This is a genomic window from Microbacterium sp. CPCC 204701 (genome assembly GCF_004010105.1).
GTDB lineage: Bacteria > Actinomycetota > Actinomycetes > Actinomycetales > Microbacteriaceae > Microbacterium.
Genome location: NZ_RRYE01000001.1, coordinates 1 through 56976, shown reverse-complemented (window position 1 = coordinate 56976; position 56976 = coordinate 1). Strand labels below are relative to the sequence as shown.

Annotated in this window: 57 protein-coding genes and 2 pseudogenes (1 of these 59 only partly in view); 36 read left to right on the top strand and 23 right to left on the bottom strand. The window is 65.1% G+C overall.

What is annotated here, in order from left to right; genetic code table 11:
* From EIO58_RS00285 to EIO58_RS00260, 6 genes are all read left to right on the top strand, one after another.
* Positions 1 to 324, top strand: the end of a protein-coding gene (locus tag EIO58_RS00285; RefSeq protein ID WP_127817697.1) for a hypothetical protein. 690 nt of this gene lie to the left of the window's left edge; the window shows 324 of its 1014 coding nt (coding positions 691-1014); its start codon lies off the left edge, out of view; its stop codon occupies positions 322 to 324.
* Between the two features lie 368 nt (positions 325 to 692).
* On the top strand, positions 693 to 1493 hold the full coding sequence (locus EIO58_RS00280; protein ID WP_240658500.1) for an alpha/beta hydrolase: 801 nt from the start codon (positions 693 to 695) through the stop codon (positions 1491 to 1493).
* A gap of 136 nt (positions 1494 to 1629) precedes the next feature.
* Entirely contained in the window at positions 1630 to 2826 is a 1197-nt protein-coding gene (locus EIO58_RS00275; protein ID WP_127817695.1) for a hypothetical protein, read from the top strand.
* A gap of 266 nt (positions 2827 to 3092) precedes the next feature.
* On the top strand, positions 3093 to 4295 hold the full coding sequence (locus EIO58_RS00270; RefSeq protein ID WP_127817694.1) for a hypothetical protein: 1203 nt from the start codon (positions 3093 to 3095) through the stop codon (positions 4293 to 4295).
* Between the two features lie 878 nt (positions 4296 to 5173).
* The gene (locus EIO58_RS00265) at positions 5174 to 5566 is read left to right on the top strand and encodes a hypothetical protein (protein WP_127817693.1); all 393 of its coding nucleotides are present in this window, start codon (positions 5174 to 5176) and stop codon (positions 5564 to 5566) included.
* The gene (locus tag EIO58_RS00260) at positions 5563 to 6096 is read left to right on the top strand and encodes a hypothetical protein (RefSeq protein WP_127817692.1); all 534 of its coding nucleotides are present in this window, start codon (positions 5563 to 5565) and stop codon (positions 6094 to 6096) included. The genes EIO58_RS00265 and EIO58_RS00260 overlap by 4 nt, the downstream gene beginning before the upstream one ends.
* 116 nt (positions 6097 to 6212) lie before the next feature.
* Here EIO58_RS00260 and EIO58_RS00255 read toward each other — a convergent pair whose 3' ends face one another.
* From EIO58_RS00255 to EIO58_RS00230, 6 genes are all read right to left on the bottom strand, one after another.
* Positions 6213 to 6395 carry a hypothetical protein gene (locus EIO58_RS00255; RefSeq protein ID WP_127817691.1) on the bottom strand — a complete coding sequence of 61 codons (183 nt, stop codon included), beginning with the start codon at positions 6393 to 6395 and terminating at the stop codon, positions 6213 to 6215.
* Positions 6396 to 7939: 1544 nt separating this feature from the next.
* Positions 7940 to 8419, bottom strand: coding sequence for a hypothetical protein (locus EIO58_RS00250; protein WP_127817690.1), 480 nt, complete (start codon positions 8417 to 8419; stop codon positions 7940 to 7942).
* Positions 8416 to 10197: a hypothetical protein gene (locus EIO58_RS00245; RefSeq protein ID WP_127817689.1), complete on the bottom strand. Its 1782-nt coding sequence runs from the start codon at positions 10195 to 10197 to the stop codon at positions 8416 to 8418. The genes EIO58_RS00250 and EIO58_RS00245 overlap by 4 nt, the downstream gene beginning before the upstream one ends.
* Entirely contained in the window at positions 10197 to 10475 is a 279-nt protein-coding gene (locus EIO58_RS00240; protein WP_127817688.1) for a hypothetical protein, read from the bottom strand. Before EIO58_RS00240 ends, EIO58_RS00245 begins: the two co-directional genes overlap by 1 nt.
* A 278-nt stretch (positions 10476 to 10753) precedes the next feature.
* Entirely contained in the window at positions 10754 to 11719 is a 966-nt protein-coding gene (locus tag EIO58_RS00235; protein WP_342447959.1) for an ATP-dependent DNA ligase, read from the bottom strand.
* A 14-nt stretch (positions 11720 to 11733) separates the two neighbouring features.
* Positions 11734 to 11985 (bottom strand): DUF2188 domain-containing protein, encoded by a 252-nt coding sequence (locus EIO58_RS00230; protein ID WP_127817687.1) that lies wholly within the window; start codon positions 11983 to 11985, stop codon positions 11734 to 11736.
* Positions 11986 to 12987: 1002 nt separating this feature from the next.
* On the opposite strand from EIO58_RS00230, the gene EIO58_RS00225 reads away from it, so the two are divergent.
* The 3 genes from EIO58_RS00225 to EIO58_RS00215 all read left to right on the top strand — a co-directional run bounded on the left by EIO58_RS00225 (position 12988) and on the right by EIO58_RS00215 (position 14812).
* Positions 12988 to 13731: a hypothetical protein gene (locus EIO58_RS00225; protein WP_127817686.1), complete on the top strand. Its 744-nt coding sequence runs from the start codon at positions 12988 to 12990 to the stop codon at positions 13729 to 13731.
* Between the two features lie 236 nt (positions 13732 to 13967).
* A complete protein-coding gene (locus EIO58_RS00220; protein ID WP_127817685.1) occupies positions 13968 to 14414 on the top strand; it encodes a hypothetical protein in 447 nt (148 codons plus the stop codon).
* Positions 14411 to 14812 (top strand): hypothetical protein, encoded by a 402-nt coding sequence (locus tag EIO58_RS00215; protein ID WP_127817684.1) that lies wholly within the window; start codon positions 14411 to 14413, stop codon positions 14810 to 14812. The genes EIO58_RS00220 and EIO58_RS00215 overlap by 4 nt, the downstream gene beginning before the upstream one ends.
* A gap of 315 nt (positions 14813 to 15127) precedes the next feature.
* Here EIO58_RS00215 and EIO58_RS00210 read toward each other — a convergent pair whose 3' ends face one another.
* The 4 genes from EIO58_RS00210 to EIO58_RS00195 form a co-directional block, all read right to left on the bottom strand.
* Positions 15128 to 16690: a hypothetical protein gene (locus EIO58_RS00210; RefSeq protein WP_127817683.1), complete on the bottom strand. Its 1563-nt coding sequence runs from the start codon at positions 16688 to 16690 to the stop codon at positions 15128 to 15130.
* Positions 16691 to 16780: 90 nt separating this feature from the next.
* Positions 16781 to 17185: a hypothetical protein gene (locus EIO58_RS00205; RefSeq protein ID WP_127817682.1), complete on the bottom strand. Its 405-nt coding sequence runs from the start codon at positions 17183 to 17185 to the stop codon at positions 16781 to 16783.
* Between the two features lie 103 nt (positions 17186 to 17288).
* Entirely contained in the window at positions 17289 to 17471 is a 183-nt protein-coding gene (locus EIO58_RS00200) for a nucleotide-binding domain-containing protein (RefSeq protein WP_127817681.1), read from the bottom strand.
* Between the two features lie 78 nt (positions 17472 to 17549).
* Entirely contained in the window at positions 17550 to 18497 is a 948-nt protein-coding gene (locus EIO58_RS00195) for a restriction endonuclease (RefSeq protein WP_164861432.1), read from the bottom strand.
* Positions 18498 to 18765: 268 nt separating this feature from the next.
* Between EIO58_RS00195 and EIO58_RS00190 the strand changes: the two genes are divergently transcribed.
* Positions 18766 to 19125, top strand: a complete 360-nt coding sequence (locus EIO58_RS00190) for a hypothetical protein (RefSeq protein WP_127817679.1) — start codon at positions 18766 to 18768, stop codon at positions 19123 to 19125.
* A gap of 161 nt (positions 19126 to 19286) precedes the next feature.
* Positions 19287 to 19811 carry a GrpB family protein gene (locus EIO58_RS00185; protein WP_127817678.1) on the top strand — a complete coding sequence of 175 codons (525 nt, stop codon included), beginning with the start codon at positions 19287 to 19289 and terminating at the stop codon, positions 19809 to 19811.
* A gap of 161 nt (positions 19812 to 19972) precedes the next feature.
* Here the strand turns inward: EIO58_RS00185 and EIO58_RS00180 are convergent, their stop codons facing one another.
* The 3 genes from EIO58_RS00180 to EIO58_RS00170 form a co-directional block, all read right to left on the bottom strand.
* Positions 19973 to 20584, bottom strand: coding sequence for a GrpB family protein (locus tag EIO58_RS00180; protein WP_127817677.1), 612 nt, complete (start codon positions 20582 to 20584; stop codon positions 19973 to 19975).
* A gap of 124 nt (positions 20585 to 20708) precedes the next feature.
* A complete protein-coding gene (locus EIO58_RS00175; RefSeq protein ID WP_127817676.1) occupies positions 20709 to 21299 on the bottom strand; it encodes a hypothetical protein in 591 nt (196 codons plus the stop codon).
* Positions 21300 to 21381: 82 nt separating this feature from the next.
* Entirely contained in the window at positions 21382 to 22374 is a 993-nt protein-coding gene (locus EIO58_RS00170; protein ID WP_127817675.1) for an SRPBCC family protein, read from the bottom strand.
* A 1083-nt stretch (positions 22375 to 23457) separates the two neighbouring features.
* On the opposite strand from EIO58_RS00170, the gene EIO58_RS00165 reads away from it, so the two are divergent.
* From EIO58_RS00165 to EIO58_RS00150, 4 genes are all read left to right on the top strand, one after another.
* Positions 23458 to 24036: an RNA polymerase sigma factor gene (locus tag EIO58_RS00165; RefSeq protein WP_446723850.1), complete on the top strand. Its 579-nt coding sequence runs from the start codon at positions 23458 to 23460 to the stop codon at positions 24034 to 24036.
* 11 nt (positions 24037 to 24047) lie between these two features.
* Positions 24048 to 24794 carry a hypothetical protein gene (locus tag EIO58_RS00160; RefSeq protein ID WP_127817673.1) on the top strand — a complete coding sequence of 249 codons (747 nt, stop codon included), beginning with the start codon at positions 24048 to 24050 and terminating at the stop codon, positions 24792 to 24794.
* A gap of 600 nt (positions 24795 to 25394) precedes the next feature.
* On the top strand, positions 25395 to 25772 hold the full coding sequence (locus EIO58_RS00155) for a hypothetical protein (RefSeq protein WP_127817672.1): 378 nt from the start codon (positions 25395 to 25397) through the stop codon (positions 25770 to 25772).
* A 566-nt stretch (positions 25773 to 26338) separates the two neighbouring features.
* Entirely contained in the window at positions 26339 to 27052 is a 714-nt protein-coding gene (locus tag EIO58_RS00150; RefSeq protein ID WP_127817671.1) for a DUF6338 family protein, read from the top strand.
* Between the two features lie 1044 nt (positions 27053 to 28096).
* On the opposite strand, the gene EIO58_RS00145 is transcribed toward EIO58_RS00150, so the two are convergent.
* The 3 genes from EIO58_RS00145 to EIO58_RS00135 form a co-directional block, all read right to left on the bottom strand.
* Positions 28097 to 29869, bottom strand: a complete 1773-nt coding sequence (locus EIO58_RS00145) for an SAVED domain-containing protein (protein WP_127817670.1) — start codon at positions 29867 to 29869, stop codon at positions 28097 to 28099.
* Entirely contained in the window at positions 29866 to 30882 is a 1017-nt protein-coding gene (locus EIO58_RS00140; RefSeq protein ID WP_240658499.1) for a HesA/MoeB/ThiF family protein, read from the bottom strand. The genes EIO58_RS00145 and EIO58_RS00140 overlap by 4 nt, the downstream gene beginning before the upstream one ends.
* Before the next feature lie 443 nt (positions 30883 to 31325).
* Positions 31326 to 32333 (bottom strand): nucleotidyltransferase domain-containing protein, encoded by a 1008-nt coding sequence (locus EIO58_RS00135; protein WP_127817668.1) that lies wholly within the window; start codon positions 32331 to 32333, stop codon positions 31326 to 31328.
* 931 nt (positions 32334 to 33264) lie between these two features.
* Between EIO58_RS00135 and EIO58_RS00130 the strand changes: the two genes are divergently transcribed.
* The 11 genes from EIO58_RS00130 to EIO58_RS00085 all read left to right on the top strand — a co-directional run bounded on the left by EIO58_RS00130 (position 33265) and on the right by EIO58_RS00085 (position 44811).
* Complete coding sequence (locus EIO58_RS00130; protein ID WP_127817667.1) at positions 33265 to 33786, top strand: FCD domain-containing protein; 522 nt, start codon at positions 33265 to 33267, stop codon at positions 33784 to 33786.
* A 267-nt stretch (positions 33787 to 34053) separates the two neighbouring features.
* Complete coding sequence (locus EIO58_RS19220; protein WP_164861431.1) at positions 34054 to 34182, top strand: transposase; 129 nt, start codon at positions 34054 to 34056, stop codon at positions 34180 to 34182.
* A gap of 387 nt (positions 34183 to 34569) precedes the next feature.
* Positions 34570 to 35121, top strand: coding sequence for a helix-turn-helix domain-containing protein (locus EIO58_RS00125; RefSeq protein ID WP_205789042.1), 552 nt, complete (start codon positions 34570 to 34572; stop codon positions 35119 to 35121).
* 319 nt (positions 35122 to 35440) lie between these two features.
* Positions 35441 to 36871, top strand: coding sequence for an ABC transporter substrate-binding protein (locus EIO58_RS00120; RefSeq protein ID WP_164861430.1), 1431 nt, complete (start codon positions 35441 to 35443; stop codon positions 36869 to 36871).
* 37 nt (positions 36872 to 36908) lie between these two features.
* Positions 36909 to 37940: an ABC transporter permease gene (locus EIO58_RS00115; protein WP_127817664.1), complete on the top strand. Its 1032-nt coding sequence runs from the start codon at positions 36909 to 36911 to the stop codon at positions 37938 to 37940.
* A complete protein-coding gene (locus EIO58_RS00110; protein WP_127817663.1) occupies positions 37940 to 39691 on the top strand; it encodes a dipeptide/oligopeptide/nickel ABC transporter permease/ATP-binding protein in 1752 nt (583 codons plus the stop codon). The genes EIO58_RS00115 and EIO58_RS00110 overlap by 1 nt, the downstream gene beginning before the upstream one ends.
* On the top strand, positions 39688 to 40521 hold the full coding sequence (locus EIO58_RS00105; protein ID WP_127817662.1) for an ABC transporter ATP-binding protein: 834 nt from the start codon (positions 39688 to 39690) through the stop codon (positions 40519 to 40521). The genes EIO58_RS00110 and EIO58_RS00105 overlap by 4 nt, the downstream gene beginning before the upstream one ends.
* 27 nt (positions 40522 to 40548) lie before the next feature.
* Positions 40549 to 41406 (top strand): alpha/beta fold hydrolase, encoded by an 858-nt coding sequence (locus EIO58_RS00100; protein WP_127817661.1) that lies wholly within the window; start codon positions 40549 to 40551, stop codon positions 41404 to 41406.
* Positions 41403 to 42641: a metal-dependent hydrolase family protein gene (locus EIO58_RS00095; RefSeq protein ID WP_127817660.1), complete on the top strand. Its 1239-nt coding sequence runs from the start codon at positions 41403 to 41405 to the stop codon at positions 42639 to 42641. The genes EIO58_RS00100 and EIO58_RS00095 overlap by 4 nt, the downstream gene beginning before the upstream one ends.
* On the top strand, positions 42638 to 43558 hold the full coding sequence (locus EIO58_RS00090; RefSeq protein WP_127817659.1) for a DUF1028 domain-containing protein: 921 nt from the start codon (positions 42638 to 42640) through the stop codon (positions 43556 to 43558). Before EIO58_RS00095 ends, EIO58_RS00090 begins: the two co-directional genes overlap by 4 nt.
* Complete coding sequence (locus tag EIO58_RS00085) at positions 43555 to 44811, top strand: M20 family metallo-hydrolase (protein WP_127817658.1); 1257 nt, start codon at positions 43555 to 43557, stop codon at positions 44809 to 44811. Before EIO58_RS00090 ends, EIO58_RS00085 begins: the two co-directional genes overlap by 4 nt.
* A 185-nt stretch (positions 44812 to 44996) precedes the next feature.
* Here EIO58_RS00085 and EIO58_RS00080 read toward each other — a convergent pair whose 3' ends face one another.
* Both EIO58_RS00080 and EIO58_RS00075 read right to left on the bottom strand, forming a co-directional pair.
* A complete protein-coding gene (locus EIO58_RS00080) occupies positions 44997 to 45206 on the bottom strand; it encodes a transposase (RefSeq protein WP_127817657.1) in 210 nt (69 codons plus the stop codon).
* A 39-nt stretch (positions 45207 to 45245) separates the two neighbouring features.
* Complete coding sequence (locus EIO58_RS00075; RefSeq protein ID WP_164861429.1) at positions 45246 to 45998, bottom strand: GntR family transcriptional regulator; 753 nt, start codon at positions 45996 to 45998, stop codon at positions 45246 to 45248.
* A 151-nt stretch (positions 45999 to 46149) separates the two neighbouring features.
* On the opposite strand from EIO58_RS00075, the gene EIO58_RS00070 reads away from it, so the two are divergent.
* The 6 genes and pseudogenes from EIO58_RS00070 to EIO58_RS00045 form a co-directional block, all read left to right on the top strand.
* Entirely contained in the window at positions 46150 to 46959 is an 810-nt protein-coding gene (locus tag EIO58_RS00070) for a 3-keto-5-aminohexanoate cleavage protein (RefSeq protein WP_240658502.1), read from the top strand.
* Between the two features lie 21 nt (positions 46960 to 46980).
* Positions 46981 to 47772 (top strand): enoyl-CoA hydratase/isomerase family protein, encoded by a 792-nt coding sequence (locus tag EIO58_RS00065; protein WP_127817654.1) that lies wholly within the window; start codon positions 46981 to 46983, stop codon positions 47770 to 47772.
* Between the two features lie 2 nt (positions 47773 to 47774).
* On the top strand, positions 47775 to 49061 hold the full coding sequence (locus tag EIO58_RS00060; protein ID WP_127817653.1) for a CaiB/BaiF CoA transferase family protein: 1287 nt from the start codon (positions 47775 to 47777) through the stop codon (positions 49059 to 49061).
* A 43-nt stretch (positions 49062 to 49104) separates the two neighbouring features.
* A complete protein-coding gene (locus EIO58_RS00055; protein ID WP_127817652.1) occupies positions 49105 to 50412 on the top strand; it encodes an MFS transporter in 1308 nt (435 codons plus the stop codon).
* Positions 50413 to 50457: 45 nt separating this feature from the next.
* Complete coding sequence (locus EIO58_RS00050) at positions 50458 to 50859, top strand: tautomerase family protein (protein WP_127817651.1); 402 nt, start codon at positions 50458 to 50460, stop codon at positions 50857 to 50859.
* Between the two features lie 266 nt (positions 50860 to 51125).
* Positions 51126 to 51467 (top strand): annotated as a pseudogene (locus EIO58_RS00045) (class I SAM-dependent methyltransferase); the annotation flags it as partial.
* Here the strand turns inward: EIO58_RS00045 and EIO58_RS19580 are convergent.
* Complete coding sequence (locus tag EIO58_RS19580; RefSeq protein ID WP_446723851.1) at positions 51397 to 51840, bottom strand: DDE-type integrase/transposase/recombinase; 444 nt, start codon at positions 51838 to 51840, stop codon at positions 51397 to 51399. The pseudogene EIO58_RS00045 and the gene EIO58_RS19580 sit on opposite strands and share 71 nt — an antisense overlap.
* 167 nt (positions 51841 to 52007) lie before the next feature.
* On the opposite strand from EIO58_RS19580, the gene EIO58_RS19210 reads away from it, so the two are divergent.
* Both EIO58_RS19210 and EIO58_RS00030 read left to right on the top strand, forming a co-directional pair.
* Entirely contained in the window at positions 52008 to 52523 is a 516-nt protein-coding gene (locus tag EIO58_RS19210) for an alpha/beta hydrolase family protein (protein WP_240658498.1), read from the top strand.
* Between the two features lie 39 nt (positions 52524 to 52562).
* Positions 52563 to 53132, top strand: a complete 570-nt coding sequence (locus tag EIO58_RS00030) for an alpha/beta hydrolase family protein (RefSeq protein ID WP_127817648.1) — start codon at positions 52563 to 52565, stop codon at positions 53130 to 53132.
* Here the strand turns inward: EIO58_RS00030 and EIO58_RS00025 are convergent.
* Positions 53058 to 53501 carry a hypothetical protein gene (locus EIO58_RS00025; protein WP_240658497.1) on the bottom strand — a complete coding sequence of 148 codons (444 nt, stop codon included), beginning with the start codon at positions 53499 to 53501 and terminating at the stop codon, positions 53058 to 53060. The genes EIO58_RS00030 and EIO58_RS00025 overlap by 75 nt on opposite strands.
* Positions 53502 to 53699: pseudogene (locus EIO58_RS19575) on the bottom strand (TetR/AcrR family transcriptional regulator); the annotation flags it as partial.
* An 88-nt stretch (positions 53700 to 53787) separates the two neighbouring features.
* Here EIO58_RS19575 and EIO58_RS00020 point away from each other — a divergent pair.
* On the top strand, positions 53788 to 54522 hold the full coding sequence (locus EIO58_RS00020; RefSeq protein WP_127817646.1) for a GOLPH3/VPS74 family protein: 735 nt from the start codon (positions 53788 to 53790) through the stop codon (positions 54520 to 54522).
* Positions 54523 to 54533: 11 nt separating this feature from the next.
* A complete protein-coding gene (locus EIO58_RS00015) occupies positions 54534 to 55106 on the top strand; it encodes a small multidrug efflux protein (RefSeq protein ID WP_127817645.1) in 573 nt (190 codons plus the stop codon).
* On the opposite strand, the gene EIO58_RS19570 is transcribed toward EIO58_RS00015, so the two are convergent.
* Both EIO58_RS19570 and EIO58_RS00005 read right to left on the bottom strand, forming a co-directional pair.
* Complete coding sequence (locus tag EIO58_RS19570; protein WP_127817644.1) at positions 55090 to 55626, bottom strand: helix-turn-helix domain-containing protein; 537 nt, start codon at positions 55624 to 55626, stop codon at positions 55090 to 55092. The genes EIO58_RS00015 and EIO58_RS19570 overlap by 17 nt on opposite strands.
* A gap of 71 nt (positions 55627 to 55697) precedes the next feature.
* A complete protein-coding gene (locus tag EIO58_RS00005; protein ID WP_205789040.1) occupies positions 55698 to 56777 on the bottom strand; it encodes a DNA polymerase IV in 1080 nt (359 codons plus the stop codon).
* Positions 56778 to 56976 lie beyond the last annotated feature (199 nt).

Sequence of the window (56976 nt, the reverse complement as noted above, 5' to 3'; positions counted from 1 at the left end):
CGGTGGGCGCGGGCACGATCCCGCGCTCGAGCGACTCGCGGTTTCGTCGATCGCGTGACCCCGATCTGGGAGCGGGCGAACAGGGTACGCCCCGGCTTGAGTCAATTCGGCGAGGGGCTCGGTGCCGAGGACGCCGAGACGCAGCTGCACAGGCAGGTCGTCGAGATTCGGGATGCTGTCATCGACCCGCGCGTCACCTTCGAGTTAAGCGACGGTGAGCGTGTGGTGGTCGACGAAGCGGAGGCGCATCTGATCGGGAGTGGCGCTGGCACGGGTGGCGGCGAGGTCTCGCCTCGCCCGGCGCGGCCGAGGCCCGCGCAGTGAGGGTGTTGGGGTTTGCCGCGGCCGCGGTAGGTGTTGCCGCTGCTGCGGTTGCCGGACTCGGGTTCGTCATTGCGCGTCGCTTGACTGCACCAGTGACTGGTCGGGCTTACGACCTCGTCGTTCGGGACATCGTCCGGCACGCAGATGAGGAGGCGGTCGTCCTTGATCGGACCGCGCGGACAACAGCGCCGGGGCTATACAACCTCTGGCTCGAGGGCGGGGGATGGGTTCGTCTGGGTACGATCGTCGCCGAGGATGCCGCCACCGTCACCCGGATCGTGACCGCGGTCATCCCCGACGGTAGCCTCCACCGTGGCGATCGCGCGTCGTGGAGCGGCGTCTACTTTCGCGATCCCGCGGACGCTGGCGTGGCCGCCGAGGAGGTGGTCGTCGACACCCCGGTGGGCCCGGCGTCGGCCTGGCTGATCCCGGGCGCGGGCGGCGACGGCGACCACTGGGCCATCCACATTCACGGACTCGGAAGCTCTCGCGCCGGCACGCTGCGCGGCGTCCAGGTCGCATCCGAAGCGGGCCTCACGTCGCTGGTCGTCACGTATCGGAACGACGGTGAGGGTCCGACTGTGGGATCCGGCCGATCGACGCTCGGCGCCACCGAGACGGACGACGTCCGCGCCGCGCTCCGGTTCGCGCTGCTCCGCGGTGCCCGGCGCATCACCCTGTTCGGCTGGTCGATGGGCGCGGCGATCGCGCTCCAACTTGCGGCTGATGCCGAGTTCGACGGCGTCGTCGACCGGCTTGTCCTCGACTCGCCCGTGCTCGACTGGCAGGCGACGATCAATGCGAACTGTGCTCGAGCAGGGTTGCCTTCGTGGTCAGGGGTCTTCGCCCGTCCGTGGCTGCAGAACCGGTCGCTCGCGAGAGTGGCCGGGCTGTCGTCGAAGGTTCCGCTCGATGAGTTCGGCTGGCTCAAGCGCACCAGCGAACGATCCGTGCCAACCTTGATCCTCCACGGCGTCGAGGACGAGTCGGCACCGTTTGAGATCGCGAGGCGTCTCGGCGAGCTTCGCCCGCGCGGGGCGCGGCTCGCTGCATTTCATGCCACGCATACTCTGTCGTGGAACGTCGACCCGATCCGCTGGCGGAGCGTTGTCGAAAGTTGTCTGACCGGCTCGCATGACGTGTGGGTCAGTGCGCCTGATCATGCGTAGGGTTTGGGCGCTCGGCGCTCGGCGTGATGTGACTCGCTCTTCGATATGAGGACGCACTAACCCCGGCAACCAGTGCCTTCCCAGCTCACCGCAGGTCGGAACCAGGAGTGTCGCCTCCCACGGATACATTCCACTCATGACGCAGACTCCGATCGAGCGGTACCGACAGCACGAAGTGTGGGGGCTGATCGAACTGAAGCGCGGAGCCCTCGAGACGGTGAAGTACTCCCAGCGTCCGTTCGAGGAATACCGTCTCGAGGTCATCACCGTGCTGGAAGCCGCTGCGCGGTCGAAGTCCAACCCGCAGCCGACACTTTATGACGACACGCTCAACGTAATCCGGGACATACTGAACCAACTCTCCGCCGACGAGCATTCGTTCCGGTCTTGGTCCCAGCAGTCGTATATGAATGATCTCCGTGCGCGGGTGCGCGACTTGCCCGGCCCGCCGCCGCGACAGGTTAACGAGTCCTACCTCGCAGCCTTCGACACCGCGATCGCAGTTCGGCAACAGGAACTCAACGACCTTCGAGCCTCCGTGTCGGCTCTGAACGACGAGGTGATCGCGAAGACTAAAGAAGTCGCTGCCCTTACGAAGAAAGTGGACGCTCAGCACGAGAAGCTCACCGCCGACGCCGCGACGATCAGTCAGGTCGTCAGTACCGCTGACGAGCAGCTTCGCCGAGAATGGGAAGCCGATCTCGCGACCTGGAGGCAGGAGCGTGAGGCGCGTAATGGTGAACTGGACAAGGAGATGGCCACCCACGTCCAGTTGCTGTCAACGGCGGCGCTGACCGGCCGCCGGTTGGTCGAGCAGGCTGCTGGCCACCTCACCGCCGCAGACTGGGCCGGACGAGCGAAGCGCGAGCGCTGGAATGCTCACGGCCTTCGGTGGGCCTCGTTCGTGTTCTTCGCCCTCGCGGTGGTCGTTGGTGCTTGGGTGCTGTGGGTGGCGATCGAGAAGAATCTCACGCTCACTGTCGGGGACGGTATTCTTCGTGGCGCTCTGGTGCTCGCTCTCGCCGGGGTCGGCTCGTTCCTAACCATCGAGGCGCGCCGGCACTTTCGCGAGGCCGACAGTGCGGAAGACGTGAAGCTCGCACTCGCTGCCCTCGAGCCGTTCTACGCCGGCGCGAGCGATGACGAGCGCACGGAAGTGCGTCGTGTCCTGGGCGACACCGTCTTCATCAAGAACACGCTCTCGCGCTTCAGTAGCCGCGATGCCGCGAAGCATGCTGGACCGACCAACGAGCAGCTCAACCAGATTGTGGACGTCATCGCGAAGGGCGCCGACGCGACCTCCAAAGCCGCCAAAATGGCCGGCCCCAACTAACGAACCGTTCAGCTCCATCCGACATCGAGGCGAGCTACGCGCATCGCTACCTCTGCGCAGTTGCCGTGACGCTGCGCGCAGTGAACGGCGAGACCCCATCGATCGCATTAGTGAACAAGATCCATCAGGATTGCGACCAAAGAGTTGGGGGGAGGCCGCGACTATCCCCAGCCCATCCTCGGCCGGCTGTCCACCGTAATCGTTCGCGCGCGCCCTTCAGCACAAGTTGTGTGCACCGGAACCCCGGCCCCTGTAGGGTCCCGGGCATGGGGATGCTCAAGCGCATGGCACACCGGTCAGAAGGGCGTGTGATGGGACAGCTAATCGCGGAGATCGGGCTGTACGCGCCGCACATCGGGGTGGACGAGTTGCGACTCCCGTGCCACATCGTCCACGAGTGGCACTACGGGCCCGGAGTGACAATCCCGGGGCGCGGCAGCGCCGGCATCTATCGGTGTCAAGGGCATTTCTGGGGTGTGTCGCTCACGCAGGACCAACTGGAGCGGTTCAAGATCGGCGGTAGCGAGACGGACCGCTTCATCTCCGCGCTCAACTTGACGCCTGAGCGTCAGGACCTGGGGTTGATGTCGAACGGCGGCACGATGTCGCTCGTTGCCGCGTTGACACACGCCCCTCAAGCGCTCACAGTCGGGCCACTGACGACGGAGACCGCCGACGCAGAAGAGACGTCCGCGGAAGGCGCTCCACGCGGCGAAATCATCGAGGCGGCTGAACAGGCGGAGCGATCGCCGGACTCTGACTCGCCGGAGTGGCGAGGAGGGCTGACCCTCGCCGAATTGGGTCGTCCGCGCGCGGGGATGCAAGATCCCGAGGCCTGGGAACTATATCTCGAGGAAGAGGATTGGTATCGCAGGGGATTCGCGACAACGCCGGAAGGAGAGTTGTGTGCGGCGTTCGGGGTCACTGCGGGCGTCGGCGTGCGTCGACTGGGTAAGAACATCATCGACAGCGACCGAGTGCTCCTGAACGCGACACCCGAGTTCGGCATCCATCTCAATTGGCGAGGAGAAGACGACCACGCAGTATTCGTTCGCGCAGCGGTCGACCCTCCCGAGTGGGTCATCGACTTGAGACATACCACGACTATCGACACGGAGTCGGAATACGAGGTCTGGCCCGTGCACCGTTCAGTTGCGGTCTGCCCACTGGGCGTCAGCAGTTCGAAAGTGGCGTTTCGAATCGTCGAAGAACTCCTGCGACTCCGCGACAACGATGATGAAACAAGGAACGCGATCCTTGTCGCGCTGGCAACCTGGGGCGCCGTGATTGAAGATGCTGCGACTGCTGTGGAGGCTCTCCTTGAGTTACAGAGCACCCGGGCGCTCCCCGCGAACGTCTGGGAGATCGTATCGAGGGTTCAGTTCAGCCCCAGAACCACGCGCGAGCACCGCGACAGGCTCAAGCAGGCTCACTTGTATGTCTCGCAGAGCGACGCGCAGACGTCATAGCATCGTGGCCCTGACAGTGATGGTTCCATCGCTCATGTCGCCCGTTGTGGCGAACGGTGCACAGACGCAGAAACCACGAAAGGCTCAGCCGGGACGCGTACGCCTTGTCATCCGGCACAGTGTCGCCGGAAGCATGTAGAACTGTGAGACATAGGGCGGTCGGTCCAAGACCCGCCCCTAGCGAGCGGACGGGCGTGGGCAGGCGAGTTTCAGGCAACCGGATCTGCAAGGTGTGCGGTCTTCTTGTCGTGATCGGCGAAGCGACGGGGCGCGTACCGAGGCACGGTGCGTCAAAGAGCCAGTGCCCAACGATCGGAAAACCCGCCGGCGCGGTGACGGAGCCCGTAAGCAGGGCGGCCGCGCGGAAGAAGGCAGAGAGCAATCGGCGGTTGGCGGCTGAGGATCGCGCGCAGCGGATGGCTGACCTGGAGGAGCGCCGCGCCGCCACGGCCCGAGATCGGGCTGACTCTGCACTCGCGCGAGCCCGCGCGCACGACGAGTTTGGAAGTCTCTCGAGCGTTCGATCGAGTAGTGGCGGTCTGCCCGGCCTGGGTAAGCGGCGTTGATCCAGTCGGACTGCGAGCGACTTGACCGTGACCTGAACTGCCGATTGAAGTCACCCGGATTGCCGCACTCGGGGTCCCCGCAGCAGGGCTGCCGAAGCGCATCGACGCCGCGAGTAAACGGTGAGTTTCACCAGGACAACAGGCCCTGCCGGTGCATGGAAGGTGGGACCCACATCGACGGTCCTTGGCCGGATGACCGAGACGACAGCAGTGATGATGACAGCCTCTCATTGACGGGCCGAGGAGATCCACGAAGATGGTGGCCACGATGCGGACTACGACTTCCGTTGAGGCGACCGCTACCCTGACGGCGTGAGACAAATGGCAGACGAGCAGGTCTACGTCTTCGGGCTACCCTGGTGGCCATTCGACGGAGCCGTGACGGCTGCGCTAATCGCGCTCATCGGCACGTTGCTGGCGATGTGGTTCAACGGTTGGCGATTTCGGGCAGCGGAGAAGAACCAAGGCAGTCGCCACAGCGAAAGCCTGCGCGAAACCGAACGTGTCAGCGAGCGCGAACGGCTGTCAGAGCGCTTGATCCTGGCCATGAATCACGCCTACAGCGGGGAGGAGGCGCGCATACAGCAGGCGTTGATCATGCTCCAGGCGATTCGCTCTTCTCGCTGGCTCGATGTTTCGGATCGTAGAATGATCGTCGACGCAATTGACTACTGCATTGCAGCGCTGGGAGGTGGTGCCTCATGAAACGATCAGATCTCGTCAATAGTCTGATGCTCTTGAAGGCGGACTACCAGTCGGACCTCGGCGAGACCGTCGAGGCCGACGAGACCCGTGTAGCCGCTTCTGCCCTCGGCACCGAGTCTGACGCTCGGCCGGGCCGCGTGGAATCCCCGGTTGATGTTGTCGGGGGGGACGTTCGCGAGCCTGGGCTGCAGGACCGCGGAAAGAAGTGGCGACTGAAGAGCCGGCAGAGAGTGAAGCGTGAAGTCGATTTAGCCCGCGCAAGCGAGCAGGAGCAAGCGACTATTCGCGAAGCGCAGGAGCGGGTCGCCCATGAGTTCGCACTGGTGGAGGCCCAGTTCCAGCGTCAGCAATTGGAGGCTCGAATCTCGGAACTCCGTGACTTCGAGCGCGACTACCGAAGAGCGCTTCGGGAACATTTGATGGGATTGCTCGAGGCCGCCCCCGACGAGTGGATGCGCGAGCGAATCACTGCCGCTCTTGCCAGGCTGGACGATCCGAACGCACCCGTTTTCGCTTGGCTGCCCGCCTAGGGTGAAGCGAGAGTAGCGGGACTCAGGCGTATCGGCTTCGCGGGTGTTGTTGGGTTTACTTAGTCACGGGTGCCCGCGCGATACTCCGGCGTTTCACGACCTGTGGGTAGCGGATCTCAGCGAGGCGGCTTCCGGGCTTCTTTCTTCTCGATACTGTTCCACGGACCCTCGGTCACGTTGGAATCCACGTAGTTCGCGCCGCCGTCGTACTTGTCCCACCTGTCAGTGCGCTCGTTGTAAACCTTGTAGCGGTCAGTCACTTGACCCTTCCGGTAGCCGTCGCCGGTCTTCTTCGCCATATTGGCCCCAGGAACACACGTCGATAAGTGGCATGCCAGACGCTCACGATCTGCTCAAGCTTGCGCCGCTCGACTTCTGGCCATCTTTGCCCCTCGCGTAGTGAGATGCCTGACGCCACATCTGTAGCGCCTCGTACGCTTGCTGCTCGGTAGCTCGTCCGGGAGCGGCGGCGGCGACCCTCGGGGGCCCGGGAATAGCCACACTTCCCAGTCACTTCGGAGCGAACCCGGCCTCGCCCCGGACGAGGGCGACCCACCTCGCCTCGTTCGCGGCGCTTCTCACGCGCGCTTCGAAGTTCGCGTTCTGTCGCACGCCGATTGACCTGGCGCAGATCGTCCTGGTACTCGGTGCCGAACCGCACTACAACGCCCGGCTGCCCGCTGTAGTGGTCAAGTACTACTCGATCGCCGTCATGATCCCGGGCGTCGGAGAGGGTTTCGGCCAGGGTGATGGGACCGGGCGTGAACTCATGATCTCCAACTGGGGCAGTCCAGGCGTTGGAGTGGCGGAAGTCGCCGACGGGGTGCTCGTTGATCTCTGGGGCCACCAGTCCTGACGCGATCGACCTCCAGCGCCAACAGTTCGCAATCGACAACATCGTCGTCGGGAACTAAATCTGTTCTATGCCCACCCGGCCGCTCCTAGCGCGGTGGTCGAGCGCGTCGTGTCTGGCGAGAACAACGGGACCTAGACCCGCGACGCAATCGACCGGAAGGCCATCCCTACTCGGGTATGGAGCCGAACGGGCACAATGGCGTGCGTCCACATGCCGAAGTTGGAAATTCACACCCTGCGTTGCACGTGATTCGTGAAAGGCGGCAGAAGCTCGGATGTCATCCCGGGTACCAGGTGATGCTATGTGCGAGTGGGCCAGTCCGCTGACAGGATGGATACGATTGCGGAGCGGTGGGGCTCGGAAACGTTCGCCAGTGCCTCGTTGTCAACGCTGCCCCACCCGAGTGATGCGGCCGCCACTTGCACGACGACCTCGGGCGTGTATTCGTCCAGCGACTCCCCAAGGGCATGTGCGTTGTTCCACGCCACTGCAGCCAGCTTCCCGATCATGGCGAAGCTCACTAGGAAGGCGTCGCTCCAGGAATTCGGATCTCGTGCCTGACGCCAGTCGCTCGGTGGTTCACGAAAGACGAAGTGGAGACGAATCTGCTCCTGACTCACAGTAGGGAGCTGTCCTCGGGATCGGAGAAGATCGCTCGTCGAAGCGCCCGCCGCTTCAAGCAAGCGATACGACGTCTCGTCGTCAAGGCACGCAGTAAGGATTGGATCTAGCGGCTCTCGTGTCGGATCGGCCCTTCCTGCGTAAGGTCCGCGCAAGATTCTTTACGCATATCGCCCCGCGTCGCTCCCGCCCGTGGAAGACTCGCCCGTGTTTCCGCGGACCTGACGGGTTCGTTTGCGCTGGGACCGGGGGAATCTATCCCTCGCGATGCAGCGGTGTACGCTCGCTGGGCGACCCTCCCGGACGAGACACACGCGCGGGAGGGTCGCTCGTGTCCGCTGTGAGCGCCGGCGCCGCGAGGCCGACCTACGATGCCGGCGAAGCGCCGCAGCGCGAGATGACGAGGATGTCGATGAAGGGCTCCTCGGACGGCGTACTGCCAGCGACGTCGATGAGAACGTCTGGGCTGTTGGTCGGGCGTAACCGCACCGCCGGGAAGCTGACATCGACGGCAGTGTCATCGACCAAGAAGTCATCGCCGAGCTTGTCGGGCAGTTCGTCGATGAACTTCTGGCTGTCGAAGTCACTTCCGGGTTGTGCAACCCAGTGCCCGGTGAAGTAGAGACCATCGCCCGAGAGCAACACGTCGCTTCCCAGTTCGCACGCGTCGGGATCCCGTGATCGATCATCGATCTCGGTCCCACCTGGCAATGTGTCAGCGATTCGCTTCATTGCGTCGACAGCCTCGTCGTGCACTTCGTCGTAGGTGGGGGCGGGCGTGCCCATGCACGCCGATAGCGTTACTACAAGGGCGATTGCGACGACGGCGGTCAGTGCCCGCTTCATCGCGTGTCTTCTTTGATGGCCACGTCCCGCAAGACGAGGCGCACGTCAGCCTGAACTACTTCGTTCACCTTAGGGTCGTCGCTGAGGATGTCGTTGTGCTGCACGAGAGCCTCGGAGCCCATCTCGACGAGGACCGGACCGGGGCCGAAGAGCGCGTGTGGCCACACGTCCGGCACGCCATAGCCGGACGGCCGCTCGTCGACGCCGTTCGCCTCGCTCGGGGTCACGGCGTAGCCCAGGCCGTTCAGCTCCATGCCGTCAAGATACCGGTTCACGTCGCCTGGCCCCTGCGCGGCGTAGTAGGCCGTGCCATCCTGACGTTCCCAGCCCGCTCGCATGCCGATGCCCGCGAGCATGTATCGCGCGTCGAAGTGGGCTCCCGTCGTCTCGGCGACGCCGCCGACCGCCGAGCCGAAGCTGTGCTCGACCGACACGACCGGCTTGTCCCCAGTGATGACGCCGAGTTCACGGCTAAACCCGGCATAGCGACGGCCGAGGACGTCGGCATACCAGTTGTGCTGCGGGCCCTCGGACCAGAGGTCCTCGATGTTGGGAAACGGACCCAGCATGACGACGAGACCCGCCACGTTCGTTCCGCCTAGGGGGGTTTCGACTTGCATACGCGTGAACGCGGTTATGCCTTTAGAGTCGTAAAACGACTCCATGGTCGTGTTCGTCCCCGGCAGGAACGACATGACAACGTTCGCCGTGTCTGGATTGCCGAACATCTCGATGATTCGACTACCCGCGGGGTCGTAGAGATACAGCTGCGCATCACCTGATGCGACTCGCTCGAGGAACCCCACCTCGGCCTCCAGAGCCTGGACCTTCTCGAGGTAGTTTGCCACTGCCGACTCGGCTGCATACGGCTGGTTCGTGTCGTAGTCGCCAACCCCGCGCTCCCTGAGAGCACGAAGAGATGAACGCAACGTCTTCAAACGCTCGGCCGCGACCAGCTTGTTGGCTGCGACACGAGCGAGAGCAGGAACACCGCCGAGCGCGCCGACCAGGCCGGGCAAGTTCGCGATGAGCGATTGCTGCTGACCGCCAGGAAGCTCTCCCCACCATGCCGCGACTTGCTCTGGTGTCGATTCGCGAAGGACCTGTTCCAACAGCTCCGGGTGCGCCGCAGCCAGTGCCTTCATGTCGGCAGCCGACAGGGTCGAAAGCGCGAGCAGCATCTCTGCGGCGGTCAGGCAGTCGCGGTCCTGGACGAAGTCGTAAAGCGCGCCCCGCACGGCTCGGGTCGTCAGTGCCGCGATGAACGCGTCATCCAGCGCCTCCCGTTCGCGAACGAGCGCGCCCCAATCCTCTCGGACCGCGTCCAGGTAGCCGCCCACGACATGGAGCTCGTCGCTGAGCTCGTCCGCGCGGTGGGCTTGCTCTTCATTCGTGACGTAGTGGCCATCGGCAGCAGCGCTTGCCCGCCGCCACGCGGCCTCGAGTTCGTCGTATTCATCCTGCAGCCGCGCCCGACGGCGCTCGAGGGCTTCCTGCTTGTCTTTGATGCGTGCGACACCGTCGGCGTACACAACGAGTGCCGCGCCAGTGGCCGCGAGAGACTCAGCGAGCGAGGTGAGGTCCGGGACGACAACGTCCACCGACGCCTGGAAGGCGACCTGCGCCTGACCGGTCCACGACGCGCCGGACGCTGCCGACGCAGCGGACACGACGCTCGTGGACATCGCAGTGACGGCGGCAGCCTTGAACTGCCGCTCCCAGCCCGCCGCGCGAAGCGTCCACGGGTCGCCGGCGCCGGGGTCCTTCAGGTCAGCCACTAGACGGCACCAACGATGCCGCGGTCGAGCGCATCCACGGCATGCGCGGCACCACCGGGCTTGCGCCCGGCAACACCAAGGGTCGTCGCCGCGGTCTCGGCGCGTGTCGCCTGTTCGAGGCTGACCTGCGCGAGAACAGCCGCCACCTCGGCCGAGCCGACCGCCGCTTCGCTTACAGGCCCCGGCTCGCCAGTCGCTGAAAGTGAGGTCGCCGCGTCGAGCACGGCACGTCCGGATTCCTGCAGAACATGCAGGTCAACAGACACATCGCGCACCACACAGGGATTCTCGCATGAGAACCCGAAGAGGCCGGAACGGGTTGGCGCCGGCGTCGTCGACGGCCCTCAGACCCGAGCGAGCGCGCCTCGGGATTACGCGGGCGCGTCGACGTTAGGGAGATAGACGAGCCTGCACCCGCGGCACCACAACCCGTGACCGGCGTCGTGGAGAACCGTCCCGCAGTTCGGGCAAGTGGGCTGCACGACATCCTCGACGGGGTCCATCCGTCGAGGCTACGCCGCCGAAGTCCGCACGGCAGGACTTTCCAGGCGAGTGCTCAGCGGGAGACCTGCGGGAGCCAGCTGACGGGCACGTCGAGATCCGGCCTCAGCCTGAGGTAGCGAACGCCATGCCGGAATGCGCCTCGCGTGAGGGCGACATCTGCGGAGACCTCAGCCATGGTCGGATGTACCAGCGTGAGCTGGACCGGGTCTCGGCCGGCGTTGAATCGGTCAACCGCGCCGGGCGAGACGACCTCGGGCCACGGGTGGGTGCCGCCCGGAGCGCGGAGCAACGATCCGAGTGCACGAGCCACGGCCGGTTTGAGCGGAGTGGACCGCCCCACGATTCTGAGTTCATCGTCATCCGGAAAGCCGACGACGACCGCCTCCGGCTGCCGCATCGGCCCGATGACGGCGCCGACGACGACGTCGAGGGTTCGGCGGTGCTTGACCTTGATCCAGATCCGCTCGCCGCGCACGTACGGCTGACTGGCTCCTTTGACGATGAGACCCTCGATACCCGCGGCGCTCATGTCCTCGAACCAGTCCGACGCGACCGCCTCGTCGTCGGTCATGGGAGACAGCTCGAGTGGCGGCTGCCAATTTCTGGCGAGCTCTTCGAGCAGCTGCCGGCGGCGGTCGAAGGGCTCCTGGCGGATGTCCCGGCCGTCGATAGTCAGAAGGTCGAACAGGACGAGGGACGCGGGCAGCTCCCGGACCAGGGCGGCGCGACGTTTCGCTCCGGCGCTCAGCCGCTGCTGCAATGCGTCGAAGTCCAATCGCCCGTTCACCCAGGCCACGATCTCACCGTCGAGCGCGGTGCCCGGAGGCAGCATCAGGATGCTGGCCGCGAGCTCTGGGAACGCGGCCGTCATGTCCGTGCCACGGCGCGACCAAATGTGGGCGGCGTCCGTGCGGGCGATTGCTGCTCGGTAGCCGTCCCACTTGGGTTCGTACCTTGACCCTCCAGGCAGCGCGTCCGCACCTGGGATTGTGTCGCGCGATCGTGCCAGCGCGAGCACTGGCGGGAGAGGGATCAGCGGCGATCCTTCGCCTTCGTCTCGTTCTTGATGCCCGAGTCGGAGTCGCGGAACTGTCCATCTCTGCCCTGGATGCGCACGTCGCCGCGGCCGCCTCCGGAGTTCTCGACGATCTCCCGCGCCCGGGCAATTGCCTCCGCTTGGGTGGAGAAGTGAGCAGATGCGCGCTGGTGGTCTTCTTTGACGACGTCCCAGCCGCCGCGTTCTCTGTTGGGGACTACGTACCGGTCCTCGTCATTGTTCGCCATGCGGCACAAGGTAGTTGCGCGGCAGTCCTGCGAGGAAGGGGGTGGTCGATGTTGGACTGTTGGTGCAGGATGAGCAGTTGTCGCGACGACCAGTGAGGCCTACGTCATCCAGCGCGTGAACGGCTTCGTACGTCATCATCGTGCGTGCCAGGATGCCGAGCGTGCCGCCCCGGCGCGCCTACTCTTGTGTTCCTACCGCAGCCGCCAAGGAGCGTTCGGCTTCGACGAGCACGGCAAACCCGACAGGCTCACTGTCGAGTCTCCATGACTGATTGGCCACCGGAAGCTCACCTGTCCGCTCACCGGTCGACTAGCGTGCGCGCTTCACCGTTCGGACACTGTGATCGGCAGTTCAAGTTCGTAGTATCCGGCACTGATTCGCAACACCGCATCGCCAGGCACCGCTGCCGCAGGGATCTCAACGTCGCCGCTGAATGCACCGTCCTCGATAGGGATGGTTCGAACTGGGACCGCTTCGTCCGACTGGGCCCATTCGATCGATGCGCTGGGCCAGGGGCTTTCTGTGGAGTGATTGGTGTCATTGCACGGCTGCCAGTACCGCCCATCGATGGTTATGGACTGAGCCGGTGCGCCGGTCGCCGGTGACGCGGTCGCCTCTGGAGCGACACACGCTCCCGAGGACTGTGAGGCACATCCCATCACGCAGAACATTGCCAGTCCGACCGCCGCAATGCTCACCACCCGCCGAGGCTCAATCGACAACACGCTCACTTCCTACCCCATCCGCATGCGACACTCTTGACTTCGAGATCAAGCCGTTACGCCGCCCCAGCACTTGTCTCGTGACGACTCGTATGAGGATCCCTATGCGGCGGCGCCCGAATCAGGGAGCCCGGCGGGCGGCCGATATGGACACTCGACCGGCCACTGCGCGCAAACGGCACCTCTTGGCGAGCGGTCCAACAGCGCTGCGTCCGACGATCGCGCACCCATCGGAAGCTGTCCCACGGCAATGTCGGAGGCTCCTGCGAGTGTAATCAGATGGGAGAACTTGCCTACATGGTGCGCGCCGATTGGGCGCAGCGGGGTACCGCAATGGTGCCGAATAGCGTCGTCATCCGGGACTGGGTTGGCGCGCCGCCCTACTTCCTCACGGTCACCGATACCGCCAAGTTCAGCCGACATGGGCGGGGTGGGGATGTGGAGGCCGCGGATTTGCTAGCCCCGGACGGCGTAAACCGTCGCGTCTTCAAGATCGCCGATCTCGCGCAGATCCTCGACCAAGACAAGACGCTGGAGCAAGCCATCATCGTGCTCCACCCCTTCAAGACGCAGGACCTCGAGATCCTGCGCGAAGTCATCCTCAGGGGCAAGCTCGGTCGCCTCTTCGTCATGATCTGGTCACGAACTGAGGTGATCAAGACTTGGTTGGACGCCCACGGAGCGCTTGATCTGCACACAGGACTCAACGCGACGCCGCCCGACGCGCTCATGATGGAAGCGGCGCGGATGATGATCAATGAGGAGTACAACGGACTCGAGTCAGGGCGAGGCAAGGATGCCGTCGTTCAGCTCGTCCGGGCTTTCCAGCGCCACGGGTACGCGCTGGATCTCGACACGTGGCTTCGGGCGTACTTTGCGGCGGGCGGAACGTTCCGCCACGCGGAGTCGATCACGAAGCTGATCACGGAGATGCAGAAGGGCGTCAAACTCCGCGTGAAGGATGCCTACGTAGACAACGTCTTCGAGTTGATCCGGAATCGCGCGGCGGCTCCCGCACACTAGTCCGCAGGCGGACCCCGGCGATGTGAACCCGCTGCCGAGTTGAAGCCGATACGTTCTCTATGTGGTCCAAGTGAATCCCGGAACGTCCGCCCACAGCGCCCTTGCGGCGCTGGACCAGACCGTGCGTACTGCGGAGTCGTCGGTCGAGCCGGCCCTAGTTGACCCACTCGCGAGCGGTGTGCGTAGGACGGATCTCGGCGTGCGGGGTCGTGGGTGAGCATGGGAGGCTCGTCATTGTGGCCATCGATGAAGCGCATCCTTCCGACTCGCGAGCGCAGCGAGAAGCAGAGGTGGCGATCATCGCCGCTCTCAGTGCGCGGCTAGGTCAGCCGCTCGCGAAGACGTCGGTTCCGACTGGCAACGGTGGCCGCGTCGAACTCGATGGCGCCACCGGCGATCTCAGCATTCTCGTCGAGGCCTATGCGCACCAAGGAACGCTTCGTGGCAGTCAGCCAAAGAAGCTCGCGACCGATGCGCTGAAGCTGACGTGGATCGGTCGTCAGGTCAAGGCGAAGAGAAAGATCCTCGCAGTGGCCGACCAAGAGGTCGAGTCCTACCTTCAGAGGCCGAAGGCATGGCTGACGCAGGCACTGATCGACCTGGGGGTCGAGGTTGTCCGCGTGAATCTCGATGACGCGACGGTCGATACTCTCCGTACGGCGCAAACTGTGCAGTTCCGATGACAGACCGAACACCTGACTTCCCGGGTCGAGGGTCAACTGATCCCGAGATCGTTGCCCGCGCTGAGGCGCTTCGCCGCTCTCCCTCAACGCGCAGCGACCTGTCGGACGAACTCGCGCGCGGGCTCGGCTTGGCGCGCGACGGTGACCCCGCCGCGGCGCACGTCCTCACCGCCGCGATCGACGCGGTATCGAACTTCAGGCATATCGTTCATGTTGACGGCGAATTCACCCTGAGTCTCTATGCGAGAGGGTTGCTCAACAGTGCATATCGGGCGCTCGAGTCGGAGTCCCTGGCGCCCGGCGTGGCTATGCGTATCCGCGATGCCCAACACCTCATCGAACGTGGTCGCGAAGAGGGCATCGCGGCGCTGGAAGCTGCGTTGTCGCTCGACCGATAGCGGCGGCGTCGACCCCTTGCCGACGGCGAGGCGATCCGCATGCGTGCGCTGTACGTAAGTGGATCCCCTTGCGTACGTCGACCCGGGGTGCCCCCAGCGCGCACCTAATCGAGCGGCCGAGCTCCCGGTAGCCGGGGACCGGAGCCCAAGCCGTGCCGCGCATGGGATCAGGCTCGGTCCGAACCCGCTACCGGTGCGCGGCGTCGTCGTGACGTAGAGCGACGTGGCCATCGGGCGAGCTCTCACGTCGGAGGCGAGGAGGTGAGGGGCCGGGTCTAGGCAGGTGCGATGACGCCCGAGTAGTCCATCGGGTCGCTATCGGCTCGCCTGTGCCATCCAGCGCGTGACGCTATCCGGAAGGTCGTCCCACCAGTTGAATCCGGGGTTGTGCTGAGACTGTCGCCTGCCCATATCAGCGACCACCTCTATGGCCTGCGCAACGTCCGCGTCGGTGGAGTCGGGGAAGAGTGCATGACGGACCGCCGCGTCCGTTGCCACAAGCTCGAATGCGGGGTACGAATGCCGCTGGTCGTATGCCGCACTGCTGGGGAAGAAGTGATGGCCTGCATTTCCCTCGACGAACGCGACCAAACACCACAGGATGTCGAACTGGCACAGTGCATCCAGGACCGGGTTGTCGTCGAGAACCGATGGCACCGCGATGGCGGGATAGGGAAAATCCGGGACAAGGTCGGGTGCAGTGGTCGCCAGGTTGAGCGCTCGGGAGATGAGCGCCGCCGTCTGACCCGACTGCGTCTCCTCGGCGTCGAGAACGTTGGCCCGGGCGGCGCTCGTCAAAGCGTGACGGATCCAAGAGGAGTATCCATACGAGTCGGACATGTCGTACGGGTGAAGGGTTAGGAGGCGCAGCTGCGGCCAACGACGCCGGCGCACCGCTTCGGCACCCAGCAGGTAGAGGCGGACGGCGACTTCTCGCCATGCGGTCGCGCTCGTGCGCTCGCGCGGTGACGTGTTGCTTGTCGCATCCTGGATCGCAGGGACCGAGTCGTAGTAGTCCGCGATGACCTCGATGACCCGCGCGAACTGAGCTTCATCACCGTAGAGCATCGTCGAGAGCGCGAGCACGAACGCTCGGTCCAGCGCATCGTCTGTCGAGCCATCATCGGACACCAGCGCAGACGCGACCTCTCGCAGGGCATCGTCCAGTCGCGAGGCGCTCCTGGACTCGGTGATGGCGTTCGCAGCGATGGTGAAGGTGCTGAGGTTCATCCCGAGGTCTATGGGCGTCGGAGCGGCAGTGCCGCCACTTTCGGACTGCTCGAGCAGCGCGACGACACGGCTGACGAGGGCGTCCACGTCCTTCCGCGCCTCTGCCTTCACCTGTTCCGTGTAGCGGGATAGGAGAACGCTCCAGTGCCTCGGGGCGAGTGCGACAGTGGCCGTTCCCTCCCTGACGAGGATCTGACCCACCCGAAACACGACCTCCTGCCCGCCGCTGTCCCTCGTGTATTCACCGGACCTCCGGATCACGAGGGGGAACAGGTCCGGTGGCGGCCCGGCGTAGATAATGGCCACTCGTCGTGATCCGTCATCCGCCGTCAAGACGTGAACTGCGCTGCGCAGATCCAGCCTTCCGTCAACGTATCCGGCGACCTTGGCGTGAAGGACAGCCTGGTCGAAGTGAGCCTCCACGATCTCCGGCTGATCTGTGGCCAGCGACCCGTCGTTGCGGACACCGACCACGATGTATCCGCCCGCAGGGAGAGACATCAGCGCTAGGAGGTCCTTGACATGCTCCACCTGGTGCTTGGGATTCGAGAAGTCGAGCGTCGCTTTGAAGTCCAGCGCTTCCTGCTCCGCACCGAGCGTCAACAGCTCGATGAGCTTCTCGCGGTCGACACGACCATCGGCGACCACGTCACCAGGCTGCGGCATACTCTTACGCTACCGTTCGACATTCTCGCGGCGACGAACGTGCCGCCGAAGGGTGGAGATTCACGCTCGGCGTCAGGCGCGCCGGACTTCCTCGGGCTTGAAGTACTCGACAAACAGCGCGCCCAGCTGGATCCAGTCCTCGGCCGACACGTCCGAGTCCGCATGCAAGTCGAGAGCCTCGTCGGCGCTCCAGCCCGGATATGCGACGTAGGGTGCGGCCCACTGACCGCTTTCCCACGCGGCGACAACTCCTTGCCGTCTCTCGGACTTGCCCATTCCGATCCAGAACAGATTGCCTAGATCGTGGCCACGGATGATGGGGAACTCGTCCGCTTGCGGCCATCGGCGCCAGGCGAAGTTGAAGGCGAACTCCAACGCCATCTTGCCGCCCGTCACCGCGTCGACGCCCTGGGCAAGCACCCCGAGCGCCATGCCGGTCACGACCTTCTTGACCTGCTGATCCTTCGTCGGCTTCACCTTTCGGCCCTTTCTGCATCGACGACTCATCCAATGCCCGACCATGTGGCCAGGCGGTAGCTCGCGCCATCGCACGTCCAGCCACGCGAGCGCATCCCTCGGGTCAGCGAGACATGATGATGACGTCCTGGGTGGCGGTGGCGACGGCGACGCCGTCCTTCACGATCCACGCTTGAACCCAGTGAGCGCCAGGGAAGTCACTGGTCTCACGGATGAGCTCGCCGCGCTTCGGGATCTCGCCGCGGAACGCTATTCCGAAACGTGGCACGGGATGTGACCGGGGCACGACCTGGCCTTAGTTGAATGCGGTGGCAAGAGCGAGGGAACGTCAGCAACGTCCTCTACGTCGACGAGCGTGTCAGGCCTACGCGGGCCAGGCCAGGCTCGGCGGGTACCCTCTCTCGTGGAAGTCATCTATCTCCTCGCGAAGCAACGCCCTCGCTTCGTTGAGGACCAGGCGCCGAAGCTCGGCAGGCTGCGAGGTCGCCGCGATCAGGTCGCGCTGCAGCGCAGCCAATCTGCCGGCAAGCTCTCCGAAGGTCCGCCGCAGGTCAGGCATCTCGACATACGTGTACTCCGGCGGCTGCCATCCCGGATTCTCCGCTATGTACTGCGCAATCGATACCTTCCACTCGACTTTCTTCACCGTCCAGTCCCGGTGGCGGGCGCGGTCTTTGATGGCATGCTGCACGTTCAGGAGCCCCTTCGACACAGCCTGGGTCTCGCGGATCGCTGCGACCACGGAATCCCGGGATTCCTCGAGCGGAAGCCGGTCGAGCAAGTCTGGCAGTTCGAGGTCGGCACGGTCCGGGGTGACATACGCGTTGTCCCAGTACTTGGTCCTGCCCCGCGCGGACATCGACCTCCACGCCCAAGTGATGAAGCGGGTCCGGTGGACTTCGGCGAGGAGGGCATCCTCATCGCGCTCTTCCAGCGTCCGCTCCCGGGCCGGCGGGAGCGGGGGCGGTGCGACGATGACGTTGCCCGCATGGTTGACCGACTGCACGTGGTTGTGTTCGTCGACCTCGAACAGCGCGACGCCGAGCTCGTCAGCGGCGGTGTGCGCCGCTCGGGTGTAGCCCGACCATGAGTAGAACAGCGCGTTTCGTACCAGGTGAGCAGCACCGCGGAACCGTTGGATGTCAGGGCTACCCACCGGGGAGGACAGGTACTTCACCTGTGCGACAGCGTCCGAGGCTGTGACATCAACTCCTCTGTCTGCACCAGCTCCCGTGCGACGCGCGTCGGTGAATCCGAGCCCGCGCATGTGAGCGGTCGCTAACTCCTCAGCCATCAGCCATGAGAACACCACGACGCAGACAGTAGTGGGCTTTGGTGACATCCCGTGGCAGCGATGTCACAGCGGTGCACACGTCACCGCGCATGAAGGTGACCATGACGACGAGTCAGGAAGATCGCGTACCGTTCGGCAGCGCGTTCACGGGAGGACGTCACGCCGCGGTCCGCTCGCGCCCACGGAAAGAAGCTATGACGCCTTGAAGGAGTCGCTCACTCGCCCGCAGCACGGTCCTCGTGCGGGCCGCCCGGCGACTAGAGCGTCGACCGGTACGGAGCATGTCGTGCCGTTCGATGATCCGATTGAGGCGGTCAATGCTCTGGGCGTCAACGGCGTGCAGGGCAGCGGCCACGGGGATGTGCTCGTGGCTGTTGTCTCAGGGCTGGGCTCGCCGGCGGACGTCAGCTCGTACGCCGTGGCTGGCGTCGCATGCGAAACTCCTCCAGGACAACTCTTCGCCACTGTCGCGGAGGCAACCATCGCCATCGCTTCGGTCCTAGGCTTGCTGATCGATCGGATCATCCGGCGAGGAACATTTTCGACGGTCACCATCTTCGCGTTCATTGCGCTGCTCGTCGTTCCCTGGCAACTCAACGCGATCAGCTTCGCCGGCGGCTCGCTTCTAGTAAGCCTCAGCCTCTGATGGGCTAGTGCCCCGTGGTCGCTCTCCCTGATCCCGACGACCCTCGCGCTAGGTGGAGCGGCTGGCTCTCCTTGTGCTCGCGCTAGGTCGCGTCAAGACGAAGGCGTAGCGCGAGCAGGGCGGAGTGCGAACGCACTCCTGCGGGCGGTACGGTCGTAGTGATGGTCGACCTTCAGCCACACACGCCTAGATGGGCAGAGGAGTTCCGACTCGAGGCCAGCCGGGTGCTTGCGGCGACAGCGGGGCACCTTGATGCGGTGGAGCACATCGGAAGCACGTCGGTCCCCGGGCTGGTTGCGAAGCCCATCATCGATCTCGCAGGGCGAGCTGCCTCCGCGGTTGATCCGTTCTCGCTGGATGCTTTGTTGGACAGGATCGGGTACGCGCCGCACACGATGGGGCCGAAGAATCATGCTGTCTACGTCCGTCATCAGGACGGACGGCGCTCGCACATCCTCCATGTGTTCACCGCCGAAGACTGGGAGACCTGCAATCAGCGGCTGTTCCGTGACAAGCTTCGTCATGATCCGGAGGCGCGACGCCGTTATGCCGCCCTCAAGATCTCGCTCGCGTCAGCACTTGACGGCCGCGCTTACACCCTCGCGAAACGAGCACTGATCCAAGAATTGCTGAACGAGGAACGCGCGGCACGCGGGCTCCTCCCGACTACAGCGTGGGACAAGTAGCATCTGCCCGGTGCTGCCAGATACCCCATAGCATGCGACGCGAGGCCATTGCATACGCCGGCACTTAGCGAGAAATCCGGTACTGCGCTTCCTCAGCATTAGTTGTGCTTTCGCTTGTCGAGGTTGAAGCCCGACTCCGCCTGGGATTTCTTGCCGGGTCGCTAGCCGCGCGGGTTCTTCGGCGATGGCCAGCCCATCTCGGTTTGAGCGAGATCCATGAACTCCGTCTTGGCGCGGGTGTAGTCGTCGTAGTCCTTCGCGTCCGCATATTCGGCCGCAAGGGCGCGTTTGAGCGCTTCGTACCGGCGGACGTTTTCGCTGCTGTCGCGGAGCCAGTTCCGAAAGGCCAGTACGAAATCGGCGAACGGCGAATCGGCGAGCCGCACGTGAAGGATCATCTCGAGATCGTTTGCGTTTTGCGGACGGTGGAATAGCAGCTTGATGTGCTTTGCCGGGTCGGCGACGGAATCGGACGGACGCGGAATGTCGGACCGAACTCCGGGAGAGTCGGGTCGTGATCCTCGGGCCAGTTCGAAGCCGAGCGGAGCCAGCGCATCGATGAGGCCGCTTTCGCTGGGAAGCTGCGGCGCCAGCAGTTGAAGATCGACGATCGGCTTGGCCGCAAGACCGGGAACGGCCGTCGAACCGATGTGGTCGAGTTCACAGGAGGCGCCGTCGGGAAGGTGGCGTACAGCCGTGGCAATGCGATGGATCCAATGGTCCGCGACCACAGGCCACGCGGGGACGTAGTCGACGACGACGGGGGCACCCATACAGTGAGCATAACTTTCGGCCCGAAGGCGGGTCCTTACGCGGGCGCCGAGCGTTAGCGGAACCGCGACGCGCAATTCCGATCGCAATGCACTGTGTACCTAGACCACGCTTTCGGCTGGGGTCTCACCCCATGCCGGGTGCTCCATACTTGGCTCCATCTGGCAGTTCCGGGCAAGAAGCGTCAGCGGTCTGGGCTGCGATCTCCGCACGCACAGCGACGCCCTCCGGAACAATCCTGAGGGTGTACACGATTCCTTCCTGAGCGCCCGGCTCTGGGATGTACCCGAGGGTCATCCCGTCACTGTTCATGCCGTCGGGCCGGTGCTCTCCCCATACGGACACGAGACCACCGGCGGGGTGTTCGTCGAGCCAATCGGCGGTATCGCTGAGTGTGGCGTCGGGGACCAGCCAGAACGCCTCAAGCTCGGATACCGGCCCGCACGGCCAGCCCGTGTAGGACAGGAACGAGGCGACAGTCGAAGTGGCGGCAGTCGTACCGGGCGGGAGGGAGATGTCGTCGAGCCATGCCTGCGCCCGCGCCTGTGCCTGCTCGTCGTCGCTTCCAGACGCGATGACACCAGAGGGAGATGGTGTCGGCTCGGGCGTTGTTGCGGCTGCCGGGGCGGGCGCACCCGCAGGTGTCTGACCGGTCGCGCATCCGGTTAGGGCGAGGGCGGCCAGAAGCGATGCGGCGAAGGCGAGGCGGTGGCGCATCCGACCACTCTAGGAGGCGCGTCTCGAAAATGGTGCGCGCTGGCCGGTGGCTGCGCGGGCACGAAGTCGCATGAGGATTGGTTCACTCCGTCCCGATCGGTAGTGACGATTGGATTTGGGTGAGTTCGTCGATCAGCGCCGCCTGAAGGCTTTGCTCGCGCTCCGCGTGGCGTTGAGGGGACGGGCTTGGCAACATGCCGGATTGACAGACCGTCAGGTGAGTGCCGGCCGACACCGTGACGAGCTCATACGTAAGTGTGTAGTCGTTTCGAGGGTGGTCACCGGGCTGCGGAACTGCTTGCACGGACCAGCGTCGTGGCGGGTCGGCGACGAGGGTTGTGAAGACGAAAGAACATTCTCGGCTGGCGTAATGACCGTCAAGGTGGATCTGCTGCGCGTACCCGTCTGGTCGAAATGTCGTCCGCACCTGGATGACATCCGCCCCTTCCATCCGAGCAGCGAACTTCTCCGGGTTTGTGACGGCCTCCCACACCGCCTCCTGGGGCCGTGGAATCAGCGTGCTCGCCTCCACACGGAGCGGGCGTTCGGGTACAACCTCGTTTGCACCGGAATCTCTTGCAGTGATCAGTGTGGCCCATGCCGAGTTCCGCAACCGGCGCCGTCGCGGTCGCGCCGAGGCCAGCATTCGCGCACCGCTGCATCGCTGATGCTCGAGAACCCCCATGAGCAGGTCGGCGGTGAAGACAGACCTCGACCCCCGCGCATCGGCATACTGGAGGGCAGCAAGGACGGCATCCGCGAAATCTGACGCCACCGTTGGAGGGGCGATTTCGAGAGCTCGCGGATGGAGAACGATGGGATGACTCTGTGGCGATACCGGGCGTGAGGCGTCCGGGTTCCGGTGGTGCGCCCGCGTCAATTCCGGTGCGAGCGCCTCGAAGGCGGTACCTGAGTCAAGCTCGGCGAGCGCTGACGCCAGGTCGCGGGAGTCGACGACGAACCGTGAGTGTTCAAGCGCAATGCTTGCGGCCCCGCTGATTGTGGCGAGGGCGAGTTGTGTGAACTGATCCCCCGGCCACGACGGTGCGGTCGCGTCCGTATCCACGTTGCCCACACCGTCCGACGCTACCGGGATGACCTTCGTCCTGAGGGCGAGTCGCGCCGACGCGCACAATCATTCTGTTGCCGGACGCGCGTCGTTCAAAAAGTCCCGGTCACTCGTGCCGATTGTGGGGAGCCCTTGAACCGAGACCACCTCGGTCGCTAGCCGGTCGACTGGCGTGCGTACTTTACGGTTCGGACACTGTGATCGGCAGTTCGAGTTCGTAGTATCCGGCGCTGATTCGCAACACCGCATCGCCAGGCACCGCTGCCGCAGGGATCTCAACCTCGCCGCTGAATGCACCGTCCTCGATAGGGATGGTTCCAACTGGGACCGCTTCGTCCGACTGGGCCCATTCGATCGATGCGCTGGGCCAGGGGCTTTCTGTGGAGTGGTTGGTGTCATTGCACGGCTGCCAGTACTGCCCATCGATGGTTATGGACTGAGCAGGTGCGCCGGTCGCCGGTGACGCGGTCGCCTCTGGAGCGACACACGCTCCCGAGGACTGTGAGGCACATCCCGTCACGCAGAACATTGCCAGTCCGACCGCCGCAATGCTCACCACTCGCCGAGGCTCAATCGACAACACGCTCACTTCTTATCGCATCGGCATGCGACACTCTCGACTTCGAGATCAAGCCGTTACGCCGCCCCAGGACCTTCTCGTGACGACTCGTATGAGGGTCCCATTGCGGGCGCTCGCGGCGTTCGGAGGCCGCGAACCGTCGCGAACCAGGTGCTGGCGCTTCCCAGCTAGTCAGGAATGCGATTGAGCGCTCACGTGTCTGAACTTGAATGGTCTGAGTCTTTGAACAATCGCCCGGGTGAACCTCATCGATCGTGGTTGGCGACCACAGCAGTCGTCGAGCATGACGCCTTAGCCGTCGTGTCGTTCTCCGGAGCGCGTGACGCTCTTAGGCGGCTCATCGCGGAGGAGCCGCTGTCGCGCAGCCGGCCATGCTGCCGATGACTGCGGTCGCCGCTGCTACCGACAGAAGGGGGTTGAAAGGAGGCACCATTTCCGACTCGGGTGCGCAGAAGGACCGTCTCGTGCGTCGTCTGTAACGGTTGCCGAAGTGGCGGACAATGCAGAGTGTGAGCGGTGGTAAGGACGCGGAGGAGGCGTGGTGGCAGCGCGGACTCGCCGGCGATGCGAGAGCATTCGGGTTTCTGTTCGATCTGCACCGCGACCGTGTGTTCCGCCACGCGTTCCGCATCCTGCAGAACCAGGCCGACGCCGAGGACGCCGCCGCGGTGTCCTTCCTCGAGCTGTGGCGCCGACGATGGCACGTACGAGTCGTTGACGGGTCAGTCCTACCGTGGCTGCTGGTTACCACGACGAATTCATGCCGGAACCTGGACCGCTCTCGACGCCGGTACCGGCGCCTACTTGAGTCGCTCCCGCACGGCGAATCTCACCCCTCGGCGGAGGACATTCTTCTCGATCTGACGCCCAACGCTGATGTCATGGTTGCGCTGCGCGAACTCACCCCTCGCGACGCGCACCTGTTCTCGTTGGTCGCGATGGAGGACTACTCGGTCAGCGACGCAGCCCGCGCCTTAGGAATCTCTCCCGGAGCCGCACGCACCCGCCTGCACCGAATCAGGGCCACCCTTCAACGCAAACTCGGGCACGACACGCTCGTCAGCTACCTCACCACGGAGGCGACATGAGCACTCCACGAATGAGCGACCAGTTCGCTACGGCCTTTCGCAGCAAATTCATCGATCACATCGCCGAGACAAACCAGCCAGGCCGCCATCGTCGCGCGCTTCTCGGGACAGCGACCGCGCTCGCACTCGTCCTCGGCGGCACTGTTGCAGCCGCAGCAGCAGGACTGTTCACGCTCCCCGGCGGCACGGAGGTGACTCCGGTCGCCACCACCCGATCCGGCACCTTCACCGGCACCGACACGCTCGAGCTCGGGCCCGCGCCGGAAACGGCGACCGGCGTGGCGATGTCCCTCACCTGCCTCACGCCCGGGTCGTTCGAGTTCGACGACGGCGCCAGCGTCACCTGCACTACGACGGACGACAGTAGCCACCCGGCCACGTATGTGCTCCCACTCAGCGCCGTCAACGGCGGCGTCACCATCACCACCAGCGAAGACGCAGCGTGGACTCTCACTGCCGGCTACGTCACTGAAGAAACTACCGATTGGGCCATCAACGACTCCGGCCAGAGCTACGGGGTCATCAACGCCAACGGCACCCCGGACCTCATCGCCGTGATTGCCACCAACGGCCAGCAAGGGTACGTGCACCGCAGCGACCTCGAAGACGCCGACGGCACGACCGCTTCCAAGGGCTTCACCAGCCCCGAAGACGGCCTCCGCTGGCAAGAACACAACGCCGGCGCGGTGCACATCATCCCCGTGTACGAATCAGACGGCACCACACGCATCGGCGACTTCGAAGTGCACGGCCCCTAACGGCGGACCGGGCACCTCGAGGCCGCAAGTCTGGGCGGTGTCGCTTCCGGACGCTCCGCCTTCGAAGAGGGTTCTCCGGGCGCCTACAGCTTGGCGAGCAGCGGTTGGAAGAACGCAGCCACTCCAGGAGCGATGACCGGTTCTCCCAACATCGTCACCACGGGTTCGTACCACTGCGCGAAGCAGAACGAGTTCAGCCGTCCTAGCGCTACTTGATCTTCCAGCGCTCTCGCTTGCACTGAGGCCGGCTACACGACGTGCTTGAAGTCGTTGTTACGGGAAGCGAGCGTTCTGACGTCGCCTCTATGAGACGCTGCACAGATGACGGATGCGTCGACGGAGTGCGGACCGACTCGCAAGAGAGATGGATCTTCGAGATCTTCGTGGACGCTCCCGGGAAGCCCCTTGTGACCGCGTCACACGCCGCTGGCGCGAAACTCGCATCCCGGCAGTTGACCGTGGATTGGCAAGAGACAACGGAACCGAACGGGGCGGGTTGCGACAACAAGTCGACCGCATCGCCGGTCACCCTCGACATCCCCTAGCGACGCCCGCGTCCGGTCCCGCAAGCGGACGCCGGCCACGACTAGAGTCCGACGCATGGACGACGCAATGCAGGACCCGCGCGACGCGGCATCCTCTGGCCGTATCGGGACTGCGTTGGGGTGGTGGATTGCGCAGCTCGTGCTGGCTGTTCTCGCTTACGTTCACATGTTCCTGTCGCGGCTGAGCATCGCGAGCTGTACACCAACTTCATGCGACTACGCGCAGTTCGCGCTTCTCATCCAGATTTTCAACGTCGGTGTGGCCGTCCTTCTTGTTGCTGCGGCCGGGGGCATCTTCGTGTTTCGGCATCGGTCACGAGTGGCGATCTGGTTCCCCGTGATCGGAATTCTCCTGACCGCAGTGCTCCTCATCGTGACCTACTCCCTTAGTCGGGCAGCGTTAGATCTGCCGCTCTTCGGGAACCGACTCTGAGCCTGGTATTTCGTTGGGCGTGATCGTCCTGGCGTCAGCGTTCTTTTCCGCCAACGCGTTGCTCGATCGAGGGTCCCCATTCGGGCGATGACCGTACGCGGCGCATCAGCGGGCATTTGATCCGAATACAGCAGACTTGGTTCAGCTTCGAGCAGCCGCTGAAGCGATCCCGAAGCGGGTGGTGCGCGCATGGCGGGCTGACGTGCAGTCCGTGTCGGCCCACGTACGACTAGTTCTCTGGCACGGCGAGTGTGCGAGAGTCTGGCCGCGAGACGGCACGATCGCTTAGGAATGAGATGGAGCACTCGCACCTCGCCTACGCTGCGATTCGGCTCGTGTCGGCCCGAGTATGTCCGATCGAAAGGTTCCTACTGCACTCCACGCCGGACGGCGTCCAGACGGTGACAACCGGTCGAGAGAACGACCAAGTCGTTGCGTTTGAGTTCTGCGCTATCGAATCGCACGAAGGGCCTGTGGAGTGCTCAATAGGTATGTCGGGGAGCAGATTTCCCAGGCAGGAGCAAGCAGGCACGCGGAGTAGCCCAGGTTGCCCCTAAGGTGGGCCCGTGAACATACCCGAATCGCTGCCACAGATCGCGGCGTTCGTGCTGATGCTTGTTCCGGGGCTGACGTGGGCAGTTGTGAAGACCTGGCTTGTGGGTATCCGCGACCCAGACTATGGGACGGGTGCCCGCATCCTGGACGCGCTGTTCATCAGTGCGGTGTTCCTCGTGATCTACAGCGTGGCCGGCCTATTAATCTTCGTCGGCGATTACTCGCTCGAGGTAGCCCGAGGCGTCGTCGACCTCGCTTACAAAGAGTGGCCGTCCTGGGCGATCTCGCTAGCCGTGCTCGCCTTGCTCGTGGTGGTGCCAGGGGTCGCCTCGTACTTTGTGAACCGACGCACCGTCAAATACGAACTCAAGAAGCGTAAGAAAGACGGCTCGGTCGAAACGAAGACTAAGAAGCGACTAGTCAACAGGCCAGAGTCCTTTCCCACAGGATGGGACATGGCTGCCTACGAGGGCATCACAGTTAGGTGGGTTCGAGTGCGCCTCGAGAAGGGCGTGTACTTTGGTGGCCTCTTTGGCAACCGTTCGTACGTGAGCACGTACCCGCATGGCAGGGACATCTTCATCGAGGAACAATGGGAACTCGACGACAAGGGGCGGTTTTTGCGAGAAGTAGAGCGCTCACTTGGTGTCTGGTTGGCTATACCGGATACGGCCGTCGTCGAATGGATCGACGGGGAACCCAACAATCAAGGCGGATCAGAATGAGTGATGACGAGAAACGGCGCCCAAGTTCAATAACTGGCGGGGCGGGTCCCCGGCACGTTGAGGAAGGCGCCAGACCAGCTGAGCGACCGCAGCGACCGATCAAACCGCCTACCGGAACGTCTGGTGGATCGGACGCAACTTCCCAATAGCGGCGAACGTGAACTGACTCAACGGCTCCCTCCGCGCTGAGAGACGCCTTGCCATCCCCCGACCAGGACTCCCCGGTGATCTCGGCCGCCGTTCATCGATATCCTTGAGCTCGAGGCGGTTACGGGTGCACCGACCGCGATCATCGTCGTCATGCTCCTGAGCGCATCCTTATCCGGGCGTTGAACGCTGGAGGGGCTTGGGGGTGCGGCGCACATCTCTTCGGTATCGTCAAATGCGCGAAGTCAGCAGACCGAAATCGGGCGGCGTGCGCCGAGACATCATCGCGTCAGACGGGAGGAATCCCGAGCACGCGGTTCATTACCCCGCGAGTAATCCTCGGGCCTCGCGTAACGGCTCGCGATCGATTCGGGCTGCCGCGTCAAGCGATTCAGCTGTCTCGGTCACCTCGATGCGATATAGACCAGCACGGTGGTACTCCGAGGCGACGATTCTCACCGGATCGGGACCGACGAGGGACACCCGCGATTGCGAACGCGCGATTGCGTCTTCTAGTTCGCTGAGTCGAAGCGCGTAAGCGCCCCGATCCATCCCCGGGGCGCCGAGTCGGTGTTCCAGCCACCTGGTCGTCGACGCTTCCATCCAGAGGTCGATCGATGCAAGGTATTCTCCTTGCGCGTTCTAGACGTGATTAGCGAACCCATCGTTGGTGGTCTCTCCTGGTCTGAAGGGTTGGGATGAGGAGACTGAATCCGCCGGCGATGAGCGCGCCCAGGAGCACCGCCGCCGCGCCAACGAACACACTAAGGCTCTCCACGAGCGTCCTTTTTCGCGGCCTGGAGACATCCTGCTTGATGTCGTCACCGCGTCGTGATTCGGTCCTCCTACGAGCGACGACCGTAGAGCCTCCCGGATCGCACGGTCCCCGGTTTTGTCCTACAGGAGTACCTCGGTTATCGGGCCACCGGCGACGCCGGGCTCGAGAGCGATCGCTGGCCGGTACCGGGAGCCGTTGATCGTGTCGCCGTCCCATTCGTAGGCGATGGTGCGGAGCGTGTTCAGGTACCGCCCTACGAGCACGGCCATGGGGAAGGGGCCGTGGAAGGCGAGATGTACTTCCGCGCGCCCGTGATCTGCGGACAGGTGCTTGATGTGCTGGGCGACGGCTTGGCCGAGGCGGCCCGCTTCCCGTGGATCGATCCGATTGGAATTCGTGACGGAGACGATCTCCACGTTGGCTAAGCCGTCTGCGAATTCCCGCACGAGGCGCTCGAACGCGCTGAGGTCTGGGTCTACGGTGAGTTTCACGAAGACCGCGACTCTGTTCGCAGTGCTGCTCGGCTGGGTGACCTCGGTGGGGCGCGCCTCGACGTTGAGTTCGGTGACCCCCGGATCGTTGCTCGTTGGTGTGGACTCCCAAGCGTTGTTCTGCACATCGAGGACCGCGACGTTGCCGATCTTGGTGTCGGGCAATGCTGCCCCGAGTGCGAGTCCGATCGAGAGGTGTGCGCCGCCGGAGATCTGCACGCGCTTCGCGCCTGCCGCGAACACTGCATCACCGGTGAGCGGGAGCGTCCGCCGGAGGAGTTCGAGGCCGTCGGGCGACGGGAGCCGTCCTTCGGCGCCCTCCTTGATCCGCATCTGAAGGTCGTCGTCGTCGGCATCTACGGCGAACGGGGCAGGGCGGCTCTGAACTCGAATGGTGAAATCTCGGCCCTCTGCGCGGATCTCAGGTCGGCGTTGTTCGATGCGGTGCATGAGGAGGTCGCGAACGATTTCGAGCTCGCCTGCGGGGTCGAGCACGTTGGCTTGCTTCTTGTCGGCGAGGGTTCGTGCCGGCGCGAGTCGCAGCAGTCGGTCGGGGGCGTCGTAGTCGCTTTTCGACTCGCTTCCCGTCCGTGCGATCTTGTTGGCGATGCACAGGCTGAACGCGGGGTCCTTGTCGAGCTGGAGCAGTCGGGGGAGTTCGCGTTCGCGGACGATCTCGCTGTCGACGATGTCGGGCGTCACGACGAGCACGCCTGCCGAAAGCCCTTCGGTGAGCGCCTGCTCGAGGCGGTCGGTGGTCGTCCCTGGTCGCAGGTCGACGCGGTCCCTCCATACGACGATGCCAGCGGCTCTGAGCAAGTTCTCCAAGGACTCCGCTTGCTGTGTCCCGTCGGACTGGCGGTACGAGATGAACACGGGGCCGTCAGAGCGGGCTGCGCCATCGGGCAGCGGGCCGAGCTGACCGAATCGTGGCGGGGGGACGGTCACGCTCGCGTCTCGCGTGACGACTCGGCCGAGTCGCTGACGTCGTGCGATCAGGCCGAAGTACGTGCCAGTGTCGCCGGGCGTGCATACGAGGAGCGCGACGGGTCCGTCAGCGGCTTTGGCCGCGGCGCGCATTGCGTTGCGGTCGATTGTGCTCGGGCCGGACGGTGCGGGATGGCTGTGCCACTCTCCGACGTAGCCGATTGGGTCGTCCTCTGCTCTGTCCGAGAGGAACTCTGCGAGGCGCTCGTTCGCTCGAATGTCGTCGCGGACGTATCGGTCCTTTGTCGCGCCACCGCCATCAACCACGAGTGCGTGAGTGATCACAACGTTGTCGATCTCGCGGTACCCGAGAAGGATGCCGCCGGTTTCGAATGGTAGCCGTTTCGCTGTCTCGGATGCGATCGTCTCGTGGGCGTCAGCACGCACGTCGATGCTCGGAGCGGATCGAGTCATTGGGCAGTCCTTGCTGGGTCGACGACGTTTCGCACTTCCCCTGATGGGTGGACGGGACTTTCGATGAGGAGACCGATGACGTGACGGACGGTCGCGGATGCCGCTTCGACGGCCACGTGGGGTGGTGTTGGCGAGATCGGGCTGCCGCACCCGGCTTCGAACACTGCGGGCGGCTGCTGATCGACGTCGAACCTCGAGCTCGGCAGCTGGTCGGCGCCATCGAGTGGCGGGAGTAGGTCGACGCGGAAGGTGGCACCGTCGTTCTGAATTGAGGCATAGATGATCCGCTTCCGCGCGGACCTGGCCACAACATGCAGGAGTGCGGTCGTGGCGAAGTCGGCGCTGGTATCCACGACGAGATCGTGACTCGTCAGAAGCTGCATGGCGACGTCACCGGACGAGACGGCTTCGCCGAGCTCCTCGACGTCGTCTGCGGCGATCTCATGCCGGGCGACCAGATGTCGTTTGACCGCAGTGACCTTTGGCAACCCGACCATCTCCGGTCCGACGAGGTGGCGGATGAGGTTGCCGGGCATGACGATGTCGTCGTCGACGAGCGTCAGGTGTCGGATGCCGGCACGCACGAGCAGGTCGGCCGTGAAGGAGCCAAGCGCGCCCACGCCGACGATCGCGACCCGAGATTCGTGGAGCAGAGGCGCAACCACTCCCGCGCGAGCCGTCTTCGCCGCACTGGTGTCGGCTGCCGCACAGAGGCGCCGAACGGCCATACCCCCGTCTATCGTCGGCGATACCTCGAGGAGGATCGCACCGTCATGGATGCCGCGCCGGTAGATAAGCAACACGATGTCGACGAGGTGGTTCCGGATCCGGCGGTCCAAGTCCACGTCGGGGGCGATGCGTGCCGCGACGTCCTGCCAGGATCTCGGTGGAACGTCTATGTCGCCGAGATCGGCGACATAGCCAAAGCGGTCCTTGCTGTGCTTGGACGCCTTCGGCGGGCGCGTACCGCTCCCGATACGCATGGTGTTGTTGCTACTCGGGCGAAATCGCACGAAGCCGTTCGGGTAACCGGCGAGGTCGTCGTAGAGATACAGACGCTCGTCCTCGGACGGGTGGAAATATCGCTCGAGATCCAGATCGGGCCGATCATCGGGCCACCCGGCATCCGCCTGCTCGAACCAGGCGGTCACGTGCTCCAGGAAGGCCGACGCTTCTGTCCACCACAGATCGTCGTGGTCGTCTTCCGCGACCAAACAGAGCGCGCCGTCCAGTTCTCGATGCCAGGACCACGCGACGCTGTCCGGGTCGACGGGAACGACGCGAGGCGGCTGGAACGGAAAGCGGGCGCGAAATGAGATCACGACCTCTGTCGACTTGCCCGGATGTGTGATTGCACCTCGCCACCCGGTGTCGCCTTCGATGAAGCCCGCGCGAATCAGGCCTTCCTCGAAATGCTGACGAGAGTATGCGACGTACTCGTCGTACTCGGTGATTGTCAACCGAAGGTCCTGGCGCCCGCCGGCACGACTCGTTCACCAGCGGAAATCGCGAACTCCCGCTTCGATCCGTCGTCGTTGAAGCCCGGCGGCATCGGGAAGACGGTGTCGTCGTCGCCGTTCTTGCCGAGCAGCTTCTGGAACGCGAGCGCAGCTTTGCCCTCATCCTCCTCACCGAGCGCGTCCCGCGCGTCGGCGGCGGCGTCGATGAATCGACTCCGAGCTGCCTCCAGTTCATCATCGGTCGCGCGGATGCTGATGGCGTGCCCGGGGAGCGTGGGGTCGCTGACCGCGATGCCGTAAGTGACGAAGTTCTCGACGATCTTGCTCACCTCGTCGAGCGCCGAGACGTAGTACTCCGCGTGATCGCTCCCCGTCACCAGACCCGAGGCGAAGGCCTGGTATGTGGCGACCTCAAAGAAGAATCCCCCCGGCTTCTTCTTGCCGAGAAGAGAGCGCCGGGTCTGGCGGAGCAGCTTCACCGTCGGGACGTAGTAGCCGTCGTGCGCGGTGTTCATCGCGGTCGACAGAGACGTCAGCGATTCGGGGTTGGTGCGCACCCACTGGTTGTCATCGCCCTTCTGCGGGATCTCCCACGTCTCGCCATCCCAATGGGGGCGCGCGGGAACGGCATCGACGTAGAGGTCGTAGTCGGGGAACGAGACCTGCAGACTTCGATCCTGTCGCTTGGTCCGCTGATGCCCGTCGTCATCACGCCCGAACTCGGCATGGAGGACGGTAAAGACCCGGTCGAGGATTTCATTCGACGTGACGTCGCTCGGCAGATCGGGGAGACGGACGAACACGTCAACGTCTTTCACCCGCTTGATAGACACGCTTCGCTTGTAGGACCCGATCAGCACTGGGTTCACCCCGTACTCGGCGAGCTTGGCGTCACCCACGAGCGCTTCGCGGACTAACCGATGCGCCTCCGGTGCATTGGCTTTGTCATCGCCGGGCTCGATGGAGCTCAACGCATCCTTGAACTGCTGTTTCAGGTGAGCCATCGGGGCGTGCTCCGCTTCGGTCGGGCTGGCCTTTGCAGTCTACGAAGGGGGTCCGACATTGCGGTCCGGTGCTCGGGTACGCCAGCCTCCCCGAACTCGCGTCTCCCCACAGTGAGCGCCCATTCGAGGGCCGACTGATGTGTCTATCAGTTCATCCGTGTCATTCGACGCGACCGCTCAGATCGGTCTAACTGCGGGCACCGACCGTGTTCGCGAGAGGGTCGCTGAGCGTTCGGACGTTCGTCCTTGAGGAGCCCTCCGGCCCGCTCAGGTCTAGCATGCCCGTAAACCGCGCCCGCGCAAGGTGCCCGTTCCGGGGGGCCATGCGCACAGGCGTGTCGCGTCGCTTCCGCTTCTTCGAAGCCCTGAGGCGTCTCTCGCCTGCGTAAGAATCGCGTAAACCTGAGCGTCTTTGAGTCCTGCTGAACGTGGTCCAGCGGGGCTCGCGATCGCGTCATAACAAAGCGAACGCACTCGAACGTGGCGGAGCAAAGTAGCAGCATACGGAGTTCAAATCCCTCCGTCTCCGCTCTGGTCCGTGGCCCTCGATCCCTTGAAAACACTGGGATCGCGGGCCATAGCTTTCTCGAAGACCCGCGATTTGCGAAGAATCTGCGAACACCTGCATCGAGAAGCGCACTGAACTCCCACCGAGCCCTCGCGGCGACCGCCCTCCGATACTCGGTATCGATAGTCTGCTGGCGAGGGGATCAACGTGGAGCCTGTTAGTTACCGGGAGTTTCGGGATGAGCAGCTTTCGAGGATCGTACCGGCGTATTTCTACATCACCACCCGGGATCGCAACGCCTGGTGGGGCTCCGAAAGTCGCCAGTACCGCGGACTAGCTAGCCTCACCTGCACACTCGCTGCTGCGAAAAAGGTTGCCGAGGGATAGCTGCTGAACGTCAGTCCGACCCCGGTGCGTGAAGCTATGCGCGACCTGCATTCCGAGGGTCTGCTGAAGCTGAGTCCGCGCAAAGGCGATACAGTCCGGCGGATCGACCCTGACGAGGTCCGGGAAATGGCGGAGCTGTGCGAATTGCTCGAGCCCCACTGCGCCCGGCTGGTCGCCGAGCGCATTACCGAGGACGAGCTCGTCGAGGCGCGGCGGTTGCAGAGTGAGATGGAAGCCGTCGATTTCGAGACGTACTTCTCGCTGAATCGTGCATTCCATTCCTATCTGTACGAGTGCGCGCGCTCACCGCGACTGGCCAACATGCTCCGGAGCATTCACGACTCCACCCCATCATATTTGCCGATGGCCTTCGCGCGGGTGAGAGAACGTCACGATGAGGGTCTCGCCGAGCACCGCGAGTTCCTCGACGCATGCGAAGCCCGCGACGGCGCCCGGGATGCCAGAATTATGACTCGCCACTGGCGCCCCGTTTCGAGATCGTCGCTCGCGCGGCGGAGGAACTCGTCCAAACCGGCGGCAGCGTCGAAGGTCCGCTGATTGCGATCGCCGAGGCAACCTGTCCAATCGCTGTCGAGTGAAGCCGCCTGAGCAACGCAGCGGTGCTGGCAGTCGAAAGGTACCTGAAGTTTTGGAGGGTTGCGGGTCAGCGGTATCACGCGGATCGTCAGTCGGCGACGTACCTGGGCGCGTGTAGTTCGCGGCTCGGGTGTCACGTCCCCGTCGCAGCGCAACACACTGGCTGGCTCGGGCGCCGGCTACGCCAAGCCGGACTCGTCGGGTCCATGGGCAGAGTCACCTCCAGCGTTGACAAACGCGCTCGTCGCGAGCTTCTGGTCGACCATGGATCGCGAACTCCTCGACCGCTCCGTCTGGGGCTCAAGGGTTCAGCTCGCATCGGTCATGGTCGAGTGGATCGAGGGCTTCTATGACTAGCGCCGCTCGCACACCAGCCGGCGGACCTCAGCACCGCCGATTACGGAGCCCTTCAGTCCGTCGCACACATCGCGGCACGCTCAAGTCACAAGAACGTCCGGGAACCGGGTCAGGCTCCGAGCTCTCCAAGTCACTGTTAACACGGTCGACCCGGACGCGGTGCTTGATGTTCCGGTTGTATTTGAGTGGCGGAATCGCACGCAACCAGCATCCGACATGGGCCACGGACCTTCATCCGACCCTCAGACGCGTCATGATGCAGAATTGGGCGAGCGGGCAAAACGGACCGCCGATGCCAGTTGAGCGTCCCGGCTCGGAAGGATGGGTATGACCTCCGCGGATTCGCATGGCGCCTCTGCGAGCGTAGATCAGGTCGATGAGCTGCCCATGCGGCAGCTAGGGCAGCTCCTGCGAGCGCTTCGGGCGGATGCCGGCCTTACTCTCGCAGAGCTCGCCGGGGCCGCCGACGTCAGCATCGGTCTCATCAGCCAGATCGAGCGCGGTCAGGGGAACCCGTCCTATAACACCCTCATCAAGCTCGCGCACTCACTCGGTGTGAAGGTCGGCGAGTTCTTCGGGGGGCAGGAGCCGGAGCAGAAGGCAGCAGAGGTTGTTCGCGCGGGGTCGCGCCGCCGTCTGCTCCTCTCGGAGCACGACATGGTCTACGAGCTGCTCACGCCGAGCATGAACGGGAAGCTCGGCATGATCCGCGCCCAGATCGCTGCCGGGTGGAGCAACGAGACCGTTCCTTATGTGCACGAGGGCGAGGAGTGCATCATCGTGGTCGAGGGGTCGCTCCTCGTGGTGGTCTCGGGTGAGCGGTACGGGCTCGAAGAGGGGGACTCGCTCACGTACGACGCTTCCGTGCCGCACTGGTACGCGAATACCACGGGGCGTCTCGCTGTCCTCATCGGCGCGATGACTCCGCCGTCGTTCTGACTTGGCCGGAGCTCATCGCCCGCTGCAGCCCGGGCCGGCGGTGTTAACGCACCCGAAACAAGACGGCGCCGCTGCCTGAAACGAGGGGGGTTCAGTATAAGGACAACATCTTCAATTTAATGAAGATGTTGTCCCGTTGAACCTCGGCATCCAGTTCGTCGTGGTCCTCACCCGAAGGAATCACATGATCTCACGGCGCTCCACCTTTCGCACACGCACCGGCGCAGGCCTTATCGCAATGAGCGCGGCTGCCGCGCTCGCTCTCACCGCCTGCACACCGGGCGATAGCGCGGGCTCGACCGCAAGCGACACTCTCACGATGCAGCTCGACGGTCCCGTCACATCGTACGACCCCGCGCTGGGCGCCTCCTTCCAGGACGTCGTCGTAATGTGGTCGATGTACGACACCCTCGTCGCACTCGACGCGGACGGCACTGTTGTCCCGGGGCTCGCGACTGACTGGGACGTCACGGCTGACTCCGGTCTCTTCACGATCCGTGACGGCGTGACGTGCTCCGACGGCGAGGAGCTCACCGGCGAGGTCGTAGCGAACTCGCTCAACCGCTTCTTTGCGCCGGAAACCGCCGCGCCTTTCCTCTCGAACGTCATCGGGGCGGGCAACACGGCGACGGCGACGGCCGACGGTCAGACGGTGACGATCCAGCTTGATGCACCCTTCTCGGGCCTCCTCTCCGGGCTCACCGTCGGCTACACAGGCATCGTCTGCTCCGCCGGCACGGATGACCCGAGCGCGCTCACGACGGGCTCGAACGGCACGGGTGGCTTCGTCGCCGACTCGCAGATCGCGGGCGCGAGCTACACGTTCACACGTCGCGACGACTACGAGTGGGGACCCGAGTTCGCAGGCGTCCCGACGGAGGGAGCGCGGCCTGCGACGCTTGTCATGGAGGTCGTCGAGGACGAGAACACTCGCGCCAATCTGCAGACGACCGGCGACATGCAGATCGCCGCGTACACGACCGACGCGTGGGAGCGCGCCGCTGGTCAAGCTGACTGGACGAAGACCGTGTCGAACCAGTCCGACACCTTCCTCATGTTCAACCACACCGAGGGGCATCCCACTGCGGATCCCGCAGTCCGCCGCGCGATCGCGCAGGCGCTGGATATCTCGCGTCTCAACGACGTGCAGAGCTATGGCGCGGGCGAGCTCATCACGAACCTGGGCGACCCGACCTACGAGTGCTACGACGAGTCGCTCGCCGACCTGTACCCCGCATACGACCCGGACGCGGCATCCAAGGTCCTCGAGGGTCTCTCGCTCGCGGTCAACGGGACCACGCTCCTCGCGGGCGGCGACGGCAACGCGTACGTGCAGTCCGCGTTGCAGGAGGCTGGAGCCGACGTGTCGTTCCAGAACCTCAACAACCAGCAGTGGGTTTCGGGGCTGTTCACTCCGCTGAACGACTGGGACGTCACGATCCTCGTCTTCGCGAACACCTCCTCCAACCTCCTGTCGGGAGCGAACTTCTTCACGGGCTCGGTACCGCCGAACGGACAGAATCTGTCGGCCGTCTCGAACCCGGAGGCCGACGCCGCGCTCGCCGTAGCCCGCGCGACCACCGGTGGGGAGAGCTGCGCCGCCATGGCGCAGTACCAGCAGCTCCTCCTGGAGAACATGGACGTCCTGCCGCTCGCGACCGCCCCGGCGACGGTTGTCTTCGCGCCCGGCGTGACCGCCATGGTGTCGAAAGGCTTCGTCCGCGCCGGAACCATCCGGATCGCGGACTGACTGACGGACCTTGGACGGCTCGGCTGAGAGGACGACCATGACCAACCTGGTGGTGGCACCGGACATCCAGACATCCGGCCTCTCGGCCGAGCCCCGGAGGGGGAAGCGCAGCGCGACCCACCTCTGGACGCGCTACATACTCGGGCGGCTCGGCGGGCTCCTGGGGGTCGTCGTCGCGCTGCTGGCGATCACCTTTCTGCTGATCCAGTTCGTGCCGGGCGATCCCGCCCGCAACATCGTCGGAGTGACCGCGACCCAGGAACAGGTCGAGGTCGTCCGCGAGCGGCTGGGCCTGAACGACCCGTTCCTCCTTCAGGCGTGGAACTACGTGTCGGGCCTCCTAGGCGGAGACCTCGGAAATTCCTTCGTCACGCAGCAGCCGATCGTCGAACTCATCGGCCAGCGACTTCCGCTCACGGCGGCGGTCGCGGTCGGCGGGCTCGTCGTCGTCCTCATCGTCGGCTTTCCCGTCGGCATCGCGGTGGCCTTCGCGGAGCGGCGGGGTGGGAGCAAGGTGATCGCCGGCGCCTACAACGCAGCCGCTGGGTTCCTCGGGGCGATCCCGGAGTACATCACGGGCACGATCCTTGTCATGGTCTTCGCGCTGACGCTGCAGTGGCTGCCGGCGCAGGGCGGCCAGGGCTTCAACGGCCTCATCCTGCCGGCGATCGCGGTCGGCCTCGCGCCGGCCGCCGTGATGTCGCGCATCGCGCGCAATGAGACCCGCTCCGTTCTGGGACAGGAGTACATCGCGACTGCTCGGAGCAAACGCATCTCGGAAGGACGGCTTCTCTTCGGCCATGCGCTGCCTAACATCGCCACCAGCTCGCTGACGATGGGCGGGATCCTCCTCGTCGCCCTCCTCGGCGGCACCGTCATCGTCGAGAACGTTTTCAACATCCCCGGACTCGGAACCCAGATCGTGCAATCCATCCTCTCGAGCGACTACCCCGCGATCCAGGGCATCATCCTCACGCTCGGCCTCCTCGCGGCTCTGGTCAACCTGGCCGTCGACATCCTCCTCGGGGTCCTCGACCCCCGAGTCCTGACGAAGAGCAAGGCAGCCTGATGGCCATCGCACTCCCCGTCAAGGCCATCGTCGCGCCTCCCGTCCGCCGCAGACCACCCGCATCGCTGGTCGTCGGGCTCATCGGGCTGGGCATCGTCGTCATCCTGGCGGTCATCGCCCCGATCATCTGGGGCGACGCCGCGATGGCCGGCTCCAGCGAGTTGCGTGCGGGGCCCTCGGCCGAGCATCTGTTCGGCACCGACTCCCAGGGCCGTGACGTGCTGGCGCGCACGCTCGTTGCAACGCGGCTGACCCTCGTCATGGGCTTTCTCGCGACTGCGGGCGCCGTCATCGCCGGCGGACTGCTCGGCACCCTTCTCGTCGTGTCGGGGCCACGCGTAACGTGGTTCGGCGCGCGCACGATCGACCTCTGGCTCGCGCTGCCGCCCATCATCGTGGCGCTCGCGGTCACCGCGATCTTCATGCCCGGCGAGGTGACCGTCGTCATCGCGATCGCCATCGCGTTCTCGCCCCAGTTCGCTCGGCTGACCAACACGCTCGCGACGGCGGTCGGGCAGCGTGAGTTCGTCACCACCTCGCATTTGCTCGGAGTTCCCGGGCCGAGCGTCCTGACGCGGCACATCATTCCGAACATCGCGTCGCCCGTCCTTGTCCTCACGTCGGTCTGCCTGTCGACGGCGATCGTCACGATGTCAGGGCTCAGCTTCATCGGGCTGGGTGTGCAGCCGCCGGCGATCGACTGGGGTCAGCTCTTGGCGAGCGGCCTGCGCGACATCTATCAGAACCCCAGTGGAGCGATCGCCCCTTCGATCGCGATCGTGTTCACGGGACTGTCGGCCAGCCTGGTCGGCGACGGCCTGGTGACCTTGAGCGAACCGCGCCGCGCGGTGCTCCGTCGCCGCGCGCGCGTCAAGAGTGCGAAGACGACGGATGCCGCGGCGCCGCATCGGATTGACGAGAGGCGCGACTCGCTCGTCGTAGAGGACCTGCACGTGCGCGTCGGCATCGACGGCGGAGCAGAGCTCGTGCGGGGGGTGTCGCTGCGCGTAGGGCAGGGGGAGATCGTGGGGCTGGTCGGTGAGTCCGGCTCGGGAAAGAGCATCACCGCCATGACTGCCGCCCGTCTTCTGCCGCCAGAACTCGTGTGGGAGGGGAAGAAGCTGGAGGTTGCGGGAACGAGGATGGAGCCCGACACCGCGCCGCCGAGATCATTCGCACTCGACCTTGGGATCGTCTTCCAGGATCCGTCCTCGTGTTTCAACCCGGCCAGGCGACTCGGCCCGCAGCTCACCGAGGCGATCCGCGTGCATCGTGGGGTGAGCCGGGCGGAGGCCAACCGGCTCGCCATCGAGAAGCTCCGCGAAGCGCGCGTCACCGAACCGGAGCGGCGGATGCATCAGTATCCGCACGAGCTCTCGGGGGGCATGCGCCAGCGCGCCATGATCGCGATGGCACTCCTCGCGACGCCGAAGCTCCTCGTCGCGGACGAGCCGACGACGGCGCTCGACGTGACGGTGCAGGCCGACGTGCTGCGCCTGATCCGCCAGATCAACGACGACCACGACATGTCGGTGCTGCTCATCTCGCACGACATCGACGTTATCGCTGCGATGTGTGACCGGGTCTATGTCATGTACCGCGGCGAGATCGTCGAGCACCTCACGTCTGAGCAGCTGCGTCAGCGTGAGGTCACCCAGGAGTACACGCGCCGCCTCCTCGAGGCGTCCTCGAGAACGGCACTCGAGAGCACCCTCGTCGGTGCGTCCCAGCCTGAAGGGAGCACCGCATGAGCAGCTCGACAGGGACGGAGCGTCCCGCCCTCCGCCTCGCCGGAGTCTCGGCGACATACGGCTTCGGCCGGCGTGCCGCCCCCGTCATCCGCGACGTCTCGCTTCGCGTCGCGCCCGGCAGAACCATGGGCGTCGTGGGCGAGTCCGGGTCGGGGAAGTCGACTCTCGCGAAGGTCGTCGTGGGACTCGTGCACATCTCGGCCGGGACCGTCGAGGTCGACGGCACGGATGTTGCCGCGGCCAAGGGTGCGCAGCGCCGGAGCCTTCGTCGCCGGGTGCAGCTGATACCGCAAGACCCGTACGCCTCGCTGGACCCCCGCATGACGATCGGGCGCACGCTGCTCGAGGCTCTCGCACCACGGCGGGAAACGGCCTCCGCTGACCACCGCCAGCAGATCGAGGAGCTCCTGAGGCTCGTCGCCCTCGAGCCGGACGCCGCGCGCCGGCGACCGCACGAGTTCTCGGGCGGTCAGCGCCAGCGAATCGCTATCGCACGCGCCATCGCGGTCCGGCCCGCCCTGCTTGTCGCCGATGAGGTCACGTCCGCGCTGGACGCGTCGATCCAGTTCGAGATTCTCGATCTTCTCGACCGGCTCCAGCAGGAGATCGGGTTCGGCTGCGTCTTCATCACCCACAACCTCGGCGTCGCCGCACGCATGTGCGACGACATCACGGTCATGCGCGCCGGCCGCGTCGTCGAGCAGGGACCGATCGCCATGCTCGCGGCACCCACCGATCCCTATACCCGGCTGCTCGTCGGGAGCGTTCCCGACCCCGCAGGCGAGTTCCTGCGGGCGCCCTCCGCCTACGAGGCGCCGGTCGCCTCCTGATACCCGAACCCCCACACAAGGAGTCTCATGTATGCAAACGTGAACGGCGTCGACCTCTATTTCGACGTCATCTCGTCCGGGCTTTCCGTCGACTTCGCCGGTGACCGGGAGAAGCCGGTCCTGTTCGTCCAGCACGGCGGTCCGGGCGCCGACCACAGTTACTTCCGCCCCTGGCTCGACCCACTCGGGGAAGTCGCGCAGGTCGTCTTCATCGACCACCGCGGCACCGGCTTCTCCTCGACCGCACCACTGGAGACCTACACGATCGAACAGATCGCCGACGACGTCGAGGCGCTGCGTCACTACCTGGGTCTCGGCAGAATCATGTTCCTCGGACATTCATTCGGCGGCATGGTGGGGCAGGTCTACGCCCAGCGGCACCCGAAGTCGCTGTCCAAGCTCATCCTGTCGCACACGGCTCCCGACTACGGCTTCTGGGAGGAGGCGCAGGAGATTGCGATGCGCATCGCGACGCCGGAGCAGAAGGAGGTGTTCCGCGAGCTCTTCGAGGGCGGCATAACCAACCAGGAGGAGTACGAGGCTTGGTGGAAGCGCTGCTACCCCCTCTACTTCCGCAACCCCGATCAGGAGGTTCTCGACCAGCTGTCGGCGCGCAGCCGCGGCAAGTTCGAGGTCTCCCAGTACATGATGGCCAACGAGATCCCGAAGTACGACGCGCTGGCCGGTCTGGCTCAGATCGACGTTCCTACCCTCGTCCTCTCCAGCACCTACGATTGGGTGACGCCGCCGAGCCAGGGTGAGCGGATCGCCGCCGCCATCTCGAACGCGAAATTCGTTCTGTTCGAGGAGAGCGGTCACGAACCCTTCGCCCGCGAGGAGCAGCAGGCCTACCTCGACGTCGTGTCGGACTTCATCCGCGCATGACTAGCTGGCTGCTGCGCAACGCGCGCCTCTTCGACGGCGTCGACGGCAACCTCCGCACCGGAGCGTGGTCGGTGCTCGTCGACGGCGGTCGCCTCGCATGGATCGGCCCCGACGAGGCGGCTCCGAATGCGGATGTCGTTCGCGATGCCGCCGGCCGGACCGTCATGCCGGGCCTCATCAACGCTCACGTCCACCTCGCCAATGACGGCGCCGCGGATCTCGCGGCGCAGGTGCGCGATGACTCGACGACCACGGCGGCGCTGCGGGCGTCGGCGAATGCGCTCATCTCGCTGCGTGCGGGCATCACGACGGTGAAGGACTGCGGCGCGTCCGACAACGTCGTGATCGACCTGGGCCGGGCGATCGATGCGGGCGTCGTGCCCGGACCGCACGTCGTGGCGGCAGGTCGCGTCATCACGATGACCGGCGGACACGGTTACTTCATGGGCGTCGAGGCCGACGGGGTCGACGCCGTGCGTGCCGCCGTGCGCGGTGAGCTCAAGCGGGGTGCGAAGTTCATCAAAGCCATGGCGACCGGCGGCGTGCTGACTTCGGGCGTCAAGCCGACGCAGACGGCGCTCCTCCGGGAGGAGCTCGCCGTGATCGTCGAGGAGGCGCACCATGCCGGACGGCGGGTTTCCACGCATGCGATCGGCCGCGAAGGGATCGAGAACGCGATTCTCGCTGGCGTCGACACGATCGAGCACGGCTTCCACCTCGACGAAGAGCTCTTCGCCCTCGCCATCGAACGCGGCACCTTCCTTGTCCCGACCCTTTCCGCCGTCGGCGGGATTGTGACCGAGGGCGAGGCCGGCGGCACCCCCGCGTGGATCGTCGACAAGGCCGGCACCGAGATGGAGCGCAGCCGAACGATGTTCCGGGCCGCCGTTCAGGCCGGCATGCACATCGCGGCGGGAACGGACTCCGGTACGCCGTTCAATCCGCACGACGGGCTGGTCGATGAACTCATCGAGATGGTGCAGATCGGCCTGACACCGACGCGCGCGCTGCTGTCAGCGACGCGGGACGGCGCCGTCAACGCCGACGTCCTCGACGTCACGGGCACTCTCGAGGTCGGCAAGAGCGCGGACTTGCTCGTCGTCGATGGCGACCCCACCGCCGACATCACCGCTCTCAAGAGCATCATGTTCGTCGCCAAGGGCGGCGAACTGTACCGTGACGAGCTGCCGGAGCGCGAGCTCGTCGGAGCGCACACCACAGGAGCTCACGCATGACCTACTCGATCATCGCCCGCGACCCCGAATCGGGGGCCTTCGGCCTCGCCTGCGAGACGCACTTCTTCGGCGTCGGTCGCCTCGTCGGCTGGCTCGAGCCGGGCGTCGGTGCCGTCGCGACGCAGGCGTTCGTGAACGTCGGCCTCGGTCCGCGGGGGCTCGCCCTGCTGCGGGACGGCGTCGCGGCAGACGATGCCGTGCGCGCACTCATCTCCGATGACGACCAGCCCGGCTTCCGCCAGGTCGCGGCGATCGACGCCAACGGCGTCGTCGGCAACTTCACGGGCGACAAGTGCGTACGCTCCGCAGGCGCCCTGACCGGCGACCAGGTGTCAGTGCAGGGCAACATGCTCGCGAACGACGACGTCGTGCCCGCAATCCTCGCGGCGTACCAGAGGGCCGCGGGTGAACCGTTCGCGCGGCGCCTGCTGATCGCGCTGCGCGCGGGGGAGGATGCCGGGGGCGACGCCCGCGGATCACAGTCGGCCGTCCTCAAGATCGTGTCCGGCCGCCGGGGCCCGCTGTGGGAGGAGACGTCTCTCGACCTGCGCGTCGACGATCATCCCGACCCCGTCACCGAAATCACCCGCCTCGCCGAGCTCAGTGGCGCATTCGACCGGATCGGCTCGGTGATGTTCGCGCCGCGCATCATGATCGGCGACTATGTCGATGTGACGGATGCCGAGCTCGCAGCGGCCGTGGCAGCACTCGACGCCGCGCAGGACGTCCTCGGTGACAACCTCGAGGCCGCGTTCTGGAACGGCGTGCTTCTTGCACGCGCCGGCCGGGACGGCGAAGCGCGTGAGCGTCTCGCGGCAGTCTTCGAGGCGCAGTCGCATTGGCGGTCCTACCTCGACGCGGTCGCCGACGCCGGCTTCCTCGACCGTGCGAAGGTCCCGGCGCTGGTGAAGGGATGACGTTTCACGACCTCGTTGTGAACGCGGAGCGCCTCCTCGCCGACCTCCGCGACCTCTCCGTCTTCGGGCGGAACGCCGGCGGCGGCATCGACCGCGCGTCATTCTCGGCCGCGGATGCGACCGCTCGGGAATGGCTCGCCGGCCGGTGCGCTGAGGCGGGGCTGGAGGTGATGACCGACGCCGTCGGCAACATCTTCGTCTCCTCGCCCCGACTGGAGGAGGGCATCGCACATCACCCTGCAGTCTGGACGGGATCGCACATCGACGCCGTCCCGGACGGCGGCGCGTTCGACGGCGCGCTGGGCGTCATCGCCGCGATCGAGGTGCTGCGGACTCTTCACGAGGCGGGCACTGGACTCACGCGCCCGGTTCGCGCTGTGTCATTCTCCGATGAGGAGGGCAGCTTCGCGCATCTCTTCGGATCGAGCGCGATCGCGCGTGGGTTCGGAGTCGACCAGCTCGAAGCCATGATCGGCCGGGACGGCGCGCGGCTCGCCGAGGCCCTTCCATCGGCGCTCACGGTGTCGCTCGCGGATGCCGCTGCCGTAGGCCCCCCGCCCGAGGGTGTGGCGGCGTACGTCGAGCTGCACATCGAGCAGGGTTCACTCCTCGAAGCGAGCGGTGTGCCGATCGGAGTCGTGACGGGCATCGTCGCAATCGGCGGCGGCACAGTGCGGTTCAGGGGGCGTGCCGACCACGCCGGGACGACTCCGCTCGATCGGCGTCAGGACGCCGGGCTGGCTGCGTCGGAGTTCGCCGTCGCGCTTCCCGCGCTCGCGAGCGCGACAAGCGCCGATGCGGTGGTGACCACGGGCATCATGCGCTTTGACCCAGCCGGCTCGAACATCGTCCCGGGCGGCGCCGAGGTGTCTGTCGACTTTCGCGACGTGGAGCTCGAACGGGCCATCGATCTCGGAAATCGGATCGCCGCGTCGGCATCGGAGATCGCCTCGCGGCGGGGAGTCGGCGTGGAGATCGAATTCGAGGAGACGGTGCCGGGAGCGCGGATGAACGACGCCGTGCGTGGGGCGATTGCAGGTGCCGCCGCGGGCCTTGGCCTGGATGCGATCGACATCCGATCCGGTGCGGGCCACGACGCTCAGAACATGGCCTTGATCGCGCCGACGGGGATGATCTTCGTTCCGAGCGTCGGGGGGCGCAGCCATAGCCCTGCCGAGTACACCCGCGATGACGATGTGGTGCGGGGGGCGAGCGTGCTCCTCCGGACGGTCCTCGCCCTAGTGCGGGGCTGAAGCCCAACCGCCAGCAAGCGTTGCGAGCGATCGCTTCCGAGGAGACCGGCCTTAGAGAGGAGACCGGCCATAGAGGAGGGACGCCGCACCGCCCGGCGGTCGGCGCCCGGACGAAGTCGTCTTGGGTGACAACGCCGGCATCCGTGGCATTCTTCATGCCGTTCAGCCGGGAGAAAACGGATCCGCTAACGCGCCTCCCGCAGCTCCGCCGACTCGGTGCCGCTCAGTCCAGGCTTGAATCCATCGTCCACGGCCGCGCGCTGCAACCACTTCCGCAACGTCATCGGGTGCACACCGAAATCGGTCGCGATCTTCTCGACCGTCACACGAGGCTCACGGTTCCAAGCGACGCGCACCACATCGTCACGGAACTCACGGGGATAAGGCTTGGGCACGATGACATCCTTCCAGGCCGCCCTCCCAGGCAAGCCAACTCAGGTGTCACCTATCCGTGCGGCAGTCCCCCTGGTGTTGTTCGTCGGCTCATTGGGCGACACCGCAGAGAAGGGGCCTTCGGAAGCGAGAAGTTGGCGTAGGGCGATTCGAGTGTTATCGAGGTGCGTTTGCTGAGCTTCTCGTGCGCGATCGGCATCTGAGGCGAGGCACCCTGCGAGGATTTCCGCATGTTCCTCGGTGATCGTCTCGTATCGTTGCAACGACTGAGTAGAGGCGTATCGGTAGCGTAGCGAATGGTCGCTTAGGAGTCTGGACAGACGCAGCAGCCACGATGATCCGCATCTGCTGAGCGTGGCGTGGTGAAAAGCCAGGTGGGCCTCTTCGTAAGCTGCGTACTGCCCTGCATCCAGCTCCCTAGTTCTGCTGTCGCCCCTCTGTATCATGCGTTCGTACCGTGAAACGACCTCGGCCTTCGCATCCTCATCCATGTGCTGCACGGAACGCTCGATCGCAAGGGGTTCGATCAGTGAACGCACCTCATAGATCTCCTCCATCTCCGACAGTGACAGCGAGGCGACGCGTACTCCGCGCTGTGGCTGAGATGTGACCAGGCCGTCGCCCGCTAGCCGCGCGAGGGCCTCTCGAACCGGTGTCGCACTGACCTGAAACCTCACGGCCAGCGCCTCCGCGGACAACCGTTGTCCTGGCTCGTACTCCGCCGCGATGATGGCGTGGCGCAGGGCCGTCTCGACGGTGTCCGCGTGAGAGGCCGAGGTTTTTTTCGTGGTCACACCTCCGATTCTGCCAGACACCATCTTAGAGAATCTATAGATTTTGTTGACTTCCGGTTTGAGAGCACTTATGGTCGCAGGAGACCGGCTGAGCAAGCGGTGAAGATGCACTCTGATCAGAGTCGATTAGAAAGGCGCAGTATTGGGAATCGTGCTGACAGTGGCCCCTACCGGGCCGATCGCCACCAAGAAGGACAATCCGCACTTGCCGATTCAGCCAGAGGAAATCGCTGACGAGGTTCATAGGGCATACCAGGCTGGTGCGGCCGTCGCGCATTTGCACTTCCGGGATTCTTCTGACCGTCCGACTGCGGACTTGGGTGTCGCGCGGCAAACCATGGACCTAATCAGCGAGCGGTGTCCGATCCTGATCCAGGTATCGACCGGGGTTGGGCTGGATGTCCCTTTTGAAGCGAGGGAGGCGCTGGTGGAGTTGCGCCCACGAATGGCGACCCTGAATCCCTGCTCGATGAGTTTTGGCGGAGCGGAGTTCCGAAACCCTCCCGCCGATGTCGAGCGTCTCGCAGCACGAATGCGGGAACTCGGGGTGAAGCCGGAACTCGAGATCTATGACACCGGACATCTGGATGCATGCCTGCGTCTGCGAGACAAGGGGCTGCTCGACGACACGCCGATGCAGTTCTCGATTGTTCTCGGCGTCCAAGGCGGGATGGCGGCGACTGCCGACAACCTCCTGACCATGGTCCGGCGCATCCCCGACGGCGCGGTCTGGCAGGTAATCGCTATCGGTCGCGCGAACAGGGAACTTACCGCGATTGGTTTGGCGCTCGGAGGGAATGCCCGAGCAGGTCTCGAAGACACACTCTATCTCCAGCGCGGACTGCTCAGCGAAGGCAACCTCCCGCTCGTGGAACGCACGGTGGGGTTGGCTGACTCTCTTGGTCTCAGTCTTGCCTCAGTTACGGAGACCGAAGCCCTCCTGAATCTTCCCTCCCAGTGAATTTCGATTGATAGGACCACTATGATTTCTTCCCACCTTGCGGATGAGCTGGTCTCGGTGACCTTCGACGGTGCGGTCGCGGTGCTGTCGATGAAGGCCCGCCCTTACAACCTTCTCGATAGGCCCCTCATGCTAGCGCTCATCGCGGCTCTCGATGAGGCACGAGCTGGCGGTGCCCGTGCGGTCATCCTTCGCAGCGACCTGCGTCATTTCTCGGCTGGCGCAGACTTAGATGCAATGCTCGCCGACACGCGCGAGAGCGAGACGTTGGAGTGGCCCCTTATCGAGCTACTCGGAGCATTCGAACAGCATCCTGCTCCGATCGTCGCCGCCGTCAACGGCACGGCAGTCGGCGGGGGTTTCGAATTAGCCTTGGCTTGTGATCTGATCGTCGCTTCCTCATCCGCGAAGATCGGGTCCGTTGAGGTGACGGTGGGTCTGCAGCCGTTGATGGGTGCCGTCCAGCGTTTGACTCAACGCGCGGGAGCCACTCGAGCCAAAGAGATCACACTTCTTGGGCGTCGGTACGACGCGGAGACTCTCGAGAGGTGGAATGTGATCAACAGGGTCGTCCCGGAAGAAGAGCTGGATACCACGGTTTCGGTCATCGCTCAAGAACTCGCCCATGGCCCCGCACTCGCGAACACGGCCACGAAGCACCTCGTGAACCTTGCCGTCAATGAGGGCATCGCTGCGGCAGACCGCGGCATGGCGGAGGCGCAGCGGGCTGTCTTCCGTTCGGATGACTTCGTCACCGGTGTCATCTCGTACCGGGACAACGGCATTGGCCAGGCCAAGTTCGAAGGACGTTAACCATGACCCACGAACTTCCTTTGACAGGGATCCGCGTCGTCGACTTCTCCCGCGTTCTCGCTGGCCCACATTGCGCGATGACTCTCCGCGATCTGGGAGCCGACGTTATAAAGATCGAACCACCCAGCGGCGATCTTTCGCGCAAAGCCTTTCCTGGTGACGGCGAGATCTCCGGATACTACGCTCAGCAGAACGCTGGCAAACGCAACATCAGTATCGACCTCAACGTTCCCGGAGCGCGGCAGATCGCTGGAGATCTCTGCGAGCGAGCGGACGTGATCATCGAGAACTTTCGTCCCGGAGCGCTCGGAGCATTCGACCTCGACTACAACACTGTCGCTACGCGCAACCCGCGCGTTGTCTACGCGTCTATCAGTGGATACGGCCAGCATGGCCCCTGGCGTAGCCGATCCGCTTACGCGCCCACGATCCAGGCCGAGACAGGCATTACAGCAAACGCCGCCGCCCAGTTCGGCCTCTCCGACGTCAGCGATGCGCTTTCTCACGCAGATATCTATGCAGGTCTGCATGCAACCATCGCCATCCTCGCAGGATTAGCTGATCGCGAACGAACCGGTCGGGGCCGCTATATCGACATCGCGATGGCTGCCGTGATGGTCTCGATCAATGAGCGTGTCCACGCGGACCTGTCGGATGTCGACCTAGGCGCGGAACGACCGATTCTGGGAGCGACGGATGGCCCATTCTTCAGTGGGCCCGGCGGCGAGCGTTTCGCGAGTCCGATGAGCTTGGTGGGAAGTGCCACCTTCCCCTTCTATGTCGCCGCCATGCGTCGCCCAGACCTTGCGGAAGATCCTCGCTTCCGCACACCGGAACTCCGTGAGCAGCACTTCCCCGATCTGCACCGTATTGTCCAAGACTGGATTCGCACGTTCCCCAACATGGCCGCGCTGGATGCGCAACTCGATGAAGCGCGAATCGCGAGCGGACAGGTGCGGACATTGCGGGAATTTGCGGGAACCGCCTGGGCGAAGAACTGGCCGGTTATCCGTCACGTCCTAGACCGCAAAGGCGAGCAGATCAGCATTCCAGGGCGCCCCTGGAAATTTGACGAACAGATCGTCGAAGACGGCAGCCAGGTGGTGGCATATCGCGGGGAACACAACCAAAGCGTTCTGCTCGAACTCGGTTACTCCTCAGACACGATCGCTCAGTATATCGAGTCGGGGGCGCTTGTCTTCGCCGAACCGATTGCTGGCCGAGGACGGCGTGACGATCCTCAGCTGAATATGTCCGCTGGTTCTTCTACGACCGAACCCGCGACATAACACTCAAACTCCACGACCACTGTAAACCTCTGAAAGGAATATGATGACAAAGTTGTCACCATCTACGAACGTCGCGCACACCCTCGCCGAACGCCGCAGATCCTTGCGGGCAACGGCAATCGGGAACGCGCTCGAGTGGTTCGACTGGACGTTGTACACTACTTTCTCCGCCTACCTGGCGTTGCAGCTCTTCGACTCCAGCGATGCGACCTCGGCGCTGCTGTCAACGTTCGCAATCTTCGCGGTCGGGTTCCTGATGCGCCCGCTTGGCGGGTGGTTTTTCGGCTGGCTCGGGGATCGTCGCGGCCGCAAGGTCGCAATGGTAGCCACCATGCTGTTGCTCGCGTTCACGTCCGTTGCGATCGCGGCGACTCCCAGTTTCGAGGCCATCGGCGTCTGGGCATCAGCGCTTCTGCTGCTCTGGCGCTTGCTCCAAGGGCTTGCCTACGGCGGCGAGACCGGGGTTGCGTACACCTATAGCGCCGAACTCGCGCCGCCGGAGAAGCGCGCCTTTTGGTCCAGCTCAATCTTCGTCAGCGTGCTGATCGGGGTCATGGCTGCAACCGGACTTGCGGCGGTGCTGACATCGGTGTTGAGCACTGAGGACATGGAGACCTGGGGATGGCGGGTAGGCTTCGCGATCGGTGGTGTGCTGGGCATATACGCAATGATCCTGCGGCGCCGCGCCGGCGAGAGCGACGTCTTTGAGAAAGTATTCACGGGGGTTGGACCGGAGGTGCGTGCGATGACCCGTCGCGAGATTCTTCGTATCTCCGCGCGCATCGTCATGATCGCCGCCTTCGCGCAAGTCGGGTTCTACATGTGGGTTGCTTTCCCCCCGGCATTCGCGATCGCCGCCAAAGGCATGGACCCCCAGGGCGCGTATATCGCCAGCCTTCTCGCTCAGGCTATCGCGGTCTTCTGGATACCGATATGTGGGCTCATGGCGGACAAGTTCGGCCGCAAACGAATGCTCGCCATCTATGGCGTCGGAGTGGTCCTGGCAGTGATCCCAGTCAGTATGATCCTCGGCGCTCAACCCTGGACACTGTTCGTCTCACAGCTGATCGGTCTGTTGGTTTGGTGCCTGATCGTGGGCATGTTTCCGGCGATACTCTCGGAGCAAGTGCCCACCTTTGCTCGCGCCCGTACCGTGGGTCTGGTCTCCTCAATGTCCGCGGCTCTGTTCGGAGGTACGGCCCCGTACTTGAACACCTGGTTTAGTTCCATCGGGCTTGAATGGATCTTCCACGTCTACCTGATGGGCCTCGGCGCGCTGGCAATCATCGCGGCCTTCGTCATCAAGGAGACCAAGGGCGTGCCACTAGATGAAATTGGAACCTCTCGATGATCGCAGCGCGGTTCCGGTCCGACGTGCAGGAAATGAGGAGCCTCGATGCCCATAGTTGATATCACCCTGATTGACGGACGCTCGCCGGAGGTCATCCGCGCAATCGCTGACGGCGTTCACGATGCGCTCGTCGAGCACTTTGGCGTCCCGACCGACGATCGATTTCAGATCGTCCATCAGAAGCAGCGTGACGAACTCATCTACGACCGCACGTTCCTTGGCGGACCGAGATCCGATGGGTTCGTGATGGTGCGGATCACCGTCGGTAAAGAACGCCCCGAGCTCATCAAGCACGCCTTGTACAGAGCCATCGCACACAACCTCGACCGAAATGCGCATATCGATCCCGAGGACGTCTTCATCGCGCTCAACACCGTGGCGCTGTCCGACCTCTCCGTCGCAGGTGGGCGACCGTTCCGCCCGCCGCACTTAACCCCGCGGCCGTAAGCTCACGCGTAGGGCGTCGTTTCATCACAGCCCGTAGCAGACAGCTACGTCCAGCGAGGGTGAGCGTGCTTCGGCGCCGCCCCTTATCAATGAGGATTGGAACCGGTGCGGGCAGGGATACCGCCTCGTGGATGCCCGATGAGGTTTCCCATGCGGGGCGGGAGAATCCGACGAGCAGCACGTTGCCCGGTACGACGGAAAAATGGACGCGGACCCCGTTGCCGAGGTCGAGTTGTTGTGCTCATTGGGAATGACCAAGGGCGTCGGTGGTGCTCGAGCTCGGTCCCGGGACGGGCCAATTCACGATCGCAGTCGCCCCATACGTCGGCAGAGTGATCGCGGCCGATGCGTCCCCGCCGATGCTGCGCCTGCTCGCGCGTAAGACTGCCGGTCTGCGCAATGTAGTCATCGTGGAGGCGGGATTTCTCGGGTACGACGGTGCGGATGCGTCGGTGGACATCATCTATTCCCGGTTTGCCCTTCATCACCTTCCCGACGTGTGGAAGGCGGTCGCTCTGCAGCGGATGCGCCGGCTGCTCAGGCCGGGCGGACTGCTCCGGCTGTGGGATGTGGTCTACGACTTTCCACTGGCGGAGGCGACGGACCGTTTGGAGGCGTGGTGCGCGACCCGCGGTGACGCGGTCGACAGAGAGTGGAGTCACGCGGAACTGGAGGAAGCACGCCTCGACGTGACGGGTTCCGCACGAGACCGTTGTCGGACAGCAGGGGTTGCGGGACGCCGTGCGCGGCGATCGCCTTCTTCACGACGCTGATGGCGCCCTTGGAAGTCTCACCCCAGGCCACGTGGGAAGCCACGGCGTATCGGGAGTGATCGTCGATGAGCTGGAAGATCACACACTTCCGACCACCGGCGCGGACGTACTCGGTCGCGTGCAGTTGCCAGCACGCGTTCGGCGCCGGATACACAAACCGCCGGACGACGCCCGCGGCTTCCGTGGCTCCGCCCGGGCCACGTCGCATCACGGAAGATCCGCGCCAACGACGCTACCGACGGGGCCTCCAGCCCGAGGGAGCGCATTTTCTCGCGCACGCTGAATCGGTCCGTGATCCAGACCGGAGGACTCCAACGCCGAGCGGACACCGATCGCCTCCGCCTTGACCTCGCAAGCCTCGCCGCGGGGCGAACCGTGAGCGCGCGCGAAGGGTTCCTGCGCGCGGTGACTTATTACCGGACGGCGGGCATATTCATGTTCGCCTCACCCATGGACCCGCGGTTCGTGAGTGCCTACGAAAGGCAGCGGGATGCGTTCCGCAAAGCCGCAGATCTGCTGGAGTGGCCCGCGGAGAGCACCAGGATCTCCGTTGACGGAACACCCCTGGACGCGTACTTCATCAAGCCTGACGGGGCGGGACCTTTTCCGACGCTCATTCTGATCGGCGGATACGACGGCACCATGGAGGAGATGTACTTCGCCGGCGGTGCGGCCGCTCTGCGTCGCGGTTACGCGGTGCTGATGATGGACGGACCCGGGCGGGGTGGAGCCCTCGTCGAACACGGGCTGTACTTCCGGCCGGACTGGGAAGCGGTCGTCACCCCCGCAGGTCGATTGGCTCACGGCACGGCCGGACGTAGACGCCGGACGCGTCGCCCTCCTCGGACGGAGTTGGGGCGGGTACCTCGCCCCTCGTGCCGCCACCGCTGAACATCGCCTGCAACGCTGAACAAGGCGCTGAGGGCGGAGATGGCCGCGTCGCCGGAGCTGGCCTTCATCCTCGATCGCGGGATGCTGACCCACGGGTGCGATACTCCCCTGGAGTACCTGCGCAGCTCAAAGCCATTCACGCTGGAGGGTATCGCGGCGGACATCCGCTGCCCGGTGCTGCTGGCGACTGGGGAGAACGATCCCCGGAACGCGGACGCTCAGAACCTGTTCGACGCTCTCGCTGCGCCGAAGGAGTACATCCAATTCGAAAACGCGCAGGGAGCCGGTGAGCACGACGAAGCGGGTGCGGCCGCCTTGTTCAGCCAGCGCGCCTTCGACTGGCTGGACGACGTGCTCAGAGATGACCTGAGGGCGAACCCGCTGACACCCCCAGCGCCTGAGCCCATGGTTTCGGCTCCCTCCTGCTTCGGCATCCACCCGGCGCGCAAGAGTCTCTGGAACGAACGATCCGGCGCGGCGCCCACGCAACCCACTTCGGCGCAGGCGCGTCTGCGTCGGCAGCCGACGCAGACCTCAGGCGGGAGCGGCGTTCCCGAAGACGGCGTCGACGGCGAACGCGAGCGTCGCGCGCTCACCCTCGATTCGTGAGCCCGAGGCTGCGAGCGCGCGCTCGATCGACAGGCCGTCGACGACGGTGAGGAGGAAGCGGGCGCGGGCGGCGTTGTCGCCCGGCTTCAGCGCACCTTCGGCTTCGAGAATCGCCAGCCATGCCTCGATGCGTTGGAGGGCCTCGCGCTCGAGCACGAGATAGCCCGCGCGGGATTGATCCGATGCAGAAGGCCCGATGAATGCCGAGAACACACTGTCCCAGACCGCGCGAGCATCAGTGACCGAAGCGACGGGGTCGAGGATGCTCCACAGCGAGTCGATGAGCCGCCGACGCGCGGGCGCTGAGGTGTCTCGGATGCGCTCGTCGGAAAGTGACTCGTCGTACACGGCTGTGAGCAGAGCGTCCATGAGCGCGCGTTGACTGGGGAAGTAGTGCCGTAGGGTGCTGGCGCCGATCCCGGCGCGCGCGGCGACTGCCCGCACGCTGGGCCTTTCGCCGTTGCCTTCGTAAAGGATCTCGGTCGCCGCCCTGAGGATGCGAGTGCGGGTGTCGATGGCGCACCTCCCTTGACTGGGACGGATCTGACGGGAATAGCCTATTGGCACACTGTGTTGGTACACCGTACTAGCACATCGTACTAATCGTTCTCATCAGGCAACGGTGCTGGCAGTCAACTCCTATCGAGAGGCAGTCATGTCGAACCACGACCCATCGCAGTACGCCGAGGATCCGGCATCCATCGCGGCGAAGCCGACCCCCGCGACCGAGGGTCCGCTTCTGGCCGAAGATCTCATGCTCATGCTGTTTCAGCCGGATTCCGGCACGATCTCGGGCGAGAACACCTTGTTCTACGTGCTTGCGGCGTCAGCGCTCGCCGAGCTCGCTCAGCGCGGCGAGGTCGGCGTCGACGAATCAGGCATAGCGTCCGTCGTCGTCCGCGCCGACGCGACGCCGCCCGCCGACGACCTGCTTCGCGGAGCGTGGGACTACATCGCGAAGAAGCCTCGCGACGTCCAGACCGTGCTCGCCGCCGTCGGTCCCTCGCTGCGTCAGCCGGTTCTCGACCGGCTCGTCGCGCGCGGGGACATCCGGCGCCAGCATCACAAGATGCTGGGCTTCATCCCCTCGACGGCGCTCGCGCCCGGTTCGGCTCGACGTGGGGAGCTCATCGCCGCAGCGCGCGCAGTGCTCGTCGACCGCGCCGAACCCGACCCCCGCACCGCAGCGCTCATCGCCCTGATCTCGGCGAGCGGCGCGATGCCGACGCTGCACCGTGAGATCCCGTGGACCACGCCTGTCATCACCCGCGCGAAGCAGTTCGAGCGCGGTGAATGGGGCGCCGAGGCGGCAGCCGCCGCCGTCACCCGAACGATGACCGCGGTCATCACCAACGCCATCGTGGCTGCCGTCGTGCTGCCTCGCAGCTGAACGAAGGAATCATGAACTCCACATCCAACTTCATCGAAAGCCTGCAGGACCTGATCGTGCAGGTGCCCGACCTCGTCCAATTCCTCATCGTCGGAGCCGTCGCGATGGTCCCGTTCCTCGAGGGTGAGCTCGCCGCCACACTCGGCGTCTGGGCCGGCTTCAACCCGGTCGCCGCGTTCGCCGTCGCCGCCGCCGGCAATTTCCTGTCGGTGTTCGCCGTCGTCACGTTCGGGTCTCGCGCCCGTGAGGCGATCATCGCGCGCCGAGCGCGTGCAAAGGCTCCGGTCGCGTCCGGGGGCGCGGTCTTGGTCCAGGAGCAGCCGGACTCCGTCGCCGGCGAGCCGGCGAAACCCGAGTCGAAGGGTCGCCAGCGCTTCCGCCGCTTTCTCGTTCGCTTCGGCGTCCCCGGGGCCAGCCTCCTGGGGCCCCTCGCCCTGCCGACGCAGTTCACCTCGGCCATGCTCGTCGCGTCCGGAGTGAGCAGGCGCTGGGTGCTGCTGTGGCAGGGCATCGCCATCGTCATCTGGACCGGTCTCACCACCCTCGTGGCTACCGGCGTGCTCGCCCTCATCGCCACCGCCTGACCGCGTGACGCCCGAGGCGGCGGCACGACGACAACGGCGATCGGCAACGTCCTCGCCGCGTGCCCCGACTTCGGTGGTCGGCGGGGCAGCGACCCGGTCGCGTCGACCTGACCTTCGCCCCGCTGGCGGCTGAAGTCGCCTGCGGCTCGAGGGCGAGGTCTGGTGCGCGGGTCGCCGCGTCGAACGAGAACGAACTCTTCTCGCGCCACTCGCGTGGCGTGACGCCGAATCGCCTCCGAAATCGGTCGGTGAAGCAACTCGGGTTGCTGAAGCCCCAGGAGGCGGCGATATCGGCGATCGACCCGCGGCGGGCAGCGGTGGAGGCCAGCGCCGAGCGCGCCCCGAGGAGCCGCTGCTCGATGATCGACGCTTTGAGGCCGAGACTGCGGTGCTCGTACAGGCGGTAGAGCTTCCGGACTGAGATCGCGTTCGCAGCCGCGATCTTCGCCGGGCTGAGATCCGGATCGTGCAGGTGATGGCGGATGTATGCGTCGACGCGTTCGGGTAGTGCGCGCTGCATCAGTTCTTTGGCGCGATCCGCATCGCTGGCCGCGGTGACGATCAGAGGCCGGGGGCCCTGGCGACCGCCGCTCACCACCCCCCGCGTGTCGGCGTGTGCCCCTCCCGTGCATCCTCGGGCATGGCCATCTCCGCCCGCATCCCGAGCAGGCGGATGGGCCGGTCCGGCTCGATCTTCGCCACGAGCTCCATCGCCCGGGCGATCACGGTGCCACGGTCGGACGTCGAGGGGATCTTCTTCGTGAACGTCTTCGTGAGGAACGGCGCGTAGCGCACCTTCAGCCCGAGCCCCACGACCGGCCGGTCGTCGGCAGCGACCTCGTCGAGCACCTCGTCGAGCAGACGCCGCGCCGCATCCTCGATCTCGGCGGGGTCGACGATGTTCGTCTGGAACGTGGTCTCCTTGCTGTGGCCGCGCGCCACCCAGGGCGTGTCATCGACGACCGCCGAGCCGTCGCCGCGGCCGAGCTGCCGGTACCAGAGGCCCATGCGGGGCCCGAACTCGGTCGTCAGCTCGTCGTCGCCGGCGACGGCGAGCTCTGAGACGGTGCGGATGCCGAGAGCCGCGAGTCGCTTCGAGACCTTCGAGCCGACGCCCCACAGGTCGATGGTGGGTCGCTCGCCCATGACCTCGAGCCAGTTCTCAGCGGTGAGCCGGAACACGCCGCGCGGCTTTCCGAACCCGGTCGCCACCTTGGCGCGGACCAGGGTGTCGCCGATCCCGATGCTGCAGTGCAGCCGAGTGCGGTCCAGCACTGCCTGCTGCATGCGGCGGGCGTCGGCCTCCGGGTCGTCGGTCTCGACGCCGACGAACGCCTCGTCCCACCCGAGCACCTGCACGACCGCTCCCGGCTGCGCCCGCAGCGTGGTCATGACCGCCTCCGAGGCGGCGAGGTACGTAGGGGCGTCGACCGGCAGGATCACCGCGTCCGGCACCTTTCGTGCGGCGATGCGCAGCGGCATCCCGGATCCGACGCCGTACTCACGCGCCTCGTACGACGCGGTCGAGACGACCGCCCGCTCGGTCGGATCGCCCCGTCCGCCCACGATGACCGGCTTCCCAGCGAGCTCGGGCCGCCGCAGCACCTCCACGGCAGCGATGAACTGGTCGAGGTCGACGTGCAGCACCCACGAGCGCGGCGTCCCGGTCATGCGCATAGTCTGCCGGTCGCGCCGCCGCAGGTCACCCCGCAGCGGAGGTCACTCCAGGGTTGCCATCAGCCGCTCGGCCGCGGCGCACGCGGTCGCGGTGCCGGTGCCGGCGGCGGCCGAGGCGCTGCCGTGTGTTCGCGCGCCTCCTCGACATCGCACCCGACGACGGCGCGGCCCTGTGCATCGCGCGGCGTGGGTG

Excerpts from the sequence above, each read along its gene's own strand:
- EIO58_RS00275 (WP_127817695.1), top strand. The coding sequence starts at position 1,630 with ATGACGCAGACTCCGATCGAGCGGTACCGACAGCACGAAGTGTGGGGG.
- EIO58_RS00270 (WP_127817694.1), top strand. The coding sequence starts at position 3,093 with ATGGGGATGCTCAAGCGCATGGCACACCGGTCAGAAGGGCGTGTGATG.
- EIO58_RS00260 (WP_127817692.1), top strand. The coding sequence starts at position 5,563 with ATGAAACGATCAGATCTCGTCAATAGTCTGATGCTCTTGAAGGCGGAC.
- EIO58_RS00255 (WP_127817691.1), bottom strand. The coding sequence starts at position 6,395 with ATGGCGAAGAAGACCGGCGACGGCTACCGGAAGGGTCAAGTGACTGAC.
- EIO58_RS00250 (WP_127817690.1), bottom strand. The coding sequence starts at position 8,419 with ATGAAGCGGGCACTGACCGCCGTCGTCGCAATCGCCCTTGTAGTAACG.
- EIO58_RS00230 (WP_127817687.1), bottom strand. The coding sequence starts at position 11,985 with ATGGCGAACAATGACGAGGACCGGTACGTAGTCCCCAACAGAGAACGC.
- EIO58_RS00225 (WP_127817686.1), top strand. The coding sequence starts at position 12,988 with ATGGGAGAACTTGCCTACATGGTGCGCGCCGATTGGGCGCAGCGGGGT.
- EIO58_RS00215 (WP_127817684.1), top strand. The coding sequence starts at position 14,411 with ATGACAGACCGAACACCTGACTTCCCGGGTCGAGGGTCAACTGATCCC.
- EIO58_RS00185 (WP_127817678.1), top strand. The coding sequence starts at position 19,287 with ATGGTCGACCTTCAGCCACACACGCCTAGATGGGCAGAGGAGTTCCGA.
- EIO58_RS00180 (WP_127817677.1), bottom strand. The coding sequence starts at position 20,584 with ATGGGTGCCCCCGTCGTCGTCGACTACGTCCCCGCGTGGCCTGTGGTC.
- EIO58_RS00175 (WP_127817676.1), bottom strand. The coding sequence starts at position 21,299 with ATGCGCCACCGCCTCGCCTTCGCCGCATCGCTTCTGGCCGCCCTCGCC.
- EIO58_RS00160 (WP_127817673.1), top strand. The coding sequence starts at position 24,048 with ATGAGCGACCAGTTCGCTACGGCCTTTCGCAGCAAATTCATCGATCAC.
- EIO58_RS00155 (WP_127817672.1), top strand. The coding sequence starts at position 25,395 with ATGGACGACGCAATGCAGGACCCGCGCGACGCGGCATCCTCTGGCCGT.
- EIO58_RS00145 (WP_127817670.1), bottom strand. The coding sequence starts at position 29,869 with ATGACTCGATCCGCTCCGAGCATCGACGTGCGTGCTGACGCCCACGAG.
- EIO58_RS00135 (WP_127817668.1), bottom strand. The coding sequence starts at position 32,333 with ATGGCTCACCTGAAACAGCAGTTCAAGGATGCGTTGAGCTCCATCGAG.
- EIO58_RS00130 (WP_127817667.1), top strand. The coding sequence starts at position 33,265 with ATGCGCGACCTGCATTCCGAGGGTCTGCTGAAGCTGAGTCCGCGCAAA.
- EIO58_RS00125 (WP_205789042.1), top strand. The coding sequence starts at position 34,570 with ATGCGGCAGCTAGGGCAGCTCCTGCGAGCGCTTCGGGCGGATGCCGGC.
- EIO58_RS00120 (WP_164861430.1), top strand. The coding sequence starts at position 35,441 with ATGCAGCTCGACGGTCCCGTCACATCGTACGACCCCGCGCTGGGCGCC.
- EIO58_RS00115 (WP_127817664.1), top strand. The coding sequence starts at position 36,909 with ATGACCAACCTGGTGGTGGCACCGGACATCCAGACATCCGGCCTCTCG.
- EIO58_RS00110 (WP_127817663.1), top strand. The coding sequence starts at position 37,940 with ATGGCCATCGCACTCCCCGTCAAGGCCATCGTCGCGCCTCCCGTCCGC.
- EIO58_RS00105 (WP_127817662.1), top strand. The coding sequence starts at position 39,688 with ATGAGCAGCTCGACAGGGACGGAGCGTCCCGCCCTCCGCCTCGCCGGA.
- EIO58_RS00100 (WP_127817661.1), top strand. The coding sequence starts at position 40,549 with ATGTATGCAAACGTGAACGGCGTCGACCTCTATTTCGACGTCATCTCG.
- EIO58_RS00095 (WP_127817660.1), top strand. The coding sequence starts at position 41,403 with ATGACTAGCTGGCTGCTGCGCAACGCGCGCCTCTTCGACGGCGTCGAC.
- EIO58_RS00090 (WP_127817659.1), top strand. The coding sequence starts at position 42,638 with ATGACCTACTCGATCATCGCCCGCGACCCCGAATCGGGGGCCTTCGGC.
- EIO58_RS00085 (WP_127817658.1), top strand. The coding sequence starts at position 43,555 with ATGACGTTTCACGACCTCGTTGTGAACGCGGAGCGCCTCCTCGCCGAC.
- EIO58_RS00065 (WP_127817654.1), top strand. The coding sequence starts at position 46,981 with ATGATTTCTTCCCACCTTGCGGATGAGCTGGTCTCGGTGACCTTCGAC.
- EIO58_RS00060 (WP_127817653.1), top strand. The coding sequence starts at position 47,775 with ATGACCCACGAACTTCCTTTGACAGGGATCCGCGTCGTCGACTTCTCC.
- EIO58_RS00055 (WP_127817652.1), top strand. The coding sequence starts at position 49,105 with ATGACAAAGTTGTCACCATCTACGAACGTCGCGCACACCCTCGCCGAA.
- EIO58_RS00050 (WP_127817651.1), top strand. The coding sequence starts at position 50,458 with ATGCCCATAGTTGATATCACCCTGATTGACGGACGCTCGCCGGAGGTC.
- EIO58_RS19580 (WP_446723851.1), bottom strand. The coding sequence starts at position 51,840 with ATGCGACGTGGCCCGGGCGGAGCCACGGAAGCCGCGGGCGTCGTCCGG.
- EIO58_RS00030 (WP_127817648.1), top strand. The coding sequence starts at position 52,563 with ATGGCCGCGTCGCCGGAGCTGGCCTTCATCCTCGATCGCGGGATGCTG.
- EIO58_RS00025 (WP_240658497.1), bottom strand. The coding sequence starts at position 53,501 with ATGGACGCTCTGCTCACAGCCGTGTACGACGAGTCACTTTCCGACGAG.
- EIO58_RS00020 (WP_127817646.1), top strand. The coding sequence starts at position 53,788 with ATGTCGAACCACGACCCATCGCAGTACGCCGAGGATCCGGCATCCATC.
- EIO58_RS00015 (WP_127817645.1), top strand. The coding sequence starts at position 54,534 with ATGAACTCCACATCCAACTTCATCGAAAGCCTGCAGGACCTGATCGTG.
- EIO58_RS19570 (WP_127817644.1), bottom strand. The coding sequence starts at position 55,626 with ATGCAGCGCGCACTACCCGAACGCGTCGACGCATACATCCGCCATCAC.
- EIO58_RS00005 (WP_205789040.1), bottom strand. The coding sequence starts at position 56,777 with ATGACCGGGACGCCGCGCTCGTGGGTGCTGCACGTCGACCTCGACCAG.